This is a genomic window from Streptococcus sp. HMSC034B05 (assembly GCF_001809055.1).
Lineage (GTDB): Bacteria > Bacillota > Bacilli > Lactobacillales > Streptococcaceae > Streptococcus > Streptococcus constellatus.
In genome coordinates this window covers 57,672-115,342 of the sequence record NZ_KV795595.1, presented here as the reverse complement: position 1 = coordinate 115,342, position 57,671 = coordinate 57,672, and the positions used below count along the sequence as shown (strand labels likewise).

The following is a 57,671-nucleotide window of genomic DNA, read 5'->3' as shown; positions in this document are numbered from 1 at the left end:
CATCCATGTATATGCACACCTATTGTACAGAAGGACCCGGTCAAAGCATTACGCCTAACATTTTAGCGAAGCTTTTCCCAGAAATCTATTAATCTTTATACCACAAAAAACGAGCAAAACAAACAGCTCGTTTTTATATATAACTTTCGGATAAAAATAGAACGGTTTGATAATGCTTCGCAGCTTACTCCCAGTCTCTTCCATGACCATGTTTGATTTCAAATTCAAAATAACCATCTTCTTGGATTTTTTTGAAAATGTCCCGATAGGCTTCCTCATCAAAAAACGCTCCTTTATAAAGGATTTCAAAACTCAACCCATCGTATTCTAAATAGGCATGCGAAGAGCGAAAACCATTTCGCTTGTAGAAATCCATTCGAGCTTTTCGTTGTTCTAGATTATCACAAGGCTCATCCAGCCGTTCTACTTCTAAAACCATGGTTCTTTGATAAAAATCCACCAACTTATCAATAATCTTCCCGCCATAACCATGACTACGCAAATGAGGCATAATCGCAAAAAAGCTGATATAAAAGGCTCTTTCATTGTAAACTGAAAAGGCAAAACCGACAAATTCATTGCCATCATAAAAGGCAAAAAAATGAGAATATTCCCCATCTCCATAGCGTAGCAACTCAGATAGCGGTGCACGCTCCTCCTTAGGAAAGGCTTCTGTATTGAGTTGTTCTACTTTTTCTAAATCCGGAAATTCGGCTGTAATAATTTGACTAGTTAAGGGCATCGCTTTCCTCTTTCTAACCCATTTTTCTTTTATTTTACCAAAAATTAAGATATTTGAGAACTTTGGGGCAAAAATGCAAATGATAAAAAAGTGATCGAGACAATGTCGTCGACCGCTCATTAAATTGAGATTGAATTGCAAAAATAGTAACCGCTCTTACTACATCACAATCATATCTTTAATCGTTTTTCTATCAGCCATGTCTTTATAGGCTTGGTCAATCTCGTCCAATTTGTAAGATTGAGTGAATACTTTTCCAGGATTGATTTGACCGTCTAGAACTGCTTTTAGCAAGACTTCTTTGTCATAAGTGGTGCAAGAAGCTGGTCCGCCAGCCATTGCCAAGTTGGCCATCCAATAGTCACCAATATTGATGTCTACTATATGAGGTACGCCGACTCGTCCGACAATAGCGCCTGGACGCGTAACTTCCTATACTTCCATTCTCCCCAGCTTCACAAATACTGCTGCCTTCATCTTATTTCCCCTTTCTCTATTAAAAAGATGAAACTTCATACCCATCAAGAAGATGAAACAGTTATATTTTCGTTATATACCTTAGAGTCAACTCGAAGTCAAGAATTTTTTGAAAAATCTTGCTAGCCTCTGCTTATACTCAACTAAACTTTTTATTAAACATATCATTCAGTACCGTCTTTTATACATTTTTATGCTAAAATAGACTTAGAAATTTCAGAAGAAACAGGATTAGATAATTTATGCCCAGAAGAAATTATAACAATGTACGTTCTAGAAGATGGATCGGTATACTGCTTATTCTTATCGCAGTTGGTATTATTATACAGTACCTCATTCCAATCCTTCTTTCCATCGGCATAGGCTACGGAATTTACTACTATGCAACTCATAAACCGAAAAAAATCACAGAGCCCAGCGCCAGTCAGCAAATTGAAGATTTGAAACAGGAAATCAGAGCTGCAGATAGTCGAATCAAACAGCTGGACAATTATCTGAAAGAAAAATCTTATGCAAATTACCAACAATTAGCTGATCAGCTCTTGCCTCAATTGAGTTATATTCAAGGCCGAGCTGACACCTTAAAAAAATATATCTCGCCTGAAATTTACCAGCGAATTCAACGGAAAGTGCAAAATGTAACAACCGATATCCATGAGCAACTACACAATCTTCGCGCTCAAACTTCCGAAAGTTTAAAATCAAACTTGGAGGAATTAGCACCTGAATTACTTGAAACTATTCACAATATTCAAATCGACCACGAAGCGATTCTCAAGAAAATTTCTCAGTCAGAAAGCAACAATAAGGAAGAATTAACTGCGATCCATCAGTCTCAAATGGAGCATTATGAGGATATTTTAGAAGGCTACCTAAAAATCAAGACCTCACCGAAAGATTTTTATAATGCAGAAGAACGACTTTCTAGCGCCAAAGCAGCTATTGAGCAGTTTGATTTAGACTTGGATGAAACACTCCGTCAACTCAATGAAGCAGATCTACGAGATTTTGATATCAGCTTGAGGATTTTAAGTAAAAAAGAACCCAATACCGAACTATAACCATCAAAAGGAGACCTTATGAGCCAAGAATTTAACTTTGACATCGACAAAATCGCTAATAATGCCATTTCCAAAACAGACAGAACTACTGAAATCATCGAATCAACCGAAACACAAGCAAACGGACAGATGAACTTTTTGGAGAAATTAACTCCTGAACAACAAGATGCGATCATAGCAAAAGCCCCTCAGCTGGTAGATAACTTTATTTCCGATCAAAATACTCTTTTAGATTTTGGGCAGGCTGCAGTCGAAGAAGTTAATAATACTGTTAATCGCATTTTAGCCGAACAAAAGAAACTTCAAATCCCACAAGTAGATGAATTGTTAAAAAATACCAACAAAGAGTTAAATGGTTTTGTTGCTAAATATAAGGATGCTCAAATTGCAGAACTAGATAAAAAGCCAAATTTTTTAGAAAAACTCTTTAAACAAAGTAAGAACACCTTGCAAGAGTTCTATTTTGATTCACAAAATATTGAGCAAAAAATGGATAGTATGGCTGCCACTGTCGTCAAGCAAGAAGATCTGCTCGCACGCAATATCGTTTCTGCCGAAATGTTAATTGAAGACAACACCAAATCCATTGAAAATCTAGTCGGTGTCATTTCCTTTATCGAAGCCACTCAAAAAGAAGCTGGTGCGCGTGCCTCGACTCTTCAAAATGAGGTGGCACAATTAGATACTGCCACTCTCGATTACCAAACCAAATCACAAGAATTGGCTCGCTTAACTGAGGTTGTTAATACATTGGAACAACAACATACAGAATACATCAGCCGTCTATATGTCGCTTGGGCCACTACCCCGCAAATGCGTAATCTCGTAAAAGTATCTTCTGATATGCGCCAAAAACTTGGTATGCTCCGTCGCAATACCATTCCGACTATGAAGCTCTCTATCGCTCAACTAGGAATCCTGCAACAATCAATGAAATCTGGTCAAATAGCAGACGCTATTTCTAATGCCAACAATGCAGCGCTGCAAATGCTAGCTGAAACCAGCAAAGAAGTCATTCCACAAATGGAGAGGATTTCCCAAAATCCAACAATCGCTGTCGAATCCGTCACCAAATTAGCTGAAAGCTTAGTCGCTCAAAACCAAGGAATCATCTCTGCCATTGATAAAGGGCGGGAAAAACGCGCTCTCCTTGAAGCAACTGTAATCAAATCCGCTGAAACCATTAATGACTCTGTTAAATTACGCGACCAAAAAATTATCCAAGCTTTGCTAGATCAGGGAAAAGAAATCCAAAAAGAAGTGGATAAACCGACTACAAGTGAAACATAACGAGCTGAAACATGGAAGTAAGACAAAAATAAACTCTTGTGGTATGCTGTTTCATCCAAACAAAGTAACAGTATATAGCACTAACTCTTTGCCATGTAAATAATGACAACCTCGTCAATTATGTGGGGCAGGACAACAAAATCAATTTCTTACGAAATACCGATTTTTGTCCCGCTCCCTTTTCTTTTTTTATGTTACAATAAAGGGTATGGACAAGATTATTAAAACAATTTCAGAAAACGGAGCTTTCCGAGCTTATGTACTAGACAGCACTGAAACCGTTCGGACAGCTCAAGAAAAACATCATACTCAGGCCAGCTCAACTGTAGCACTAGGTCGCACACTCATTGCCAGTCAAATCCTTGCTGCAAACGAAAAAGGAGATACAAAAATCACCGTCAAAGTACTAGGGACAAGCTCTCTCGGTGCGATTATCACCGTCGCAGATACAAAAGGTACTGTCAAAGGCTATGTGCAAAATTCCGGTGTGGACATTAAAAAAACTGCAACAGGTGAAGTGTTAGTTGGACCATTCGTTGGAAATGGCGAATTTCTCGTTATTACAGATTATGGAACTGGAAATCCTTATCATTCTATGACTCCACTTGTGTCCGGTGAGATTGGAGAAGACCTTGCATTCTATCTAACAGAAAGTCAACAGACTCCTTCAGCTGTTGGCTTGAACGTTCTACTAGATACCAACGACAAGGTCAAGGTTGCTGGCGGATTTCTCTTACAAGTTCTCCCTGGTGCCAAAGAAGAAGAAATCACCCGCTTTGAAAAACGAATCCAAGAAATGCCTGCTATTTCAACACTTTTGGAATCTGAAAACCATATTGAAGCCTTGCTTTCAGCTATCTATGGCAACGATCCCTACAAACGCTTGTCAGAAGAAGAGCTCCGCTTCCAATGTGATTGCAGCAAAGAACGGTTTTTAAATGCCCTCTCAAGCCTACCTAAGTCAGATCTTGAAGAAATGCGAGATGAAGACCACGGCGCTGAAATCACTTGCCAATTCTGCCAAAGTACATATCATTTTGACGAAAAAGACTTGGAGGAACTCATTCGTGACAAATCTTAATACCGCTTTTTTGATTGGTGATGTAAAAATTCCCAACCGGACTGTTCTTGCTCCCATGGCAGGCGTCACCAATTCAGCTTTTCGGACGATTGCAAAAGAGCTGGGTGCAGGTCTTGTCGTCATGGAAATGGTCTCAGACAAGGGCATTCAGTACAACAACGAAAAGACACTTCACATGCTGCATATTGATGAAGGAGAACATCCCGTTTCCATTCAGTTGTTTGGGAGTGACGAAGATAGTTTGGCACGTGCAGCCGAGTTTATCCAAGAAAATACCCAAACAGATATTGTGGATATCAATATGGGCTGTCCTGTCAATAAAATTGTCAAAAACGAAGCCGGAGCAAAATGGCTCAAAGACCCAGAAAAAATCTATTCTATTATCAATAAAGTTCGTTCTGTTCTAGATATTCCATTGACCGTGAAAATGCGTACTGGTTGGGCAGATGCCTCACTAGCTGTGGAAAATGCTCTTGCAGCTGAAGCTGCTGGTGTGGCGGCTCTTGCTATGCACGGTCGTACACGCGAACAAATGTACACTGGGCACGCTGATCTTGAAACCCTCCACAATGTTGCGCAAGCCTTAACCAGGATTCCTTTTATTGCCAATGGCGATATTCGTACTGTCCAAGATGCTCAACAGCGTATAGAAGAAGTGGGGGCAGATGCTGTCATGATTGGGCGCGCTGCTATGGGCAATCCGTATCTTTTCCATCAGATTAACCACTATTTTGAAACAGGAGAAATCCTGCCTGATCTCAGCTTTGAGGATAAAATGCAAGTCGCTTACGATCATTTGAAACGTCTAATTGACCTCAAGGGCGAGCATATCGCTGTTCGAGAATTTCGTGGCTTAGCACCTCATTACCTCCGCGGAACAGCTGGTGCTGCCAAACTCCGCAGCGCTATTTCCCAAGCCAACAGTCTTGCAGAAATTGAAGAATTGCTACAAGTTTAAACATTAAAAAAACACCAATCATCTGGGAAATTATTCCTAAATGATTGATGTTTTTTATTAGTCATTTCTACTAGGTATCCAGCCGAACCATTTCAGTTCTTGGTTGATTGCGGTAAATGAGATCTTCTCGAACAGAGAATCCTAATTTCTCCCAAAACTTGTTTCCTTCTACATTCCTTTTAAAGACAACCAAGGCAACCTTATGAATTTTCAACTCATCTAAGACAGTTAAAACTGTTTCAACCAACTGTCGAGCAATCCCTCTCCTACGGTAATTCGGATGAACAGCTGTATGATAGATATACGCCCTTCGACCATCAAAGCCAACTAAAATCGCTCCAATAATTATTTGATTTTCTACTGCTACCAGACAAGTTTGAGGGTTTCTTTTTAGAAACTGTGCAATTCCCTCCTTAGAATCATCCAAATGATTTAAGCCCATACCTGCACATGACAGCCATAATTGGTAAACTTGGTCGTAATCTGCTTCTACCATTTCACGAATATCCATATTAAAATACCTTATCTATTCCCTGATGAATGCTTCGAATAAAAACTCAGAGCACTTCAAACTTCAATTTTCCAGCCTTGACACCGACTTTCAAGCTTTGTCCCGTTTTTAGCTCACCTGCTAAAAGTAATTCTGATAAATGGTCTTCCACCCGAGTTTGTAGAATTCGACGCAATGGACGAGCTCCCATTTCAGGATCATAGCCCTCTTGAGCTAGAAGCTTCAAAGCACTCGGCTGGAATTTGAGTTTAATTCCTTTTTCTGCAAGACTAGAAATGAGCGGTTGCACCATAATTTTCACCACTTCCTGCATGTCTTCGCTAGTCAAACTGTGAAAAACAACCTTTTCATCAATTCGGTTAATAAATTCTGGACGATAAGCTTTCTTTAGCTCTTCCATCATTCGTTTTTCCATATTTTCATGATCAAAACGAACATCTCTTGCTCCAAAACCAACCGTCTTGTCGTCCCGCAAACTTGTCGCACCAAGATTGCTGGTCATAATGATAATGGTATTGGAAAAATCCACCTTACGCCCCTTGCTGTCTGTCAGCACCCCGTCATCTAAGACTTGGAGAAGCACATTGAAAATATCAGGATGAGCTTTTTCTACCTCATCAAAGAGGAGCACAGAGTACGGACGATTGCGAACTTTTTCAGTCAATTCGCCCCCTTCTTCATAACCAACATAACCTGGAGGCGCTCCATTGAGGCGACTGGCAGCAAATTTTTCCATGTATTCACTCATATCAAAACGAATCAGTGCTGTTTCGTCATCAAAGAGAACTTCTGCCAAAGCCTTAGCTAGCTCAGTTTTTCCGACCCCGGTTGGCCCTAAGAACATAAAGGAGCCAATTGGACGCTTGCTAGTGCGGATACCGGATTGATTGCGCCGAATCGCTCGACTAATAGCAGAAATTGCTTCATTTTGCCCAATGACCCGCTTGTGCAGTTCCTTTTCTAAATTGAGGTATTTCTTCGCATCTGTTTGCGTCAACTTTTGCACGGGAATACCTGATAAACTGCTGAGCGTTGCCAAAACATCCTCGTCTTTCACTCTTAATTTATAGACAATCGGCTGACTCTCTTTCTCCAACAACGTACTAACTTTGTTCCAATTGCCTGCCATTAAAGCCTCATCTGCTGCACTCAATTCGACTTTTACGTGATTTTGCGGACCTTTATTTTGTACTGTTGCAGCAGCTTCATCTAGCAAATCAATGGCCGAATCCGGTAGATGTTTGCTTGTTAGATAACGATGAGCATACTTAACAGCCGTCTCAATGGCCGAATCCGTAATCACGACCTTGTGGTGATCTTCATAAGTTTTCTTTAGCCCTTGTAAAATCGCAATACTATCAGCTACTGTTGGCTCTTCAATAGCAACCTTAGCAAAGCGCCGTGAAAGAGCTGCGTCCTTTTCAATATATTTCTGGTACTCTTCTTGTGTCGTTGCGCCGACCGTTCTGAGTGTCCCTCTGGCCAAAGCTGGCTTGAGAATGTTCGCTGCATCTAATGTCGAGTCAATCCCGCTACCCGACCCCATAATAGTATGAAGCTCATCAATGAAAAGAATGACATGTCCATCTGCTTCAATATCATTGATAATATTGTTCATCCGTTCCTCAAAATCACCACGAAAACGAGTTCCAGCCACCACATTCATTAAATCTAGCTCTAAAACTCTCATCTTTGCAAGCTCATTTGGAACTTGACCAGCTGCCACACGTTGCGCCAAACCAAGGGCTAATGCTGTCTTCCCGACTCCTGCATCTCCTACCAAAACTGGATTATTTTTCGTCTTGCGACTTAAAATCTGAAGCATGCGAGAAATCTCTTTATCCCGCCCAATGACCGGTTCTAAAAGACCCGTATGAGCCATTTCGGTTAAATCACGAGTATAATCTTCTAGTCCGCCACTGGTTGCAGGAGGCATTCCCATCATATTAGCCATCGTTTGTCTTGTTGCTGCAGCATTTTTATTTAGGTGACGAATAGCCTTTAAATCCTCTTTATTCCAGCTTGCCTTATGCTCTAAATTTTTCCGAAGATCTGTCATGCGTAGAGCACCTTCTTTATCTTCGTAACTAAAACCAATAAATTCAAGAATACGCGCTGCCAAACTTCCTCGGTCAAATAACATAGCTAGCAACACATGCTCTGTTCCAAGATTCTTGGCATGAACCGCCTCTGCAATTTGTTCAGCAGTCAAAAATAACACTTTCATGCGATAAGAAAACGGCCAAATAGTAAAAGCTCCCTCTTGTTGATAGACTTTCCCCGTGATATGAAAAGCCGCCTTTTCAAAATCATCAATTTCAAGTGGATAATCATTTAAAACTGAACCAGCAACACTATAAGGATTATTTGCCATAGCAATCAACAGCTGCCAAGACTCTAAATAATCCGTTTCAAAATGACTTGCTAATAACTGTGCTGATTCAATACTTTCTGTCAAAGCTTTTGAATGTTTCATATATTAGTTTTTCCCTTTTCTATCAACTTGCTGTAAAATTTTCTTTAACATCCGCGCACGAATCTGTGCAGCATTTGTCCCCAATACCCTGTCTGTTGTCGTTGCTAAAAGAAGATTCCCTTCTCGTTCTGTCATGATCTGTTCATCAAATAACAGCTGAATAATATCTGTAAAGATCTGATGGCTAATCTGCTCACCAACGCTATGCAACAAATCACAAAGCAACTCATGGTGATTGGAAAATTCAATTCGACCAATCCGAATATAGCCTCCTCCACCACGCTTACTTTCAACAACATAGCCACGACTCTCCGTAAAGCGCGTCTTTATTACATAATTTATCTGGCTAGGAACAACCTGAAAAACATCTGCAATCTCACTTCGCTTCAGCTCCGCAATCCCTGCCTGTGCCAAAAGAGTTTTAATATATTCTTCAATATTATCTGATGTATTTTTATTACTCATGACAACTCCTTTCTTTTTGGTCTCATTCTATAAACAACTCCCCACAACTGACATTGACTATCTTTGACTAATATTATACCGAAATTCTTCTCTTTTTAAAAGAAAAAGAGCTAAATGAAAAACTGAAAAGTCTGATTATTCAAGCAAGTGAAAAAGCTTATCTATCAGCAACAATTCAAGTGTAAACGCTTGCCTTTTAATTTTAAAGCGTTATAATATAGATGAAAATTTGACGATATCAATAAAAGGAGGCCAAATGAATGAAAATGGATTGGTTCAAATATACACGTCATATACTGGTTTGGTTGTTTTCAACTTTATTCTTTTTTACAATTATTTCTGCTGACTATGTAGATGTTCAAGTCGCCACATTAGTCGCCTGTTTATTTGCCCCGTTTTTATTTGAACCGTCTTCAATAAAACCAAAAACAAAATGGATAATTGATTTAGCCATCATTGTCATCAGTGTCTTTACTGTTCTTTTTACACAAACTTACCGAATCGCTTTTACCTACTCCGAAATTACTTATCTACTCATCTCCTTGATTATTTTAATCCTTATCGATTTAGTTATTTCTCACAAGGGATTCACTAAAAGAATTGTAAAATAATAGCAAATGGGACTAGAAAAGGTTAGAGAACAGACTTAGTTCTCTAACCTTTTTACTTATTTTAAACTCTAGATAGTGGATTAACTGGTTTAGTTTTGTCCAAGTGCAGCAGCCATTGTAGCAGCTACTTCTGATTCAAAATCATTGGCAGCTTTTTCAATACCGTCACCTACTTCAATTGACAAAGAATCCTTAAAAGCCCACTAGATTTATCTAGTGGACTTTACTCGATCTATCTGATGACAGAATTATGCCTTCTTCTTTAACAAGTAAGCAGCTCCGCTTAGTGTGAATAGACCTACAAGTAATGTCAAGAACGAGCTTTGACTACCTGTTGATGGGAGAATGTTCTTTTTCGGCTTCTCTGGTGTACTTGGCGGTGTTTGTGGTTTCTCTGGTGTATGACTATTCGTGATATTCATACCATCTACCTTCGCTGTGTAACCTTTCGGTACAGCAACTTCTTCCACCGTATAAGTGATTGCCTTACCTGCTTCATATTTAGCAAGTTTTTCAAAGCTATACTTCCAACTAGTTGCTTCACTTACTATTGCTACTTTGCCTATATCTTTACCATTTGCAAGCAATTTCACTTGAATCTCTTTTGGACGAAGACCATCTTTATCATTTTCGTCTTCCCAAATCTTCTGACCGCTAACTGAAGTCACCTCTGGAGTGTGGTTATTGACCAAGTTCATTCCATTCGCTTTAGATTGATAACCTTTTGGTACATCTACTTCCTCAACAGAGTAAACAATTTCTTTTCCAGCTTTGTAACGATCTAAACCTTCAAAACTGTATTTCCAATCAGTTGTTTCGCTTGCTGTTGCCACTTTGCCTGTATCTTTACCGTCTGCCAATAAACGAACTTTGATTTCAGTTGGACGTTTGCCATCTTGGTTGTCTGAATCATTCCAAGTCTTTTGACCAATCACTTTGATTGTTTTTGGTGTGTACTTGTTGGTAATAGTGTACTTACCATCTGCAGAAGGTTCTTTTGGATTGATAGTGGTGTAACCCTCAATCTTAGTGATTTCTTTCACTTCATATTTGATTTCTTGACTATTCTCATACTTCGGTAATGGTTTTGACTCAAAGGCCCAACCTTTTTCTTCTGAAGTTTCAATTTCATCAACGATTTCTTTGCCTTTCAGAATTTGGACCTTCACTGTAACTGTTCGTTTGCCATCTTGGTTGTTGTTATCTTCCCAAACTTTCTTACCAGAAATGACAATCGTTTCTGGTGTGTGCGTATTGGTGATTTCTTGACCCTTGATAGAGGTTTCATATCCTGCTACAGCATCTTCCTTGACAGAATAGACAATTTCTTGACCTGCTTCGTATTTTGGAAGATTACTAAAGGTATGTTTCCAAACATTGCCATTCGCTGGATCTGCTTCAGCGACTTTAATATCATATTTCTCAACTTCAGTGGTCACACCGCCAACTGTCTTCATCAAATGAACCGTGATATGATCTGGACGTTTGCCGTCTTGGTTGTTGTTATCATTCCAAGTTTTCGTCACTTGATAATCAATCATTTTTGGTGTGTATTTGTTGGTAATATTGAAATCATTGATTTCGCTAGTATATTCAGAAACTACTTCTTCGGTCAGGCTATATTTAATAACCTTGCCTGCTTTGAATTTAGGAAGTTTAGTAAATACTGTAGACCACGTTCCGTCAGCTGCCGCTTTCACTTCTTTGGAAGCTACTTTTTCACCGTCTGCCAAGAGATTAACCGTAATAGATTTCGGACGTTTACCATCTTGGTTATTAGCGTCATCCCAGTTCTTCGTTGCTTTAATATCAATTGTTTCTGGTGTATATTTATTGGTAATAGTAAAGCCTGTCTTAGCATCTCCGCTGATTTCAGTTGTATAACCAGCTACTGAACTCACTTCAACTACTTTATAATCAATCGGAGTTCCGCCTTTATCTGCATCTAAATCCGTGAAGTTACCTGCCCAGCCACTGGCTTCTGATAGCTCAAGAGTTTTACCTGTATCTTGACCGTCTGCCAAGAGTTTAACAGTAATCTTAGTTGGACGTTTGCCATCTTGGTTATCGGCATCATCCCAGATTTTTTTCACTGGAATTTGCGTTTTAGCTGGTGTATATTTGTTAGTGAAGACAAGATCTTTCGCTTCTTTCGAAACCGTTGCTTTTAATTCAGTAGCACTGATTTTTTCAACCTTGACTTCTATTTCTCGAACAGTCTTATCATAAGTTACCCCAGTTTCTGTTCCTTCAACTTCTGAGATAGTATACTTATGCGTTCCTACTTGGTTTTCATCGTAAGTCAATTCGTCAAAAGCAAAGTTTCCGTCCATATCATTAGTAACAGTTTGAACGACGCTGCCATCTGTCTTTTTCAGGGCAAAGTTATATTTGCCTGCTTCCAGTGCTTTACCTTCTAGCACTTTCTTACCAGCAATTTTTACTTTGGTTGCTGTTGCTGGTGTGTATTTGTTGGTGAATGGCTTTTCATCGTCATAGACAACAGTTGATTCAAGGGTGCCTTTACCGTTATCAGTCACTGTAATCGTAGCAGTGATAGTCTTGGTATCATAAGTTATACCAGAAACATTTCCCGCTTTTTCAGTAATCTTATAAGTGTAGATTCCAGCAGTATCAAATGTTAATTCTGAGAACTTAACATTTCCTTCTTTGTCATTCTTAACAGTTTCTTTAACATTGCCATCTTTATCGGTCAAAGTGAACTCGAACTCATCAGCTTTCAACTCACGACCTGTAAGTGTTTTCTTCACTCCAAGACGCGTCTTTGCTTTTTCAGCTTTATAAGTATTTACAAATTTCTGAATTCCACCGTTATCAATGACAGGGATGACTCCGGCAGGAAGCGATGATCCAACAGCAGATCCCAGAGTTGCGAAATTCGCAAAAGGAGCTGCTAAAGTAGAAATCTGATTATAAAGAGGTGTTGCAACGAACTTACCCTGTCCAGAATCATACACAGAGACTGTGACACGAACTGTTCTAGAATCATGGGTCACCCCATCAATGGTTTGACCAGCATGGGCTTCAACAACAGTGAATTTGTACTGTCCCTCCTTATCGAAAGGAATATCCTTGAAGACAACACGACCATTTTCGTCATTTTTTGCGCGTTGGATTTCTTTTCCTTCGTTATCTTTTAAGATAAATTCAAACTCGTTCGCTTGAAGAGGAATTGGACGTTCACCAATCAAAACTTTATCTACTAAAATATCAGTCTTAGTCGGCAATGATTTATATGTATTTGTAATAGTCGTAGTATCTGTTTGTGTTGGAGTATAGCCATGTACTGTGCCACCAATGTTCTTGCCCTCTTTATTTGTTTCCCTCACGCTGTAAGTGTATTTCACAGCGTTTTCATCAGTGGCAGGAAGATTCTCCCATTCAACCGTTCCATCGTTTTTCGGAACTTCTCTCAAATCTGCTCCAGCCACTTCTTCAAGAGTCCCACCTTCAAGAGTGCGATAGAGCTTGAAGTAGAATTTTGGGCGAGCATCCGCTTTACCACCATTCCATACTTTCTTAGCAGTTACTTTTGTTTTAGGAACTTCGTAAGTATTCGTTACTCTCGTCTTATATTCATTATAAGATACAACGTAACTATTGTCTCCTGCTTTAACTTTCTCGCCTTGGTTCAAAGGAAGATTTGTCTGCTCTTGAAGTTCACGAACAGAGTAGACTAATTCTGTTTTTCCATCGACATCGTACTTAGGTAGTCGATTTAGCCACTTATAAGTGTAGACACCGTTCGACACGGTCACTTCTGGGGTATAGTTTCCAGTAACAGGTTTTGCCTTATCAACGGTTTCACCTTTTTTGTGCACATACAAGCCAAGTTTGACTTCTTTGTAGTCAGTTGCTTTTCCGTTTACCCATATCTTGGTCACTTCAAAATCAACTGTCTCACGTTTGTTAGGAATATTTAGAGGAACACCTTTTCCACCTTTTAACTCCACTTCAAACTCTTCGCTGATCACCTGATAACCTGCCTTAGGTTTCTTTTCTTTGACAATATACTTCCCATCATTGAGAGCCTTTGAAAGAGCAATTCCGTTTTCATCTGTTACCACGGTCTCAACTACTTGATTCGTAGCTTTATCAATGATTTCAAATTCAACATCTTTCAACTTAACAGTCGCATCAGCTTCGTCGAATTTAGTGATTTTGATCTTACCAGCAATATCAGCTGTGACTGATGCACCAACAGATTTAACTGTCTTTAAATTAAACGTTGCCTCTGTTTTAGTTCCAATACTACTTCCGTATTTTTTCCAAATAAGTTGTGGTTGATTATCAATCAAGTATTGTGCCGAGTTACTTATCGTTGAAGTATCTGCTGGTGAAGAAGTATCATACGTTAAGAAAAAGCTCTTTGTTCCCATATTAGTCGGCATGAGCAACTCAAATCCTCGTTTCCCATTGACAAAGGTTAGCAAAGCTTTGTTATCTGAGTCAGCCTTGTATACATCCGGATCGGTTGTGATATCATAACGCTTACCCACTTTTTTAAGAGCAGATGAATTCGTATTCGTCGTCTCAAATTCCGCTTCATACATATAGAAAGTATCTTCTATATAGCTAGCGAAAGCTCCCTTTGAGACGTCATCTGTAATCTTCACTACATGTCCAGTCATATCTTCCTTAGCGCGATTAATCTTCATCTGAAAATGTGCCCTCGCCTTATTGTTATCGTTATAACCGTACTTTGTAATGGTTTCTCCTATCACGTCAGTCTGTTGATATTTATTCACTTTATACGTAATGGTCTGTGTTTTACCACCTGGTATAACATAGGTGACTGTTTTCCCCTCTTTTTTGAGCGTTTCAGTTGCTTCTGCAACAAAGTCCCCACGAATATTTTGCTTGTCCTTCACCTTTTCGTTGAAAGTAAATACCAGCTGATGGTTAGCATTATCCACCTGGACAGTCCCCATTTTGGTATTTGATTTCAAATCAATCAAATCCAGACTACCATCCGTCAAACTCAAGTTATTTGGAGCTTTTACGATAAAGTAATCACCATCCTTGATTTCATTAACTGCCACATCAGGAAACGAGAATTTACCTGAGTATTTCAATTTTATCGAAGTATCGTTTGAACCATGAATTCCTTCAGTCTCACTTCCTGTAGATGCGATAGTAATCTTCAAGTCCTCGATTTTAGCCTTATCGGTAACGTCGGCAGCAGAAACCCGCTGGACGTTCCAAAATCCTAGAACAGCAAAAATCATTAGCAATGACAAAAAGAAACTCATCCACTCTTTTAGCCTCATAATCAATCTCTCCTTCTTTCATAAACAAAACTAAAAGAACACCTATCCTTTTAGGATACATTATAGCTAATATTATTATACCTCAAATAAATAGAAAGTCCATATATTCGTAAGTGCTTTTTTGACACAATGTAAACTTCAGTTTCCCAAAATAGGTTTCCTAATCCCAGAACTCTTAATATTTTATTAAAACGAAAGGCCCTGGACAATGAGAAATCTATCACATATTCCAAATTTAGAAAAAGCCTCATACGAATCACCATTAAAAGCAACAAAGCTTTGGAAAGATTCATATGAGACTTCTTATAAATACCACAAAACAGGGAAAAGCAGGAATCCTATCTCATGTTATTTTATATGTTTGTTTTTTTATTCTTAGTTTTGTCCAAGTGCAGCAGCCATTGTAGCAGCTACTTCTGATTCAAAATCATTGGCAGCTTTTTCAATACCGTCACCTACTTCAAAACGTGTGAAGCTAGCGATTGTAGCCCCTTGACTTTCAAGGAATGCTTCAACAGTTTTGCTGTCATCCATAATATAAATTTGGGCTAAGAGTGTATATTGTTGGTCGACTTTTGTGTTATCTAACATAAAGCGATCCATCTTACCAGGGATGATTTTGTCCCAGATTTTTTCTGGCTTACCTTCAGCCGCAAGACCTGCTTTAATATCTTCTTCAGCTTGTGCAATTACTTCATCTGTCAATTGAAGTTTAGAACCAAATTTGTAGTGTGGAAGTGCTGGTTTACCAACCATTGCACGGCTTTCATTGTCTTGGTCAATTTTATGGTTCATTTGAGCCAATTCATCATGGATAAATTCTTCGCTCAATTCTTTGTATGAAAGAACGGAAGGTTTCATAGCGGCAACATGCATTGCCACGTGTTTTGCAAGATCTTCGTCACTGCCAGAAAGAACTGTGATAACGCCGATACGTCCACCATTGTGTTGGTAAGCTCCAAATACTTGATCATCTGCTTTTTCAACAACTGCAAAACGACGGAATGAAATTTTTTCTCCAATTGTAGCAGTTGCACTAACATAAGCAGCTTCAAGCGTTTCTCCTGAAGGCATTATCAAAGCAAGTGCTTCTTCATTGTTCGCTGGTTTGCCTTCTGCAATCACTTTAGCCGTTTCGTTTACTAATTCAACAAATTGAGCATTTTTTGCTACAAAATCTGTTTCTGAATTCACTTCAACGATAGCAGCGATATTGCCACTCACATAGACACCAGTCAATCCTTCAGCAGCAACACGATCTGCTTTTTTAGCAGCTTTTGCCATACCTTTTTCACGAAGCAATTCGATTGCTTTTTCGATATCGCCATCTACTTCTACAAGTGCTTTTTTAGCATCCATGACACCAGCACCAGATTTTTCACGCAATTCTTTTACAAGCTTAGCTGTAATTTCTGCCATTTTGATCCTCCAATTAAGATATTACGGTTTTATTTAATAAAAAGGGGAGGGCTAGGCCCCGCCCCATAGGTTCGTTACTTGATTATTCGTTTGAGCCTTCAACAACTTCAACGATTTCTTCAATAGAATCTGCTTGTGTATCAGTTGCAGCTAATTCTGCTTCTACTGATTCAACGTTATCTTCACCTTGACGCCCTTCGATAATCGCATCAGCCATTTTCGCAGTGATTAATTTAACAGCACGGATAGCATCATCATTTGCTGGAATAATCACATCAATGTCATCTGGATCTGTATTCGTGTCGACCATCGCAACCACTGGAATACCAAGCTTCTTAGCTTCTTTTACAGCGATTTGTTCTTTATGTGGATCAACAACGTACATTACGTCTGGGATGCGAGGCATTTCTTCGATACCACCCAAGAATTTTTCAAGACGAGCGCGTTGTTTATTAAGAAGAGCGACTTCTTTCTTAGGAAGCACGTCAAAAATTCCGTCTTCTTCCATGCGTTTGATTTCTTTCAAACGAGCAACACGTTTTTGGATCGTTTCCCAGTTAGTGAGAGTTCCACCCAACCAACGGTGGTTGATGTAGTATTGACCTGCACGTTCTGCTTCATCTTTTACAGCATCAGCAGCTTGCTTTTTCGTACCAACAAACAAGATAACCGCATCATTAGCAGCAGCATCGCGCATAAAGTCGTATGCTTGATCTGCAAATTTTACAGTTTGCTGAAGGTCAATTACGTGGATACCGTTACGTTCTGTAAAGATGTATTTAGCCATCTTAGGGTTCCAGCGACGAGTTTGGTGACCAAAGTGAACACCAGCCTCAAGAAGTTGTTTCATTGAAATTACTGCCATGAGTAAGATCTCCTTTTTGTTTTTTTCCTCTTTCAGATTTCAACTTGCAAAATCAACCGTAGGCAACAATTTCACAATTCATCTGAAATGAGTATTTGCCGATTACACGACATCTACTATCATATCAAAAGTTCTTCTATTTTACAAGAGGTATTCTGCTTTTTTATAGTCTTCTCAATCTCCATCCGTTTATTCTATAGTTTAATCTTAGATGATGAAGCGCTACAATTTTACCGATAGAAACAAATCTACACTCTTGACGAAAACGATTTTTTACGATAAAATAGTAAAAGTTGTGGCGGTATAGCCAAGTGGTAAGGCACGGCTCTGCAAAAGCTTGATCGTCGGTTCAAATCCGTCTACCGCCTTTCAATACCTGACTTGTCAGGAATCAACCGAACAAAAAGCCTGTGAAATCAGGCTTTTTGTTTTACTTTGAAACTAATCTGGGAATAAATTTGAGGCTATCTATTTGGTAACACTTTATTTTGTTTATACATAAAAAGCGGACATCGCTGACCGCTTCTATTTTATCCATGTAATTCTGTACGGATTGCTTTCTGTAATAGCTGACTAAAGTTCATTTTATTCCCTTTTTCTATCTCTACAAAGCAACTTATATGTAAAAGTTATACTCTCAATCTACAGTACCCATTCTAATAAAGTTGCAAGGTCATATTTGTATGCACTCATTCTATCATAGACTTGTTTTTGCCATTCTTTATCAAGAGTTCCATCACTATTGACAAAAAAGTTAGCATCTATATAACGAATAATCATAAATTCAGAAGTCTTTTGATCAAAACCGTTTCCACGACTGAAATCTATTCCCTTCCCTGTATTTTTAGTAACAATCGCTTCAAATAAAGGTAAAGTAATTTCATTACAAGGAACCTTCATATCAGGCATATCCCAAAATGTCTTTTTATCACTTTTGTACAGTGCAAGATTTGAAATCGTACCATTTGTTACACATTGTACTCTACGAATATCTTCAATACTAATTTTATGCTTTGAGCCATAAATGATACCACTGGCAATACGGATTTCTTTTTCTTTCATGCTAAAAGCCAGTGTTATATCAAGATCCCTTAGGTTATTTGGGAAATCTTTTGTAAGTTTACTTGCTGCAAAAGCCAATAGGATTGCTTTCGTTTCTAAAATATTATGGCCATTATTGTAAATGGTGGTATCTGTATCAAATTCAGCCATATTCTTTCCATTCTTATCTCGAAAAATGAGATTATAACTTGAATTAGAGTTACAATAACGAAGTGACAAGATAGTAGAAACTTTATCAAATGAAATATTCAGATTTTTCTTTTCACTTTTTGCGTCTAGATAAGAAAAACCATCATTTCTAACAATGACCGTACTTCCATTTTTACGGTTCAATTTGACTTCTTGATTTTCAAAAATAGTCTTCATAACTTCTCCTTAAAGATGATTTTTTTGTTCTATCAATCCTTATTATAACATTTTCAAAGAATTCTGTATTCGTTTTCAACAACTAGAAATCTATCATTATCAAGAGCATAAGCTCTTAGCGAGAATATCAAAACTTGTAAGTAAGCTAAAATAGCATATAAAAAGAGTGGGAAATTTTTCCCAACCCCTTTTATGTTTTTCAAGGAATTATAGCTCTGCAATTTGATTCAGATTTACTTCTGCAACCGTGTCATTGCCAAACATAGAGATAATCATTTTAACTTTGTTGTTGTCAATTTCGGTGATTTTACCTGTATAATCTGCAAAAGCTCCATCAATGATACGCACAGTATCGCCAACTTTCACATGAATATCGAATTCTTGAACGGTTTGTCCCATTGAAATCAAAATTTGGCGGATTTCTTCTTCCAAAAGCGGTGTTGGTTTAGAGCGATTTCCGTGTGAACCGACAAAACCGGTTACGTTTGGTGTGTTCCGTACGACAAACCACGCTTCATCTGTCATCACCATTTCTACCAGGACATAACCTGGAAAACGATTTTCTTCAACTTCTTTCGTTTTTCCATTTTTCTCTACTTGTACCGTTTGTGTTGGGATTTCCACGCGCAAAATGTTTTCCAACATATTGTAGGTTTGCGCACGTTGCAAAAGATTTTCTTTTACTTTATTTTCATAACCCGAGTAGGTTTGCAGAACAAACCAGCCTTTATCAAAACTGTCCATGAGTTCTTCCTTTCCTAAATAAAAAAGCCTGTGGGCTTCGGTTTCTTTCTAGCCCTATTATACCATAAAAATAGCCAATGCAACCTTTTAACTGCTATTTTTTACAATAAAAACCTACTTGACAAATAGCAAGCAGGTTAAAAATTAAAAGATATTTAACAATCGTACTAAACCTCTTGTAACAAAGAGATCGAAAAGATAAATAATAACAACAAAGAAAGCGGTGTATTCCATGACTGAGATAAAATCTATCCAGCTTTGCTTTCTAGTTGGCCAAGTTGTATCTTTTAACACTTGAAATGTATCTCTGATGAATTTCACAACTTTCTCCTATCTAGTTTCTTTATGAATTGTATATTTACTGCAATGTTTACAATACTTATTTACTTCCAGACGTTTTGGTTTTGGCGTACTACTCAATTTAATTGAATAGTTTCTCGATCCACAAACCGTGCACGCCAGACTTGCTCTTTTTAGTGCCATAACGCCTCCATTCTATTTATTATATCAGGAAAGCCCGTTTTTGACAAGTCTATTGGAACCAACTCTTGACTGTATCCCAAAGATTTTTCGCTTTTTCAGGAATTTTAGCATCATCAATTGCTTTTTTAGCTTGGTCAACCAAGTTCTTAGCTTTATCCTGCACATCTTTCAAGACATCTGAACGATTGTCACTTTGATTCGTAGTGTTATTTGTACCACTCGTATCAACCGGTGCAATACCATTTTTTGCATAGGCATTTTCATCACCGAACTTCGTACCCTTTGTATACGGTAAGATACTATTTGCCACACTTCGGAAAATAGCTGAAGCTTCATTAGCACTTGTGCCTGTCAGATAATGATTTTCATCTGTCTTTGGAAAACCTAACCACTGACTGATAACCACATCTGGCGTGTAACCAATAACCCATTGGTCTCCTGATAAATCTGGATTAAAGTTAGTTTCTGTCGTTCCCGTCTTTCCAGCCATAGTATAGCCATAAGGTGCTGCATACACACCAGTACCATTGGTAAATGTTCCCAGCATCATACTCGTCATTTTTTCTGTTGTTGAGCGGTTGAGTACTCGAGTCGAGGTGGATTTATGAGTTTTAACGACTTGCCCACTAGCATTTTCAATTTTGGTAATCAAATGCGCATCATTCATAACCCCATTATTTGCAAAAGTAGAATAAGCTTGTGCCATTTGTAGCGGATTAGTTGTTACGCCACTACCAAGAGCTACCCCAAGGGTCTGACTCACTTTATCCATATTCAGGCCAAATTTTTTACCATATTCAAAAACCTTTTTCAGCCCCAATTCATTGGCAGCCGCAACTGCGGGAATATTTAAGGATTGTGCTAAAGCCTGATACATTGGTACAGTCGGACTGGTTTGAATCCCAGCATAGTTATTCACGGTATAATTTCCATACGTTGTTGTACTATTATCCAATTCTTTATTGATAGACCAACCTGCATCAACTGCGGGGCTGTACACAACCAAGGGCTTAATGGTAGAGCCCGGACTTCTTGAAGATTGTGTGGCATAGTTGAAACTTCTAAAACCAGCACTGGTACTATTGATTTGGCCGACAAGAGCACGAACACCACCTGTCTTTGGATCAAGTGCTACACTTCCTGATTGAGCTCGTGTACCATCTGCTGCTTGTGGAAATAAATCTTTACGATCATAGATAACTTGCATGCTAGCTTGGTAATTTTGATCTAGCTCTGTGTAAATGCGATAGCCGTTATTGACAATATCAGCTTCTGTCAAGCCATAATCACGTACTGCTTCATTGATAACCGCATCAAAGTAAGACGGATAACGATAATCTGCCGATTTTCCTGTATAAGCATCTACCAATTGACTACCTAAACCATTTGCTGCTGCTTGGTTTGCAGTATTTTGATTGATATAACCTGCTGCTACCATATTTTGTAAAACGGTATTGCGTCGATTCGTTGCGTTTTTTATAGAAGCAAGCGGATTATATAGTTCCGGTCCTTTGAGCATTCCTGCTAAAGTAGCAGATTGGTCGAGGGTCAACTGACTGGCAGATACGCCGAAGTACTTTTTAGAGGCATCTTCTACACCCCAAACACCATTTCCAAAATAAGAATTATTGAGGTACATAGTGAGAATCTGCTTTTTACTATATTTTTTAGTTAATTCTAAAGCTAGGAAAAACTCTTTTGCCTTCCGCTCAATGGTCTGATCCTGAGATAAGTAAGCATTTTTAGCTAATTGTTGTGTAATGGTAGAACCACCACCAGAACGCCCAGCCGTTAAAATTGCTAGAATAAAACGACCGTAGTTAATACCACTATTTTTATAAAAGGAACGGTCTTCTGTCGCAATGACGGCATGTTGTAAGTTCGGACTAATTTTGGACAATTCTACGTAAGTTCCCTTTTGCCCTGACAAGCTGCCCGCTTTTTTTCCGTCCTTATCATAAATTGATGTCGTTGCTTTCAACGCATTCTGTAAATCATTCACATTAGTGGATTTGGCAACATAAAAGAGATAGCCCCCTGTCACCAAACCAAAACCAAGTCCCAGAATCAAAACAATCTTCGTCAGGTGATAGCGACGCCAAAATCGACGAAATGGATGCTGAGAAATTGGCTTTTTTCGGCTTTTCCCAGAACGACTCAAATGTGATTCGCTTTCTTCCACCTCTGTCACCTCTTGATGGTTGCGCTCAGGACTGTCCTTTTTAAAATGATTTACTACTATTTCAAATAATTCACTCAATTTTTTCATATCCCTATTCTATCACCTTCTCCATATCCAGACAAGAAAGGACCTCTTATCAAGCGTTTCGTTTAGAAAACTTTAAGAAATTGTTCAAGAGTTAGCTGACTATTTGCAATCATCTACTATTTTGTTACAATAAAATCATGCATTTTACAATTACGATTCCACAAGGTCTGCCAGAGATGACAGTCAAAGAACTGCTGGAAGAACAGTTTCTGATTCCACGGAAGATTCGCCATTTTTTGCGTATCAAAAAACATGTCTTCGTCAATCAAAAACCGATTAACTGGCAGAGCATTATCCACCCACATGATAAAATTACATTGATTTTTGACGAAGAAGATTATCCGAAAAAGTCCATTTTAGTAGGAAAAGCTGATCTTGTGGAAGAATTATATCAAGATGAACACATCATCATTGTCAATAAACCTGAAGGTATGAAAACACATGCCAATGAACCGACAGAGCTGGCGCTTTTAAATCATGTCTCTGCTTATGTTGGAAGTACGTGCTATGTCGTTCATCGCTTGGACAAGGAAACTAGTGGGGCTGTCCTTTTTGCTAAAAATTCATTTATCCTGCCAATCTTAAATCGATTGCTAGAAAACAAAGAAATTTCTCGCGAATATTGGGCTTTGGTACAAGGAACTTTCCCAAAAAAACATCAAATCTATACGGATAAAATCGGGCGCAATCGTCATGATCGCAGAAAACGTCTGGTAGATCACAAGAACGGTCAATACGCTGAAACACAGGTCAGCAAGCTCAAAGAGATTGGAAACAACACCCTCGTCAAGTGCCAGCTTAAAACTGGACGAACTCATCAAATTCGGGTACATCTAGCTCACCACGGATACCCTATCATTGGCGATCCACTGTACAATTCGCAAAATACAGAGCGTCTCATGCTCCATGCTCATCGCTTAACGTTCACACATCCTTTTACACTTGAAAAACTAAGTATTGAAGCCTTTTCCGAAAGTTTTGAAGAGGGATTAAAGAAAGAAAACTAAAAACGGACAGGCGTCAGTATATTTGCCTGTCCGTTTTTAGTTATGCAACATTGACAACTTTATAAATTGTTTTAGCAAGTGCTGCTTGGTAGTCTTCTGCGCTGTAAGTGTGATCCGTGGTTACAGTAGCAACCTTTGTGTCTAAATCAATTTGAACATCCGATACACCTTCCATTTTCAGAAAGTGCTCAGTGACGTGTTTTACGCAATTTTGACAAGATATATTTTCTAAAGTGATGATTTGTTTCATGATGAATTCTCCTTTTATGATTTTATTTTAAAACGCCGCAAACGTAGCGCATTGGTGACGACAGAAACCGAGCTAAAGCTCATGGCAAGACCAGCTAACATAGGATTAAGCAGCGGACCGCCAAATACATGCAAGAGTCCCATTGCGACCGGTATTCCTAGAGTATTGTAGGCAAAGGCCCAGAAAAGATTTTCTTTGATATTTTTAATCGTGGCTTGACTAAGTCGAATGGCTGTCACCACGTCTAAAAGATCGCTATGCATCAAGACAATGTCGGCTGAATCAATAGCCACATCGGTTCCAGAACCAATGGCAATCCCAACTTCGGCCTGTACAAGAGCAGGTGCATCATTAATCCCATCACCTACCATAGCAACTTTCTTTCCTTGAGTTTGCAAAGTTCTTACGACATCTGCTTTGCCGTCTGGAAATACTTCTGCAATCACTTGATCGACACCAGCTTCTCTTGCAATGGCTTGAGCTGTTTCCTCACGATCCCCTGTCAACATCACCACTTCTAAGCCCATTTTTTGCAATTTTGCAATAGCTTCACGACTATTTTTTTTGATTTGGTCAGCGACTGCTACCAGCCCAACCAATTGCCTATCCAAAGCGACAAACATAGCTGTCTTTCCTTGATGTGATAAGAAAATCAAATCAGAAATATGTTCTCCAAGCTCAATTTGGTATTGTCTCATCAGACTTTCATTCCCAATCAACACTTCTTGCGCTTCTACTTGGGCTATAATTCCTTTACCTGAAATCGCTTGAAAATCTGTTACCGGCGCCAAAGATAAGTCTTCTGCTTGAGCTGCTTGCAAAACGGCAATTGCTAGCGGATGCTCTGAATGTTGCTCACTACTTGCTACCAAACTAAGTAAAGCCTCTCGCGAAATAGTGCTAAAAGTCAGTACATCAGTCAAACTGGGCTTTCCTTCTGTAATCGTACCTGTTTTATCTAGAACAATAACATCTACCAAATGAGCCGCTTCAAGAGCTTCCCCAGACTTAATCAAGACACCATTTTCAGCTCCTTTTCCCGTACCTACCATAATAGCCGTCGGAGTAGCTAAGCCAAGCGCACAAGGACAAGCAATGACCAACACCGCAATAAAGATAGAAAGTGAGAATTGCAAACTCTCTCCCGCCAGAAAGTACCACAACAGAGCTGCTAAAACTGCCAAGACTAAGACAATTGGCACAAAGTAAAGCGAGATTTTATCTGCCATAGCCGCAATAGGCGCTTTTGACCCTTGCGCTTCCTCTACCAAATGAACAATCTGAGCTAAAGTCGTGTCTGAACTGACTTTGGTTGCTTTATAATCAATAGAACCCGTTTGATTTATAGTGGCACTCGTAATCACATCTCCGGCATTTTTTTCAACAGGAACACTTTCACCTGTCATCATAGACTCATCTACATAGGTTTGTCCAGATATAACCACACCGTCAACCGGCATGCGTTCTCCCGGCTTAATTCGCACAATGTCTCCCACCTTGATGTCTTCCGTATCAATTGTTACGACTTCGCCATAACGGATCACAGTTGCCTGATTGGGTACTAAGCTCATCAAACTTTGAATCGCTTGTGAGGTTCGTCCTTTGGCATTGTCTTCCAGATATTTCCCCAGTAAAACAAGAGTGATAATCACACCAACTGATTCAAAATACAATTGGTGTACAAAAGTATGATGCCCAAATAACACTTGAACGACCGAGTACAAACTATAAAGAAAGGCTGCACTCGTTCCTACAGCAATCAAACTATCCATATTCGGATGCCGTTTCGCCAAATTCCGAAAGCCACGCACATAAAAGCCCCAGCCTACCCAAATAGCCGGTAAAGTAAGGAAAAGCTGCGCCGATACAAAAGCAATGGAATGCACCATGTGATCCAAAAAGGAAGGAACCGGCAAACCAATCATGCTCCCCATTGAAATATAAAGAAGTGGCACAGTTGCTCCTGCCGCAAACCGAATCTGACTCGCCATTTGGCGTACTTTTTCTTTCTTTTCTGTGACCTGTTTTGCATAATCAGACTGCTTTTGTTCTCCTTTTTCTGCCGCTTGGTAGCCAGCTTCTTTCACAGCCTCTAAGACTTGCTCACTTGCAAATCCTTCTTTGGGAAGAACTGTCAATTTTTCCGTAGCCAAGTTCACAGTAACGTCTTCTACCGTTGAAAGTTCCTTGACTACCATTTCAATAGTCATCGCGCAGGCTGCACAAGTCATTCCAGACAATTTATACTCTTTTTTATTATTTTCCATTTCTTACTCCGCCATTTTGGATTTATTCGTTTCATCTTGACAATGCACGCCGCAAGTACATTGACCCAGCGGACAATTGCATTCAACCTTTTTAGGAGCTTGGATCTGCTTTTCTTTTACAATATCTAGGATTCGAGACAAATCCGTTTGACTAAATTGATTACTTTCTAGTATAGAAACCACTAAATCGCCATACTTGGTGTTACACATATTGTCAAGCAAGGTACGCCAACTATTTTCCAAGTGCTCATCTTCTAAAATCAATGCATCATAGTAAAATTTCCCCTCAATCTTTTCCATTGAAATAAACTCTTTGGTTTTCAGGCGATTCAGCAAGGTTTTAACAGTAGCTGGCTTCCAATCAAAATCAGCTTCTAAACGTTCCACCACTTCGGTACTCCGGCTATGAGGATACGCCCAGAGCACGCGCATAACTTGCCATTCTGCCCTACTGATATTTTGTTGTTCCATTCTCTCATCTCTCTTATGATTACAATTGTAATTTTTGATTCTTTTATAGTTTACATCTGTAATCGGAAATTGTCAAGCAAAAAATCGAGAAGATTGCTCAACTCGATTTTCATTATTTTGCATAAAAACAATCCTAACTTTGACTAATTTCTGAACGTTTTTACGCTCTTATATCTTCATCAATGTGCGAGCATTTCTTGGGCAATTTCTTGTCCGCTCAGCTTAGTTGGGTAGTAAGTTGGCCAATTTTCCAATTCATTAAAGAGGGCTTCTTGGCTTTCACCACCATAGAAGATATGGAAGTGTGCTGCTTTCGTTGGTGCAATATTATGGTCGCTGAATTGCACATATTTATATTTTCCAGCATCTTTATCCGTTGTTTCAAACATGAAACGCACACCACGATTGCCTTTAGAATAAGTCAATGTATGCTTACCAACGTATTTGTAAGTAAATTTTTTCTTTTGACCATTAACTACAAATTCCATGGTCTTATCTGTGATATTGATATGAGACACATCTGTCTTATAGCCTTTTTCATAATACGCTTTGTACTCAGCAGCTGTCATCTTACCAGTTAATTTTGCCTTGTAATCAAATACTTGGTCTAAAGTGCCATCTTGTAAGTATGGATAAACTGATTGCCATTGACCTGCATAGTCAGACAACGTACGGTCTTTGACAGCACTATCTTCAAAGTAGCCATTTTGTACAGTCTTTGTATTTTTTTCTTTTTCAGCAGAAATTTCAGTACCAGCTTGATCTGTCGTCTTTTTCAAAGCTTTCAGGTTTGATTGCATGATGGAAATGTAGTCTGCTCCATCTTTTGTTTGCTTTTCAGTCAAACTTTCAAGCGGATTAAGGACATCTAACTTCACACCTGTTTCTTTTGCCAATGTAGAAGCCAATGCTTGAGAAGCATTTTCTTCAAAATAGATATACTTAATATTGTTTTTCTTAATATATTTTGTCAATTCAGCCAAACGCGCTGCTGAAGGCTCACTATCTGGTGAAAGACCTGAAATAGGAACTTGTTTCAAACCATAATCCAATGCAAGATATCGAAAAGCAGCATGTTGCGTCACAAAACTTTTTTGTTTTGCATTTGCTAAACCAGTTGCATATTCTTTATCCAGAGTTTCTAATTTCTTAATGTAAGCTGCTGCGTTCTTTTGGAAAGTCGCTTTCTTATCGGGATGGCGTTTACTTAAGCTGTCACGAATATTTTCCACCATTTTAATAGCACGTTTTGGTGATAACCATACATGAGGATCGTATTCATGATGATGTCCTTCTTTACCATGATCATGATCTCCTTCCTCTTCTGTACCAGGCAGTAGCAACATCTTCCCAGTCGCCTTCACCACATTCACTTTACCTTTTTTCAAGGTTTTAAGCAATTTTGGCACCCAAGTTTCCATGTTTTCATTTTCATAAACGAAAGTATCTGCATCTTGAATCGTTGCAACCGCCTTAGCAGAAGGTTCATATTCATGTGGTTCTGTCCCTGCACCGATTAGCAACTTAACATTGGCAGTATCACCTGTCACTTGCTTAGTAAACTCATAAACTGGATAAAATGTTGTCACAACATTTAGCTTCCCATTTGCGCTTTTTTGATTGGAACAAGCCACTAAAAAGAGACTTAGTAAGCTTGCTACTAATAGACCAATTTTCTTCATTTTTCACTCCTATTTGATAAATTTTTTTAATAGATTCACTAGTAAAAATACACCGACAAAAATAATCGTAATACTTGCACTGGCTGGCGTTTCAGCATAGTAAGAAATATACAATCCAGCAATCATACCTACAAATCCGATAAAATTAGCTAATAGAATAACAGATTTGAAATTTTTCCCAAGCCGTAAAGCAATACTTGCCGGCAACACCATAATGGTCGATACCAACAGCGCACCTGCCGCTGGAATCATGAGAGCAATGGCAACACCTGTCACGATATTAAATAGAATAGACATAGTACGCACAGGTAGACCGTCCACAAAGGCTGTATCTTCATCAAAGGTCAAAATATACATTGGCCGAATGAAGAGAAAAGTCAACACAAGTACAATCGCCGCAATAACAAACAGCGAAATCACTTGCTCCGTACTAATCGTAACAATAGAGCCAAACAAATATTGGTCTAAGCTCATGGAACTGGAGCTTTTGCCCCTGCTCATCACAATCAAAGCAATAGCAAGTCCTGTCGACATTAAAATGGCTGTTCCGATTTCCATAAAATCTTTGTAGATAGTGCGCAAATACTCTAGAAAAACTGCCGCAATCATCACGATAATGACTGTTGAAATTGTAGGTGAAATACCCAATACCAAGCCAAATGCAACTCCTGAAAGCGACACATGACTAAGTGTATCACTCATCAAACTTTGACGACGTAGAATTAAAAACGTTCCTAAAATAGGTGAGAACAAACTCATTGCAATCACAGCCAGAAAAGCCCGTTGCATAAAATCATAAGTTAGTAAATTAAACATGGCTCACCTCCTTGTCACTCTCATGAACGTTGAAGCAGCGCCATGGCGAATCTTGATTTCGCACTAAATGGATATTGCGGTCTGCATATTTTCGGACTTCCTCTGGATCATGTGTAATCATCAGAACAGCTTTTCCATGCCGATGCGCACTATGGTGCATCAAATCATAAAATTCATCCTTACTACCAGCATCCATCCCTGTTGTTGGCTCATCCAAGACAAAAATATCCGGATCTGAAGCAAACATTCGTGCAATCACTGCCCGCTGCTTTTGCCCACCTGACAGCGAGCCAATCCGTTTATCGCGATTTTCCCACATACCAACTGCATCTAAACTGACTTTAATATGCTCCTCATCATGGGCATTTAAACGACGAAACCAACCTTTTCGTGGATAACGACCCGATTTTACAAATTCGTAGACAGTACTTGGAAAGCCTGCATTAAAGCTAGCAATTTGCTGCGGCAAATAAGCAATCCGCAACTTTTTACCAGTCGTATTTGTCTTAGAAATAGCGATCTTGCCAAATCGAGGCTGCAAAATTCCAAGACTAGCTTTTATAAGCGTTGTTTTAGCAGCACCATTTTCTCCCGTCAAGGTTACAAACTCGCCACTATCTAAAAAGTAGTTAATATGCTCCAACACAGGCTCTTTGTCATAATAAAAAGACAAATCTTCAACTGTGATATACCTCATCTTCCGATTTCTCCTACTAAGGTTTCTAAGAATTTTTGAATGATGACTTTCTCATCAGAACTATACTGATTGGCAATTTTTTCGTAGATTTCTATCGTATGGTGATGATGGTGTTGATGTTCAGCTGCAACAGGCTTCGCCAATTCTGTCAAACGATAAAAAATGACGCGCGCATCTTTCACATCTTTAAATGGCTCCAACAACTCTTGCTTAATCAACGACTTAATGGCTTTTGTAACCGCTGCCTGACTGACATTCAAACGTTTCGCCAACTCTGAATTTGTCAAAGATTCCTCAGACAACAACATCAAAATATGCTCTTGAGTATTAGTCAATGGCATGCCACTTGTGCAAGATCCAATCAAAATCTCATGTTGATTCTCAGATTTTAAAATGATTTCATTTAAAAAATGATCAATTTCATGTGCTAACCGACTCATTTTACTCCCTTTCTGATTAACCAGTTAATTCTTTACTAGTTAAGTATATCATAAAGAAAATAAGAGTCAAGTGAAAATTTCAGTGTCTTTTTCATCAGAAAGGCTCGAGTATTACCTCAAGCCTTTATATAGCTTCTTTCGCGTTCGCTTTTGCCATGAAAATGGCTCCAACTCTTCCTTTGGTCGTTCCCATTTTTCATATCCTGTTCCTTCTAAACTTGTAATTGAATCCTTGGACAAATTTTCAATATAATCTTTCGTTCCATCTCGAATAAACTCCTGCGATGTTTCTCCATTCAAGCGTAACAAATTTGTATGTGGCTGCCAAATGAAAGAATACGTGACTCCTGTTTCTACCGAACGATACCGCAAATAATGAACATTCTTCTTACTCACCCAGCTGTCTACCAACAAAAACAATTGCTGCCGATAGAGCAATTTTTGACCTTTAGAAAATATTTTTAAAGATGGAGTTGAATAATAAATCGTTTGACTTTCCGTTTTTCGAATGAGTAGGTAACTTCCTATCGGAGAATCGCTTGAATCCGTCGGAAAAATATAAAGAAAGAAAATAGGTAAAAAGAAAAATAAAGCTGGATACAAAATAAAAATAGATAGTAGCTGCCACATTGCACATCGAAAACTCCCTCTAGATAAAAATCCTACAATACGAGATAGGTTTATGGAAGTCACCGCTAGCAGAACCAAAGCAAACCGCATCCTCAAAGACAACCACAAACTTGTCATCCACATTCCAAAAGAATGAACAAGTTTCATCGCCTGTGAATCTAGCAATCTCTTTTTCTGATATAAACCATACTGTCTCAAATGATCTCCATAGTTGTGATTACCTATATAAATAACTAGCCATGCTAAAAACTTTTCTAAAGCTAGGACTGTTCCATAATAAAAAGAAAAAATCTTCAACCCATCTGGAACACTCTCTAAAAAATAAAAATAGAAGCCAACGAGAAATTGAATAATAAAGATGAGAGAGCCCACAATTGTCATTATATTGCTGATAAAGTAAAATCGAAAACACCTTTTATCTACATAATGTGCCACAACAATATATAAATACACTACAAATAAAGCAAATAATAACTGAAAATAAGGAATCCGATAAATCAATGTGTAATATAGATTAGATACCGTATTGACGACTTCGTTCGTGTCATCTTGCGCTAGATAAACCATGATACGAGTAATAATCAGCGGAAAAGTGAAGTAAACACTATAGCGATACAGAAAATCGTGCTTGTGCAGATGCTTCCCGTCCTCACCTCTAGCTTGATAATAACGCGTTCGGTTTAAAAAGAGATAAACAGGCAAGGCAACATAAAACAAACTTTTCATGCAACAACGTATGAAAACACTTGTTTTAGGACAAGCAGAATACTTATACACCAGATGCAAGTCCGTATCTTGAATCTCACGAAACAAGTTTTGATCCACCAATAGAGAATAAACGATATACAAATAGTAATAAGAACTAATCGTTATCCAAAACAGATCTTCTTGATCCATATAGACACCTCCTAAAATGCTGTATTTTGAGATAATTATAGTTATACATCTTTTTGAAGCATTTATCTATATTCTTTTTTCTCTATTTAAGCTCAAAAAAAGGAGACCTAATGAGACTCTCCATGTTTCATGAGGATTCTCACTAGATTTCCAATTTTAGACTTATATTTTTCCTACAAGCTTAATTCTATCAAGATTTTTTCTTAATAAGATAAACTGCACCAGCCAAAACAATGAGTCCAATGAAAATAGCTAACATATGAATGACAGTACCTGTCTTAGGTAAGCCCTTCTTCGGTGGAATATAGCGATTTTCAAATGTCTTGATGTTTTTGTCGTAACTTACTTTAGCGTGCAACTGACCATTGCCATCGTCTGTCACTTCAACTGTAACTTTAATGACTTTCTTATCATAAGTGATTCCTTGAAGTTTTGTATCTTTTTCAGTGATGGTGTAATGATAGATACCAGCTTTCGTGTACTCAATGGTGTCAAAAGTGACACTACCATCTTGAGCATTCTTCTTGCTTTGAGTAACTTTATCATCTTGGCCTTTCAATTCAAACTCAAACTCGCCATCTTTCAAAGCACGACCTGTCAAGGCTTTCTTAACAGAGAGTTGTGCGTTTGTTTTTGCAGCGGAATAAGTGTTCTTGAAGGTCTGATCATCTTTTTCATAAGCAACTTTTGTTACTAAGCGGCCTTGACCATCGTCTGTAACAGTGACTGTCGCTTTGATCACTTTGGTGTCATATTTCACGCCACCGAGTTTCGTATCTTTTTCGGTGATGGTGTAGTGATAAGTACCCGCCTTAGTATACTCAATGGTATCGAAAGTGACGCTACCATCTTGTGCATTTGTCTTCGTTTGGCGAACTTGATCGTCTGTACCAGTCAGTTCAAATTCAAATTCCCCTTCTTTGAGGTTACGACCTTCTAATAGCTTCTTAGCAGAAAGAGTCGCAGTTGCTTTATCTGCTGAATAAGTATTCGTGAAGGTGTTTTGGTTGTTTTCATAAGCAACTGTTGCATGTAGTTGACCTTTACCATCATCCGTGACAGTGACTGTTGCTTTGATTACTTTGGTGTCATATTTCACACCACCTAAAGCACCAGCTTGTTCTTTAATGGTATAAGTATAAGTTCCAGCTGTTTTGAATGTCAACTCTTTGAATGAAATCTTACCATCTTTAGCGTTCTTAACGGTTTCCACCACTTTACCGTTTGGATCAATCAAGTCAAAGGCAAATTCATTCGCTTCTAGGTCGCGACCAGTTAGCACTTTGTTCGCTTCTAATGCCGCAGTTGTTTCCTTAGCAAGGTAAGTATTGCGGAAGATTGGATTAGCTGTATCATAAGATACTTGGGCAACTAACTGACCATTGCCATCATCAGTAACTTTGACAGTCGCTTTGATTTCTTTCTTATCATAGGTCACACCACCTAAGCCATTGTCTTTCTCTTTGATGGTGTAATGATAAGTGCCAACTTTTGTATAGTCAATCGCATCAAAAGTAACACGACCGTCTGCTGCATTTTTCTTCGTTTGACGAATGTTGTCATCAGATCCGACTAATTCAAATTCAAACTCTTGATCGTTTAATGCACGACCTGTCAGTTCTTTGGTTACGCTTAGTTGTGCACTAACCTTTTGACTAGAGTATGTATTGTTGAAGGTTTGGTCATTGTTTTCATAGGTTACTTTTGAAACAAGCTGACCTTTACCATTATCGGTGACTTCAACTGTTACCTTGATGGTCTTGGTGTCGTAAGTCACACCACCCAATCCTGTATTTTTCTCAGTAATGGTGTACTTGTGAGTACCAACAGTTTGATACTTGATTGTATCAAATTGAACCTTACCAGCTTTGTCATTCTTCTTGGTTTGAAGAACGTCTTCCTTGCCATCTTCTTTCAGTTCAAAGCTAAACTCGCCATCCTTCAAAGCACGTCCGGTTAATTTCTTCGTAACAGAGAAAGTAGCATCGGTACCTTTGGCAGTGTATTTATTTGTAAAGCTTTGTTTAGAAATTTTATTCTTACCGCTCTCGTCAAGACCGAGGTAGACGATATTGTAAATCAACTGTCCATCCTCTTCCTGTTGAACACGAATGGTAACCTTAATTGGTTGTTTATCGTAGCCAACACCTGGAACCTTACCAGCTTTCTCTTTGATAAGGTAGTTGTAAAGACCAGTCTTGGTGAACTTAAGAGCTTTGAAAGGAATCGTACCATCCGCTTTATTTTTAACTGTTTGAAGTAGCTTGTTTTGTCCATCGTATAATTCAAACTCAAACTCGTCATCTTGTAGATTTCGACCCGTTAAGGCTTTTGTCACCTGCAGTGGCACTGTGATTTCTTTTGGTGTGAACGTATTCTTAAAGGTCTTTTTACCACCGTCATAAGTCACGGAAGCTCTTAGCTTCCCTTTACCATCATCCGTTACTTTAATTGTGACTTTGACTTTGCTCGAGTCATAAGTAACTCCTGTCAGACCATTATTTTTTTCTGTAATGGTGTAGTGATACTCACCTGCCTTGTCGTAGTTAATAACTTGGAACCGAACTTTTCCTTGGGCATCATTTTTAGCCGTTTGAAGAACATCTGGTTTACCATCTTCCTTCAACTCAAACTCAAACTCGTCTTTTTGTAGCTGACGGCCTGTCAGAATTTTATTTACCTCTAATCGGGCAAACGTTTTTCCTGGAGTGTATTGGTTGATAAAGGTTGGATCCTTCGTCTCCTCACCAGCTTTCGAATAAGTGATCTTTGTAACTTCAAGCTTTCCTCCCTTATCTTCGACAGTTACAGTTGCCGAGATAAGATTCGGTTCATATTCAACTCCTGGAACATCACCAGCCTTTTCACTAATGGTATAATGATAGATTCCTGCTTTAGTATATTTAAGCTCTTTGAATTGAACCTTACCATCAGCCGTATTTTTTACAGTTTCTAAAATCTTTTTATTTCGTTGTAGATCTTTGAGTTCAAATTCAAATTCACCTTCTTGAAGAGGACGACCTGTTAAAACCTTTTTCACTTCTAACTTAGCAGATGTTTTAACTGGAGTATAGCGATTATTGAAAGTTGGTTTTTTAATTTCTTCTCCATCTGTCATATAAGTCACTTTGCTAACTTCAAGTTTACCGGATTTCTCCTTGACTTCTACTGTTACCGTGATAAATTTTTGGTCATAGGTAACTCCTGGTGCAGAACCTTTGTTCTCTCGGATAAAATATTCATAAGTTCCTGCTTTAGTATATTCCAATGATTTGAAATTGACCTCACCATTGGCGTTATTTTTAACAGTTTGCAAGATTTTACCGACAGTTGGACTAACTTCAGTATTATCAACCAAATCAAACTCAAACTCTTGCGCTTTCAGTTTGCGACCAGTCAATACTTTCTTAACGGAGAGTTGTACATTTGTTTTAGTAGCTGAGTATGTGTTCTTGAAAGTTTGATCATTATTTTCATAGAAAATTTCAGAATTCAGTTTTCCTTTGCCGTCATCTGTAACTTTGACAGTAACTTTTATTTCTTTCGAATCATAAGTGATACCACCTAGACCATTGTTTTTTTCTTTAATAGTGTAATGGTATTCACCTGCTTTAGTATATTCAATCCGATCGAACTGGACTTTCCCAGCTGCAGTGTTTTTCTTCGTTTGGTGAATATGATCTTCCTTACCAGTCAATTCAAACTCAAACTCGTCTTTTTGTAGCTGACGGCCTGTCAGAATTTTATTTACCTCTAATCGGGCAAACGTTTTTCCTGGAGTGTATTGGTTGATAAAGGTTGGATCCTTCGTCTCCTCACCAGCTTTCGAATAAGTGATCTTTGTAACTTCAAGCTTTCCTCCCTTATCTTCGACAGTTACAGTTGCCGAGATAAGATTCGGTTCATATTCAACTCCTGGAACATCACCAGCTTTTTCACTAATGGTATAATGATAGGTTCCTGCTTTAGTATATTCAAGCTCTTTGAATTGAACCTTACCATCAGCCGCATTTTTTACAGTTTGGAGAACTTGTCCATTTTCTTTTAAGTCAAACTCAAATTCATTTTTTTGAAGTTTACGACCAATTAATTTCTTAGTTACAGAAAGTTTTGTGCTTGTCTTCTCTGGAAGGTAATAGTTTGTGAACTTATTCTTTTCTTCTCTACCACCTTGGCCATCAATACCTTCATACTTGACAGTTGACACTAACTTACCAGACGCATCTCTTGAAATAACCACTATCACATAGATATCGTTCGGATCATAATTAATCCCTTTTTCAGGGTTTACTTTGCGTTTTTCGGAAATAATGTACTTATGCGTACCTTCTTCAGTATAGTTAATTGGATCAAATGTTACTTTACCGTTGACATCATTTGTTTTTGTTTGAATTGGATTTTGGTCTCCCTCTTTCTTCAATTCAAATTCAAATTCTCTATCTTTAAGTTTCCGACCAATTAATTCTTTCTCAATTTGTAATTGTGTAGATACTTTTTCAATTTTTTTATTGAAGATATCTTTTGTTATGGATTTAGTTGTTCCAAAGTCTTCTGGTTTAACCTTAATTTCTTTGTCTGTTAACTGATAACCACCCGGAGCTTTAATTTCTTTAATAGTATAATTGTCTTTCAACAAATTAGGAATCGTGACTTTTCCTGTACTATCCGTAGTGAAGTCTCCTACAACAGCACCATTCCGATCACGTGTTACTCTAAAGACTGCTCCTGCCAAAGGTGATCCAGAGGTCTCATCTTTTTTATGCAAGGTTATAGAATAAACATAGCCTTCTGCACTTCCGCCCGCTTCTAGATAGGTCGTTTTGGCGATAGAGTCTATAATTTTGGTTTGACTAGACCAGAGTGATGCGACATTTTCAACAACTTCACCACTTTGTAATTTATAATTTGCCTTAGCTTTATATTTAATATGGTAGCCCTCACCTTTATTTATCTTCCCTAACTTAATAAAAAATTCTGACTCAGAGGGAAATTCTACTTTAAATTTACTTGTAACATTTTCTTTATCTTTTAAAACCCAACGATTATCTTCAATGACCCATTTCCCTTTGTAAATTTCAAAACTATTTTTATCATAAGAAACATTTGGTGTTTTTAAAATATCAGTTACTTTTGCATCCAGAACTTCTTTTCCTGACTGATTTACAGTGATATCATAAGTGATGGTATTGTCTGGTTTAAAATTGCCTACTTTTGCCAAATCTTTTTGGGTTGGCGGAGTTAAACCTCCAAATTCTGGTTCTCCTACTTTAACCACATTACGGTTAACCGTGATTTCGATTGGAACTTTTTTCTTTTCTTTCACAATATGATGATTGACGTAAGTATAAAAATAAAAGCTACCCGTAATATCTGATTTATTTTCTACATATTTAGTATAAATCAATTTCAGTGTTCGATTTGTCGTATCTACATTTGCACGTGCTACTACTTGACCATTTGGGTCTTTTATATCAAAATCAGGAATTGGTACTAAGACTAAATTTTCTGAGATTTTGAATGTTGTATAATCCCCTTCATGCACATCGTTATTTGGCAACTTAAACTGACCATCAATTTTAAATTGTTCCCATTGTTGCAACGGTTTGTTTAATGGTTTCCCGTCTTTATCCGTAATACTAAATTGCGTAATCGCATCTATTTCTTTTGCTGCCCTTTTAGTTTTAGGAGCTGCTTGGGTATCTTTAGTATCTTTAGCAGCAGGTGGAGCTCCTGGCTGAGTCTCACTCTTTTCCTCTACCTTACTAGCTTTTTGTGAAGATGTATCTTCTTTTACTTGGCTAGCATCAGAGCTTTCTTCTTTTGAGGTGCTTGGCTTATTTTCCTGCTCATTTGAATTAGCTTCCGCTTTATTCTCAGTAGCAGGCTGCTGCCCCTGACTAGAACTAGTATCTGCTGCATTTTGCGTTGACTCAGTAGGAGACGTTGGCTGTTCAGTCGTTCCTGTTTTCGGAGATGACTGAGTTGTCACTGTAGAAGATTGATTCGACAATGTCTGAGCAACAGCACTAGCCGGTGATAAGATTGTTGAAGCCAGCAATAATGCAACCCCAACAAGATTCATCGCTTTTTTAATCATGACGATTTCCTTTCTATGGTTTTTCAGGACTTTGTACAAAAGTACAAAACTCCACTAATACCATTATATCAACTACCTTATAGTCCTTTCAATCAAAATGCTCTATATTTTAGTTCTATTTCTTGACAAACTGTAAAGTTTTAAACACCCCATTGATATACAACAGGATAGCTCACAGGTAGTTTACAAAATGTAAACTTTTTTCGATGGTTTTGCTAGACTACATATATTTTTTAAATTAGAATATTTATAAGGAGGGAGCAAGATGGTACTTAATACGAGAGAAAAAATTCTAGAGGCTTTTTTTGAGCTTGCTATGGAACATCCAAATAAAATGCATTTTTCTTTAGCAGAAATTGCCAAAAAGGCTGGAATTTCAAGACAAGCCATTTATAAACGTCATTTCAATGGAAATCATGAAATTCTAGACTATATTCATAAAGAACTTGATGCTGAATTTCGAATGATTTTTCAAACTTATGATAAGAAAGTTTATCCTGATCCTTTTGTCTTTTTTGCAGAGGTAGTGATTCCTATCTTATACACCCACCGAAAACAAATCAGCTGTCTTTTTACAACAGCAGCAGATCCATATTGGAGGGAATTTTTACGAAATACCTATGGACAATGGATTGAACAACATATTACGATTGACTATCAAAAATTAAACATTCCAAAAGAAAAGGCTGCTCAAGTTCTTGTTAGAGGAATTTTGATCTTTATCGAAATTTGGATTACCCAACCTGAACCTACCCCTCCTGAACAATTTGCAGAAACCTTTTTAAAGTTGATTCATTTCCCTCTCACAGACTATGTTTGTTTCAAGCAAACTTCCTCTAATGACAAACTGATCGTTACAAATAGTTTAGAAGGTAAAGAAAAAGACTAGGATAAGATTGTACTGCCTCCAAAAGTTAGATTTTTTATGTCTAACTTTTGGGGTGCGGTTCATAAGATTCCTAATCTTAGATAATAAGCTTACAACATACAATCGTTGTATAGGCTTTTAATAATGATGAAAACGAGATAGATTGTAATTTTCAATAATTCAAGTTATCTCGTTTTCTTTTTATGTTATTTTTTTGTGGACTGGATAATCAGATAAAAAATCCATATCAACACTAATCCTGCTAAAGCAAAAAGACTTCTCGCTAAAAGCAACAGCTCCGGATTGAAGGTTAACATGCCCCCTGTCAATAATAAAGCCAGAAAGACAAGGCTTAGTACAAGACGATTGGTCAAAGATTCGATACGACGAAATCGTTGATTGTAGTCTATCAAGTCATGATTGACAACCAAGCGACCATTCACCACCTGCTCCACTAGCTGGTGGAGCCGTCTTGGAATGGTTTTCCCATGCCGCAGCAAATAGAGTAGTTCGATTAAGAAAGAATCATAACTCAAGGTTTGGTGTAAAATATCTGATTTCATATTTTCAAGGAAATATTGCTTGGCTAAGGTCATCAGATTGATATTAGGAGCTAGCTCGCGAAAAAGACCTTCAATTTGCAAAGCGGCTTTTTCTAAAATTGCCATCTGAGAAGGTACTTGTAAATGATGACGCCTACAAATCGCCACCACATCCTCAAACATATCTGTAATCGACAAGGAGCCCAACTCTAAATTACCGTATTTGGTTAACATGCGCTCAATATCTTGCTCTAATTGCAATTTATTGATTGGTTCACTAGTAGTCGTAATTGTTAGAATAGCCTGTGTCATCGAATCAATGTCTTGTGTCGTAAAACTAGACAGCATGTCGTTTAGAGACACACGAAAACCCGTTTCCAATTCCCCTGTAATTCCAAAATCAATAAAATAAATCTTTCCTTCATAGATTAAAAGATTACCTGGATGTGGATCACCGTGAAAAAAGCCATCTTTAAATACCTGCTTGATAAAGCTCAACATGAGTTTCTGACCAATATCTGCCAAATCGTAACCCGCTTCTTGTAAAACAGCATATTGATTGATGCGGACGCCAGGAATGTATTCTTCCACAATTAAGTGGGGAGTGGTAAAGTCTGGATAGACTTTTGGCACGCCAACACAAGGAATCTCTTGATTGTAGCGAGCAAATTCGTCCATGTACTTAGCTTCATTGCGAAAGTCAATTTCGTTCAAGAGAGTGGTCTGCAACTGTTGTAGAATCTTTGGCAAATCCACCATAGGCAGCAAATGCTTAGGAAAATGACGAGCTAGGCGAATCAAGAGCGCAATGTCTTCTGTAATTTGCTCTTGAATATGCGGACGCTGAATTTTCAGCACAACTTCATCGCCATTTAACAAAACAGCACGGTGAGTTTGTGCGACGGAAGCACTTGCTAAATGTTCCTGCGAGACGTCTAAAAAAAGTTGCTCAATTGGGCGTTTTAACTCGTCTTCAATCGCAACCATGACAGTCTCTTTATCCAAAGGTTTGACGTCATCTTGCAACTTGCTTAACTCTTTGATATAGATTTCTGGCAATAAGTCACTGCGAGTGGACAAAATTTGACCAATTTTTATAAAACTGGGTCCTAGTTGCTCAAAAGCTTCTCGCAATTGCTTAGGAGCTTTTTTCTCGTCCAGTGGCTTCTTTCGATCTTTCAGATTGGACCAACCAACAGCACTAAAGGCTGTTAGAATCTCTCGTAAGCGTTTGTTTGCCATAAAGTTATCCTCCTTCTATTTATAATTGTCAATTTTTCTTTCAAATCCTGCTTTTAGTTTAGCAAAAAACGCAGTCTTTATAAAGTTGTGACTGCGTTATCATGGAAGACTATTCTTCTGTTTTCGAAAGCCCTTTAAGCAATTGGTCTAGTTTGTCTTCTAATCGTTCAATATCTTGCTTGGTTGCATATACATTATCTATTTGTTCAACTTGACTTTCAGCGGTTTGTTCTTTTGCTTTGCGCTTTAATTCTGACTGAAGTTGCTTGCCTTCATCCACCGTTAAGCGACCTTTGGCAATCAATTCTTTGACAAATTCACTAGCTTTATCATAGGTCATGGAAGTCAATCCAATCCCTGCCAGCAAAACTTTTTTCAATTCGTCCATCTTGACACCTCCATATATGAGAATCTTTCCACTTTCATTATAGCGCTTTTGAGCTATTTATTCTAGAGAAAAATGAAGTAATAAATCATTTAGAGCACAAAACGTTAATAGTGATTCACTTAAACTTTTATAAAGGCTAATGCTAGCCTTATTTAAACAATAAAATACTTAAAATAGCTAAAATAGCGGGACCTCCTTGGGTCAAGATGATTTTCTTATTAGCTGTTACTGCGCCGTATCCTGCGATACCAATGACAAACTAAACACAAAGAGTCACAATTTCTAGACGAGGACTGTCTTCATTTTGGACACCTACATGGGGACTCGGCGGATTCTGTAAAAGTTGCTTTTTTACAAGATTCATTACATCTAATCTCTCGTTTATTTTTGGGATTGCGACTTCGTTGAACATAACCACGTTCTTCTAAAAGTTTGAAATGCTGGGTCAATACTGCGGGATGATTTTCAAGACTTCTTGCACCGCTGCCTGATTACACGGAATATGATTCATCAAAAATGCCACGTTAAGCTCATTACGCAAAGAATTGCGCGATAGCCTGCTCCGTTGAATGTAGTTGATATAGTAGGTGATGAATGGAACCCTAGTTCTCCTTTTTAGTTTTGGTGATTCGTCAACTATTAACAAGTCAATTGTGGACTATAAAAAAAGAAAAGCAACCATTTTGCTTCCCTTTAACGGATTATCTTTTGTATATCTACTAACTGATTGATTTTTTGATTAATCGTTGGTCGGTAATCACAGAAATTGATGGATTGAATACCGCTGTTAAAGGCAACATCTACATCTAGCATTCGGTCACCGATATAGTAAGTCATTTCTTTATTCAACTGATATTTTTCCACCAGATAATCCACCCCTTCTGGATCAGGTTTTCTTGCAAATCCATTAGCCGTCGTCACAATTTCTGTGAAATAATCCAAAATATCTAAATCAGCTAAAACTTGGTAGGCATTTTCCCCCTTGTGGGTATAAACAAACTGCTGAATACCTGCTTCCTGCGCCCAATCAAGGATTGTCTTAGCACCATCCATAAGCTCAATTTGAGCATTCTTCTCTTGCAAGCTTTGCCCTCTAAATTGATTCATCTCTTCTGCATTCAAGCCTTTTTTTACTGCGACTTTTTCTAGCAATTTTTGAACAGAATGCCGCAAAATATAAGCATGGATGCCCTCTCGGTCAAAGTCCAATCCATAGTGAGTATAAGTTTCTTCAATCCCCGCCAAAATAGCGTCATAGGAATCTAGTAATGTTCCATCCAAATCCCAAATAAAAGCTCTCGTCATGTTCGCTCCCTCATTTTCCGTTGATAGAGCATTTGTAAAAATAGCCAGCGAAAGCCATTGTCCAAAAGAGTAGCCGTCCAAACTCCAGGCAAGCCCAAGCCCAGCGTTACTCCCAGAAAATAGCCTGCTACAATGCGAATGAGCCACATACCAACCGTCGTGGCATAAAAAGGCAACTTAGCATTGCCCAACCCTTGCCAAACAGCTGTATAGATGACTGTTCCTGCTGTCATAGGCACTCCCAAAAGTGAAAACAGAACAACAGATAAACTAGCCTGAATAGCATCACCGTCAGCTGTATAAAGTTGTGTTAACGGCTGCCCAAACCCAAAAAGAAACAGAGCTATCGGTAACATGAGGCTTAGAGATAACCAGTACGTCTGCTTTGTCAGCCTCCTAACTGCTTGAAAGTCTGCTTGTCCCACTGCATGAGCTACCAACATGACTGTTGCAGTAGCGACACCAAAGCTCGGCATGTAGTTAAACTGGGTCAGAACCTCTCCAATAGCATTTCCTGCGACGGCGTCTGTCCCGAACTTAACAATAATAGCAATCATCACAACATCCCCGGCTCGCATCATCAATCGTTCCCCAGCAGCTGGCAGAGATAAGCGCAGCAGTTCCCAATCCAGCTTCCAACTCCAAGGCGCCAAAGGTAGCGACAATTCTTTCCATAAAATGAAGACGCCCACCAGACGAGCTAAAATGGTTCCCAATGCCACTCCAACAATTCCCATGTGGAAAATAAAAATTGCAATGCTGGAAAAAAGGACATTAAGTAGATTACTAAAAAAGCTGACATACATAGGCAGGCGGGGATTGCTGGTCGCTCGAACCAAAGCCCCTAGACTTGTCATCATTCCCAAAAGAACAATTGTTCCTCCGATTAAAGCGAGATAGAGACCACCTGCATTAGCGACTGCAGGCTCCGTTCCCAACCAAGCCAATATTTGGCGTCCAAAAGCAAGCGAGAAAAGTCCCAGAAACCCACTCAGCATCAGGGTCAATTTAATGGCTTCACTAGTATGATAAGCTAGATTATCTCGGTCTCCTTCTCCTAAACTCTTAGAAATTAGACTGGATACCGCTGATCCTAGCGCAATAAAAATGGCCTGGTAAATGCTAATCATATTGCCAGCAACCGAAACTCCTGAAATAGCCACCAGACCTAGACTAGCTACTAAATACGAATCTACCATTCCCATTAGCATCTGCAAAAAGTTTTCTACCATGGCTGGCAAAGCTATGTTTAAAATCTTTTTATAAGTAGTCATGCATTATGAAACTCCTGCTCTGATTATCCCCTTTGCTGTACGAGACTTGCAATAGACTGTTTACATACTTTTACAAGCCGAAAACTCTCAGGTAGGTCCCCTCTGAGTGTTGAAAATGGTTAAAGTCCTAAATCCTTTTCTACTGCCGCCTGCATCTGGTCAGCAGCAACAATCATTTTATGGCGGACTTCAGCCGTTTCGATGCCATCCACGGCTGCTGGAATTGACACACCAATAAGATCATGTAACTGAGCCAAAGCTTCAAAATCACTCAGTCCGGTTTGTCCAGTCACAGCTTCGACTGCAACAACTGGGAATTTGTAAGGACTGGCAGTTGAAACAACGACTGTCTTCGTGTCATCACCTGTTTTGGTACGATATTTTTGATAAACGGCTGATGCTACTGCTGTATGCGGATCTTCAATATAGTTAGATATTTCATAAACCCGTTTGATTTCAGCCGCGGTCTCCACTTCTGTGGCATATTCAGCCGCAAAGAGTGCTAGCATTTCTGAGTCAAAGTTGGTCAACTCATACTGACCATGTTTTTTGAGATTGGTCATCAACTCTGCTGTCTTTTCGGCATTATTTCCTAACAGGTGGAAAATCAAGCGCTCTAGATTTGAAGAAACTAAAATGTCCATAGACGGGCTAGATGTCACCTTGAAACAGCGCTTCTTATCATAGATATGTGTTTTAAAGAAATCTGTCAAGACATTATTTTCGTTGGAAGCACAGATTAACTTGCCAACTGGAAGACCTATTTGTTTAGCATAGTAGGCTGCCAAGATATTACCGAAGTTTCCAGTTGGAACAGAAAAATTAACTGCTTCACCAGCTCGAATCTGATCGGTTTTGACCAATTGTGCATAGGCATAGACATAATAAACAATCTGTGGCACCAAGCGCCCGATATTCATGGAGTTGGCGGAAGAAAATTGCGACTTGTGTTCTGCTAGTTTTTTGCGAAGCACAGCGTTATTAAACATCTGCTTGACATTGGTCTGAGCATCATCAAAATTCCCTTCAATAGCCACTACATGAGTATTGTCCCCTTTCTGAGTCGTCATTTGCAGCTCCTGAACTTTGCTGACACCGTCTTTCGGATAAAAGACGATAATCTCGGTCCCAGGAACATCTGCAAAGCCTGCCATAGCTGCCTTACCCGTGTCTCCAGAAGTCGCCGTCAGAATGACAATTTTATTTTCCAAGCCGTGCTTTTTAGCTGCGGTTGTCATCAAGTGCGGCAGGATGGACAAAGCCATGTCCTTGAAGGCAATGGTCGCCCCGTGGAAAAGCTCTAGATTATACTGACCGTCTAGCTTAACCAAGGGAGCAATGGTCGGCGTATCAAACTTGTTATCGTAAGCATGGGCAATACAATCGTCTAGCTCTTGATCTGTGAAATCATCTAAGAAAGCAGATAAAATTAATTTTGCTACTTCTTGATAGGAAGCGTCTTTTAGTTTTGCAAAATCCAACTCTACCTGAGGATAAGAAATTGGAGTAAAGAGACCGCCATCTGTTGCCAATCCCTGCAAAATAGCTCGGCTAGCTGTCGTTGTATTGTTTGCGTCACGTGTTGATTGATAAACTAAAGTCATAAATTTTTATCCCTTTCATGTAGTCTGTTCTATTATAACATGACTTATCAGAAAATTCTCGCATTTCTATAGAAAATACTAACGTGCGTAGACTTTTGGTTTCTTCTTGCTTGCACGTCTAATCATCGAAAAGAAAAACAGACGTCAACTCATCAAAGCATCGTCTGTTTTGTTTTTTGATTCGCATTGTCAGCCATAGGACTGAATCTCAGTGACAGTGATTTTAAATATCGAGTATCCCACTATCAACTTATTACACAACATTATTTGGCTACCTCAGTTTTTTGAACACTCTCCCATCATTATTTCACTTTCATAACTCTCACTAGACTAGCTCGTTCAGCCTCTTCTAGCTTCATTTCGATATAATGAATGGTTTCTATGAGATCTGGAATAGTTGCATACTCTAAGCCATTGACCCGGCGGCGAGTTTTTTCAATTTCATCCGCCATCAACTGACAGCTCTTTTCAATCTCTGCTAAGCGCAAAAGATCTGGCAATAGGTTACTCATATCTTCAATCGTCTCATCCATCTGGCTGTTGGATGCCACGTAGCTATAAACTACATCTCCCTCATCATCACCGTAAGGATTGGCAATATGGGCATGCATCTTAGGAACTTGCACGCTCATGATATTTTCCTGTTCGATATGGAGATTGATTTCTCGCATAGGGACAGCAAAAATTTCTTCCACCATAAGGTCGCTTTCCAAAGCTTTTGCCAACACAAAGTCCTGCATATGACCAACTAGAGCTTCTTCAACTTTTTGGCGAAGGCGATTATTTTCGCGAACAGCTTCAATGAAACGACGCATCAGTTCATCTCGCTTATCCTTGAGAAGTTTATGACCGCGAGTAGCTGTTTTCAAGCGCTCTTTTAGATTGTTGAGTTCCATTCGAGTGGGTTTGATATTCAAACGAGTCATCGGCTCACCTCCTTAAGCTTGCCGCCTACTTTCTGGTAAATATTGGTCAATCATATCATCCTTAATCCGCTTCAGCTCCGTCCGTGGCAAGATAGACAACAATTCCCAACCTAAATCTAGGCTTTCTTCAATCGTTCGATTGGTATAAAATCCTTGATTGATATATTCTTTTTCGAATCGCTCAGTAAATTGTACATAGAGTTTATCCGTATCAGATAATGCAGACTCTCCTAGTACAACTGCTAATTCTTTGGCCTGTTTCCCTTGTGCATAAGCCGCAAAAAGCTGATTCATCGTTGCCGCGTGGTCTCCCCGAGTCTTTCCTTCGCCAGATCCTTTGTCCTTGAGACGTGAAAGAGACGGTAACACATTAATCGGCGGACGATAACCACTATTGTAAAGGTCACGCGACAGGATAATCTGACCCTCAGTAATGTAACCAGTCAAATCAGGAATGGGATGAGTGATATCATCCTCAGGCATGGTAAGAATTGGAATTTGTGTGACCGAGCCTTTCTTCCCTACCAAACGTCCTGCACGCTCATACAGGGTGGATAGGTTGGTATAAAGATAACCCGGATATCCTCGGCGTCCTGGCACCTCTCGACGAGCAGCGGATACTTCTCGCAAGGCCTCACAGTAGTTCGTCATATCTGTCATGATGACGAGAACGTGCATGTCCTTTTCATAAGCCAAGTATTCGGCAGCCGTCAAGGCAATTCGTGGTGTCGCAATCCGCTCAATAGCAGGATCATTTGCTAGATTGATAAAGAGGATAGAGCGGTCAATGGCCCCCGTCTCCCGCAAGTCATTCATAAAAAATTCGGCTTCTTCAAAGGTCGTCCCCATAGCCGCAAAAACGACTGCAAAATTTTCTTCTGAATTGAGCACAGTAGCTTGACGAGCAATCTGAGCGGCCAATTCCTTATGAGGCAGGCCCGATCCAGAAAAGACTGGCAGTTTTTGACCGCGTACCAAAGTATTGAGGTGATCAATAGCTGAAATCCCAGTCTGAATGAACTCATCAGGATAATCTCTTGCTACTGGATTGATCGCTTGACCGTCAATGTCCAAGTATTTCTCAGGCAAAATATCTGGACCACCATCAATAGGCTTACCCATCCCATTGAAAATCCTTCCGACCATATCTTCTGATACTGGCAACTCAAGAGGATGACCGGTAAAACGCACCTTAGTTTTCCCTAGATTGATTCCGCTAGAGCCTTCAAACAGCTGCACCATCGCCTTATCTTCTTGCACTTCTAAGACCTGCCCTTGACGCTTCGTTCCATCATGGAGTTGGATTTCCACTAATTCATTGAAATGCACCCCTTCTACTCGATCCACAATCATCAAAGGGCCGACAACTTCACTGACGGTACGGTATTCTTTAATCACGTTCATTGGTTGCTCCTCCTTGGGCAAGAATATCATGCAGTTTTTCCCGAATAGCGGTATCCAAACTGCGAATTGCTTCCAACTGATCCTCTGGGATAAATTTAGAGCGGGCAATCTGATCTCTCAACTCTACAGTACCGTTCATAATCTCAGTAAAATAGGCACCTAAATTCAAAGAACGATTAGCTTCTTCATCAAACGTTAGGATATTAGTAAGAAGAGCCACTTGTTTTTTAAAGGAAGTGTAAGTATCCACTTCGTCAAAAGCATTCTGCTGCAGGTAGTCCTCACGGATCATTTTTGCTGTATTCATGGTAAGACGATCCTTTTCAGACAGCGAATCCAGACCAACCAACCGTACGATTTCTTGTAGTTCACTCTCTTTTTGAAGAATGTTCATTGCCTTGGTTACCTTTTCTGACCAAGTCAACTGTTCATGTTGATTGATATAGTGCCCTACCTCATCTAGATAAAGTGAGTAAGAACTAAGCCAGTTGATAGCCGGAAAGTGACGACGTTGTGCCAACTGAGCGTCCAATCCCCAGAAGACCTTGACAATCCGTAGAGTATTTTGCGTGACGGGCTCCGAAATATCTCCACCTGGAGGGGAAACGGCACCAATTGCAGTAATACTTCCCTCGCGCTCGTCACTACCTAAGGTTTTCACCCGACCGGCTCGTTCGTAATATTCAGCAATCCGACTGCCGAGATAGGCAGGATAGCCTTCATCGCCCGGCATTTCTTCCAAACGCCCGGACATTTCCCGCAGAGCTTCTGCCCAACGTGAGGTCGAATCTGCCATAATGGCCACAGAGTAGCCCATGTCTCGGAAGTACTCAGCAATTGTAATTCCTGTATAGATAGAAGCCTCACGCGCCGCAACTGGCATGTTGGACGTGTTCGCAATCAGAACGGTTCGTTGCATAATTGACTGACCAGTTATTGGATCGATTAGCTCTGGAAATTCATTTAAGACATCCGTCATTTCATTTCCCCGCTCGCCACAACCAACATAAATCACAATATCCACATTAGCAAATTTGGCAACCTGATGCTGAACAACGGTCTTGCCAGCTCCAAATGGGCCAGGAACAGCAGCAGCCCCGCCCTTGGTGACTGGGAAAAAGGTATCAATCACGCGTTGACCCGTCACCAAAGGTTCCTCTGGGATCAGCTTTTGAGCAAATGGACGGCCTCTCCGGACTGGCCACCTCTGCATGAGACTGCCGACAAAGACAGAACCATCCGCACGCTCAACTTCATAGACTGCTTCCTCGACCGTGAAGCTACCAGCTTCAATAGCCGTCAGCCGACCACTAACACCAACTGGTACCAGAATACGATGCACTACCAGCTCGGTTTCTTGAACGGTGCCTAGAATATCTCCAGCTTGGACTTCATCGCCGACAGTTAGACAAGGTACAAAGTCCCACTTAGTCTCACGATTCAAATTAGGTAGCTGAACTCCACGTACCAGAAAATCACTCTGTGTCACCGTTTGAAAGCGTGCCAAAGGACGTTGAATGCCATCAAACATTTGCGAAATCAGCCCCGGCCCCAACTCAACCGATAACGGACTCCCTGTTGTTTCTACTGGTTCTCCTGGCCCAAGACCAGAGGTTTCTTCGTATACCTGAATAGAAGCCTCATCTTGACGCATCTCGATGATCTCCCCAATCAAGCCCAAATTGCCAACATGACAAATATCCTGAATGTTCGCTTCCTGCATTCCAGAAGCAACCACCAAAGGACCTGAAACTTTTATAATCTTTCCTTGACTCAAGTCTTGCTCCTTCTAATTTAAAATATTTTGTCCGACTGCTTTTTCTACATTCTCACGAATGCGTCCCCGTCCTAATCCCATTATTCCTTTATGAGTCGGGATTAAAATAATCGCCGGCAATACTTGCTTATCATAGCAAGTCAATGTTTCAGGGATTTCTGCAGCCACATCCTCTGTCAAATAAATAATGGCAAAATCTTCTCGACTCAGTCGGCGTAAAGCATTCACAGCATCAGCTGCTCCTGTGACTGGAAAAGTCTGAAAACCAATTAGACGAAAAGGTAGAATGGCATCACGATTTCCTACCACACCAATTTTATAAGTTTTACTGGCCATAAATCGGTCTCATCCTTTCTTTAATGGTTTCTACTGGAAGTTGATTTGTCAAACCGGTCAAAATAAGTCGAAGATTTTTCACTTCTAGCTCTTTTCCCAATAAATAGCGAGCTAATGGAAGCGGACCACTTGTTTCAAATCGCCCTTGCTCTAAGAGTTTAAACGGAACCAAGTCTGCTAAATATTCCAGTTCAAGATTTGTCAGCTTCCCCAAATGCATTTTTTCTTCATAAGAGCACAATTCTGCATCAAATTCTAATGGGTTTACTTGAGAAAACCAGTCCGTTAGTTGCCCTTTTTCTGCCAACTCAATCCACTCTGCACTTGTTAAAGATCCATCATCAGATAAGAGCTGTGTCATAAAACTATGCGGTTTTTGGTGACGAATGGCACGCTGTACCGTTGTTGCATTGTAAAAATCAATCGTCAACCGTACCAACTGCTTAAGCCGCTCATCTTCAAATTCAGATTCCAACCTTTTTAAGTGCGCGAAATAAGCTAGATCCATTCCGATTTCTAGAACACGTACATCTTGGTAATCCTGATATTCTGCCCAAGTTGCTTCTATTTCATCCACCATCAATTTTGGACAGTATTCCGTGGAAAAGGTTGTAATCAGCTGCTCCAGCATGTCTAACGAATATGACCCGACAGGAATCAACAGATGCTTTAAATTTAAGCCTGTTGCCTTGTGCTTAAGCAACACTTTAAGATTATGATAGGTATATTTAAGCGTGAAAAACTCCACCAAAGCAGATGTTGGACTGACTTCAAAAGCCCATGTATACTCTGCAAACAAATGCTTCATGAGAAATCTCTCAATCGTATTTAAGTCAGTTAGTTGTTCATGATTCGGATTATATGCTGTCCCTTCCAAAGCTGCTGATCGACTTTCAGAACTTGAAGCTCGCAACAACTGCTCATACTGCGCAGGACTTAAGAAACTACTCTCATGAATACTAATTTCCGTATTAACTTGTGCGAAAGTATTGTCATTCATGAACAGTCTCCTTACTCTTCTTTATCTTGGAAAATAGCCTGAGCGAGCCGATAGCTTTCCTCCTGCCATAAAGAATCCACTAAATAACGGTAGAGGTAGTTATCGTCAACATTCCCCCGAGAAAGGAGAAAACCCGCTTCTCCACTCACAGGTGAAGAAGCTAATTTCACTTGCGGATAACGCTCTAACAATTGTTCTAATTGAACGGCTGAATATTTACCAAATGTTCGTGAACCAAATGTCAAAACCAGCTCTTCTTGAGGATACTTTTTTAAGATCTGCTCCAAAAAAGCCTGTTCCTGTTTGAGCGACCAAGCCGCCATCTGCTCATAAGCTCCTGCAAATAACTCTTTCAAAATCCGTTGCTTGGTCGCCAAAGTAGATTGACGTTTTTCATTTTCAAGTTGCTGCACTTTACGTTGTACTTGACGTTTTAGCACTTTTACTTCTTGCTCACGTTGTTGCATTTTTTCTTGTTTCAGCCGTGCTTTTTGTTCTTTAGTTTCGCGATCAAGGGTTGCTTGGGCATTAGCTACTAACTGGCGCCCATTTTCATGCGCCTGCTCTAAAACCGAATCCCTCAATTGAGATTCAAATCCCATATCTGCCTCCTTCTATGAAATCAGATGGTTCAAGACCCTAAAAACTGTCTCATTTTCATTTCACATTCAAAACCATTAAAAGAGACACAACAAAGGCAAGGATAGCATAGGTTTCGACCATGGCAGCAAGGATTACTCCTTTCATTACGTCTTCAGGACGTTTTGCCAAAATCTGCATGCCTGCTGTCGCTACATTTCCTTGATATTTAGCAGAATAATAACCAACAATTCCAATTGGAAGTGCGGCAAAAAAGAGTGCCAAGCCTGTTTGGAGAGCCATTTCAGGTTGAACTTTAAAGAAAATTAAAATTCCAATAACAAAACCATACAACCCTTGCGTACCTGGCAACAACTGCAAAATCAAAGCGCTAACAAATTTCTCGGGCTGTTCTTTTAACAACGCTGCTGCAGCCTGACCGGTCGAGCCGACATTCCGCGCAGAACCAATACCACTAAGAAAAATCGCCAGAACCACACCTAGTGCTGCGAAAAAGGCACCGCCATAAGTTGAAAAATAAGATGAAAAAGCTTGCATAAATAAACTCCATTTCTAATAGTAAATACTATTTGTTTGATTGTTCTAATTGTCAATGGTATAAAATTCTGTCTGAGCAATTAAAACAATTTCGCTGAATTACTTTTTGTAGCGAACATATTTCCCTGCTGGTTTCAAAGGTTTAAAGGCTTTTCCACCACCATCGTAGAATTTTCCAAAAAATTCAACAAAAATTAAACGTGCTCCATGTACATAGCCTGATAAAAAGGAGAGGAACATATTGATACTGTGAAGGGCGATAAATAGCACAATACCAATACTGAAGCGAGCAAAAGGAGGAAAGAGACTAACAATTAAGTTAAAGGCTGAACCAATGCTCGCACCTGCAAGACCCAAAGCCATAAGTCTCGTGAAACTCACCAAATCGCCCACATAACTGCTGATATTGTATAAATTAAACAATGCAGGCCCCAATCCTTTCAAACTCTTAGCGCTGATAATAGAAACGAGTACAATACCCACAGCATTTATAATAGCAAGCCATTGTCCGATCAAACCAGCAATAGCAAGCGATGGGAATAATCGGCCCGCTGCTAATAAAGCCAGCCCGACGAGAATCAGCATCCAAGCAAAACCTGAATTATAGGCTTCCGCATAGTCTTTCACGCGAATATTCTTTGCACCACTGAGATAAAGCCCTGTCATGACTGTAATAAACCCAATCACGACCGACATAATCAGAATGGTGATCACATCCGTACTGGTATCAACAATCGCAAAAGGTAATTTGAAACCAAAGAATGAACCGTAGATGACTCCCCAGAGTGCAACACCGACTCCTAAAATTCTAAAAAAGCGTAAATTCTTAGCCAGATTTGGCTTGATATATAGAGCCTTCAAAGCCCAACTTGTTCCACCAAAGAGCAACAAACCATAGCCAATATCAGCTGCCATCATACCAAAAAAGATAAAATAAAACAGCGACACAACAGGTGTTGGATCTTTGTCTTCGTACTTCGGCAGCGAATACATTTCCGTTACCAACTCAAACGGCTCAATCAGCGCATTGTTTTTGAGTTTTGTCGGCACGCGCTGTCGATCAGCTGCCGTCATTTCATGGATTTGAAGCAAGATAGCACCACCAAATTGCTGCGTGAGTCCCATTCTTAAATCTTCTATCTGCTCCTGCTCAATCCAGCCCTCTAAGGCAACCAAATTCTGTGTACTAGCAAGAGCTTCCTTGCTTTCTTGACGAGAAGTTAAATTCAATACATAATCCAACTGACACTTGAGTTGTTTTAATTCTTCATTTGAAGACGCCAGTTGTATTTTTGTTGAAGTTATGAGTGCTTCTTGCTCTTTTATCGTCGCTTGTAATGCTACCAAACGCTCCTTTGGCAATTCCTCAAAAGCATATTCAAACAGCTTAAAACCAAGTTCTGTCAAAACTGCTTGGGTTTCTTTAGCAACTTCTGCTTTACATAACACAAGGATTCCTTTTTCTGTACTGCTAGTAAAAACCTCTCGAACTTCCAGATCAGGATAATCCTGCAATCGAATATTGAACTGATTGTTTCCACTGGTTGGAATGGTTCCCACAAACGCACGAAGATGTTTAAATTGCTTAAGTGCTACTGGAGTAACGTCTAAACTTGCCCATTTTTCCAACTCCACTACTTCCGACTGAGCCGTTTCTTTGACTTCTTGTGCTCTTGCCAACACTTGAAATTGTTGCTGAATAGCCGCAAGAAACGCTTCTTCGTCACGCGCTTGTCCCATCTGTTCTAAACTGACAAAGCTTGTTTCCAACGGAGCTTCCTTCAATGATTCCAGCATTTTTTTCTTAGGAACAAATGCTTGCAGGTTTTCAATCATACGTGCGAGTTTTTCCTGCCGCCGAGTCAAAGCTTGAAGGTGTTCCGAAAAAGATGTATCAGGATTCCACACTAACTCTTTCTCAAAAGCACCTTTCCAGGTCTCTTTTGCTTGTAAATCCTGAATTTCAACCGATTGGAGATTTTGCAGATAGGAAAGGATTTCATCCAACAATTCTCTTGGCAACAGTAGCGACAACTCCTGCATCTGACTAATTGCCATATTTTTCTACCACCCTGTCTACAATCATTTGCAGTAACGCCTCTTTTTTATTTGACAAAGCTGCTTGGACTTTTTCTTCGTTCTCTTGTTTCGTTTTTTCCAAGTCTTGTGTCAAGCTAGCAATCTCTTTTTCAGATTGTTCCTTTAACTCAATAAGCAACTGTTGTTTTTCTTCATCATAGGCTCGCCCTAGCTGCTTCAAATCCCTAGCAGCTTGGTCTTGCAACTCCCGAATCTGATGTTGATAACCAGCTAGCACTTCGTCTGCTGCTCGCTCAATTTCTTGCATTTGCTCAAGAGTAGCGTTCGTCATATCTTGCACCTCCTTTGTATCATACAATGGCTGTAACGTTTACTTGTGTAAATTATAACACATTTTCAAACCATTCGTCACAGAGTTTTATTCCTTTTCTGCGCTTAATTGAAATCATTTCACCCTGTGCTATTTATCAAGCTACCCAGCGTCTTATTTTGTAAAACTATGTTATAATACAAATAGGTTTTTCAAAACATTTGTTCTATATCACTACAAGTAAAGAAAGTACATCTATGAAAAATACGCGACATATTATGGCGAGAATCGAAAGCCATTTTGACAGCATGACCGACTTAGAAAAGCGGATTGCAAACTACTTTTTAAATCCTTCTAGTATCTACGACGACCTTTCTTCGCAAAAAGTTGCGCAAACTCTTTACATCTCCCAGGCGGCACTTACTCGCTTTGCAAAAAAATGTGGATTTAAAGGTTATAGAGAGTTTAATTTTCAATATATTCATCAACTGCAAAGTAATGTAGAAGAAACCAATCACTTACAACACGATGTGTCCCGTAGAGTTTTGCGAAATTATACTCAAATTCGACAACAGACAGAGGAATTGATTGATGAAGAAAAACTGTTGCGTGTGGTGCAGTTTATCGAAGAAGCGGATCGAGTGTATTTTTTTGGTATTGGTAGTTCAGGGTTGGTAGCTCGTGATATGAAACTGCGCTTCATGCGGCTTGGGGTCATCTGCGAAGCTTTGACAGATCAAGACGGCTTTGCTTGGACGACCAGTATTTTAGACAAAAATTGCTTGGTGATTGGTTTCTCTTTATCAGGACAAACCCAATCTATCATCAATAGTCTGATGGATGCCAAAGCAATGGGAGCTAAAACTGTATTGGTAACAGGCCAATCAGACAAAGTTGACCAACAGTTTACGGAAATCATTCCTGTTGCCATTCAAAGCAAACCAGAGTATATTTTGCGCATCTCAGCTCAATTTTCTATGTTGCTGGTGATTGACTTACTCTATGCCTTTTTCCTTGAAATTGATCGGGAGAAAAAAGAAAAAATCTTCAACAGCTATTGGGAAAATAAAAAATTAAATGGTTACTACCAACGACATAAATAACAAAAGAGCAAGTTGAGTTCAGATTTTCCTGAGAACCTCGCTTGCTCTTTTTATCTATTGTTGTTTATTTTTAAAATGATAATAGGCACCAAACATTCCTGCTGTATTTTGATAGTAAGCGAAAGCGAGCTTGGTTTTTTTAGCGATACTTGGTACCAAGCAGGCTTTCATAGCAGCCTCAATTCGAGGACGAAGAACGGCCTCTTGCTCCATAATGCCGCCACCTAAAATCACCACTTCTGGATTGACTACATAACAGATATTAGCAATCCCTTGTCCCAGATAGTTGACCATGCGGTCAATACCTTGGATACAGCGTGCATTTCCTTCTGTTGCTTCCTTGAAAATGCGCCGTCCATTCCACATAGTAGGCTCTTCGTCGTGAAGTTCTGCTACATAATTGACCAAGGCCGTCGTTGAAGCCACATCTTGGAATGCACCATCTGATAGATACACATAACCGACTTCACAAGCTGAATTACTAAAACCATGAAAAACCTGACCATCCACCAGCAAACAACCGCCGATACCCGTCCCAATCGTCAAACAAATCGCAATGTTCGCTCCCTTTCCGCTCCCGGACATGACTTCCGCTAAGCCAGCACAATTGACATCGTTTTCAATCTCACAAGGAACGGAAAATGTTTCTTCTACCACTTTCTTGAACTGAGTACCAGCATAATTTGGAATCTGAGGACCAGCATAAAAGATTTCTCCTTTATCTGGATCGACCATTCCAGCCGAGGAGATACAAACCCCAGCAACTGGAATTTGTTCTAAATAACGTGCTACAATTCCCTTTACCTTGCGCAAAATTTCTGGACCGCCCTTATGAGCCTCTGTTGGGATTTCATGTGCTTCCAGCAAGGTGTCAGTATCATCAATCAGACCATATTTGATATTTGTTCCACCAATATCAATGGCAATATATTTCCCCATAATCCACCTCTTTTTTATTACAAGAACGTTTCCTTAGCTACACGAATCAAGCGAGCTGCTTCCTCTACAATCGGACGATCTGTGCCTGTCACTGGTGTTAAAGGAGCACGAACAGAACCAATGTTTAGATTTTCATTGATTTTCAAGACTTCCTTGATGACAGAATACATATTTCCATGAGCAGCAGTTAATTTTCCGATAATAGTGTTGATGGTAAATTGTAATTCTTTTGCTCTCTCCAATTCTTTGTCGGCAATCAATTGATTGAGCTTCAAGAAAAGCTCTGGCATCGCCCCATATGTTCCGCCGATACCTGCTCTTGCTCCCATCAGGCGACCGCCTAAAAATTGCTCATCTGGCCCATTAAAGACGAGGTGGTCTTCCCCACCAAGTGCTGCAAAGGTTTGAATGTCTTGGACAGGCATGGAAGAATTCTTCACGCCAATCACACGTTCATTTTTGAGCATTTCTGTATATAAACTTGGCGTCAGAGCTACACCTGCCAACTGCGGAATATTGTAGATCACAAAGTCTGTATGTGGGGCAGCTGCGCTAATATCGTTCCAATATTGAGCAATCGAGTATTCTGGCAAACGAAAATAAATCGGTGGTATGGTCGCAATAGCGTCCACTCCCAAGCTTTCTGCATGGCGCGCTAACTCCATACTATCCTTGGTGTTGTTGCAAGCGACGTGCGCAATAATAGTTAATTTCCCTTTTGCCACTGCCATTACTTCTTCCAAAATCAATTTTCTATCAGCAACACTTTGGTAGATACATTCACCAGATGAGCCATTAACATACAAGCCTTGAACTCCTTTTTCAAGAAAATATTCTACCAAAGCTCGCACGCGCTCTGGACTAATCTCGCCTTGATCATCATAGCAAGCATAAAAGGCCGGAATGACCCCTTCATATTTTTTTAAATCTCTCATATTTTATTCTCCAAGTTAATTGGTTTTATCGTTTATATTTATTAAAAATAGTTTCCATAATAGGCAATTGCAAAAATCCTAAGGCTGCAAAGCCAACTAATACAAAAAGAGTAAAGCCCAGTAGCAATACAAATCCTGAACTAGAGAGGAAAAAGACAATTACAGCTAATAAGGCTATCATCAAAAAGAACCACGGGAAATGCAAACTCACCATGATCAGTCCCGTTTGTAATAGATCTTTTACCGTCATTTCAAACTTAGCTGCCAAAGGATAGATGCATAAAAACAGCAAACTAGTAAAAATGATGACACCGATACAAGTTGCTTTTAGCATTTGAAACAGCATTGTTTCCTGCCTCCAAAAAAGCACGAGGTCAAATAGACTGATTCCTACAAGTAGCAGTTCTAGCAAACCAAGTTTTAAACCGACTTTCCAATTTTTTCTAAATGCTTGCATGTACATCGCTGTGACTTTTACGCGACGCGCATCCTTGATTTCAAACAAAGTTTCATACAAGCTAATTTTGGCAATACCAATCGTAACAAGTGGTAGACAAGACAGCAGAAAAAGAAGATTGACTGTCACTAAATCAAGAATTTTTTCACAAATTCTCATGAATAAATTATCCGTATTAAAAATAGATTTCACTAACTGAGAGCTTTTGTTCTCCATGCTCAATCTCCTTTATTTTTCTAGTTAGTCAAATAGCACTTTTACCACGCATTTCTTGACCGTCAACCCCTTGCCAGCAAAACCATTTGGGTGATGAGCTTCTTCTGGTAAAAACGCCACAAAATTCCGATGATCCAAAACTAGCGGATAGACTTGGTTGCAAGTGTTAAAACCAATATCTTTCTCTGCATCATAAACCTTGCGAAGTTCCGTTTGCTCATAGCCATACTGGATTATTTCTCGCCCTTCCAAGAGAAAATGCAAATCCAAATAACGATGATGAAATTCAAATTCATCATTCTCTTCTTGATTAAGCTCATTTTCCTGCACAAAGAAGAAAACTTTGTCTCCATTAATCTCATACCGTCCTAACTCATAATTGCTTAAATCGTGAGTTAGGAGATAATCAATGGCACAATCTAAATGATTATGGATACCTTTGT

At 39.3% G+C, this 57,671-nt stretch carries 49 protein-coding genes, 1 tRNA gene and 2 pseudogenes (2 of these 52 cut by a window edge); 10 read left to right on the top strand and 42 right to left on the bottom strand.

The window, feature by feature from the left end; translation table 11 throughout:
* Positions 1-92, top strand: the 3' end of a protein-coding gene (gene gshAB / locus HMPREF2542_RS03135; RefSeq protein ID WP_006269713.1) for a bifunctional glutamate--cysteine ligase GshA/glutathione synthetase GshB. The gene continues 2,161 nt to the left of window position 1, outside the view; the window shows 92 of its 2,253 coding nt (coding positions 2,162-2,253); its start codon lies off the left edge, out of view; the stop codon is at positions 90-92.
* Positions 93-184: 92 nt separating this feature from the next.
* On the opposite strand, the gene HMPREF2542_RS03130 is transcribed toward gshAB, so the two are convergent.
* Complete coding sequence (locus HMPREF2542_RS03130; RefSeq protein WP_058670054.1) at positions 185-742, bottom strand: GNAT family N-acetyltransferase; 558 nt, start codon at positions 740-742, stop codon at positions 185-187.
* Positions 743-901: 159 nt separating this feature from the next.
* Positions 902-1,171: pseudogene (locus HMPREF2542_RS03125) on the bottom strand (alcohol dehydrogenase); the annotation flags it as partial.
* A 290-nt stretch (positions 1,172-1,461) separates the two neighbouring features.
* Between HMPREF2542_RS03125 and HMPREF2542_RS03120 the strand changes: the two are divergent.
* The 4 genes from HMPREF2542_RS03120 (at position 1,462) to dusB (ending at position 5,609) form a co-directional block, all read left to right on the top strand.
* Positions 1,462-2,280: a hypothetical protein gene (locus HMPREF2542_RS03120; protein WP_006269727.1), complete on the top strand. Its 819-nt coding sequence runs from the start codon at positions 1,462-1,464 to the stop codon at positions 2,278-2,280.
* Between the two features lie 18 nt (positions 2,281-2,298).
* Entirely contained in the window at positions 2,299-3,570 is a 1,272-nt protein-coding gene (locus HMPREF2542_RS03115; RefSeq protein ID WP_058670053.1) for a toxic anion resistance protein, read from the top strand.
* A 208-nt stretch (positions 3,571-3,778) separates the two neighbouring features.
* Entirely contained in the window at positions 3,779-4,651 is an 873-nt protein-coding gene (gene hslO / locus HMPREF2542_RS03110) for an Hsp33 family molecular chaperone HslO (RefSeq protein ID WP_049476276.1), read from the top strand.
* A complete protein-coding gene (gene dusB, locus HMPREF2542_RS03105; protein ID WP_058670052.1) occupies positions 4,638-5,609 on the top strand; it encodes a tRNA dihydrouridine synthase DusB in 972 nt (323 codons plus the stop codon). The genes hslO and dusB overlap by 14 nt, the downstream gene beginning before the upstream one ends.
* Positions 5,610-5,679: 70 nt before the next feature.
* Here the strand turns inward: dusB and HMPREF2542_RS03100 are convergent, their stop codons facing one another.
* Genes HMPREF2542_RS03100 through HMPREF2542_RS03090 form a run of 3 tightly spaced genes read right to left on the bottom strand, consistent with a single transcriptional unit; the run spans position 5,680 to position 9,061 of the window.
* Positions 5,680-6,120, bottom strand: coding sequence for a GNAT family N-acetyltransferase (locus HMPREF2542_RS03100; protein WP_058670051.1), 441 nt, complete (start codon positions 6,118-6,120; stop codon positions 5,680-5,682).
* A gap of 46 nt (positions 6,121-6,166) precedes the next feature.
* A complete protein-coding gene (locus tag HMPREF2542_RS03095) occupies positions 6,167-8,596 on the bottom strand; it encodes an ATP-dependent Clp protease ATP-binding subunit (protein WP_058670050.1) in 2,430 nt (809 codons plus the stop codon).
* Between the two features lie 3 nt (positions 8,597-8,599).
* The gene (locus HMPREF2542_RS03090; RefSeq protein ID WP_037597472.1) at positions 8,600-9,061 is read right to left on the bottom strand and encodes a CtsR family transcriptional regulator; all 462 of its coding nucleotides are present in this window, start codon (positions 9,059-9,061) and stop codon (positions 8,600-8,602) included.
* A 260-nt stretch (positions 9,062-9,321) separates the two neighbouring features.
* Between HMPREF2542_RS03090 and HMPREF2542_RS03085 the strand changes: the two genes are divergently transcribed.
* Positions 9,322-9,672 carry a hypothetical protein gene (locus HMPREF2542_RS03085; protein WP_049476271.1) on the top strand — a complete coding sequence of 117 codons (351 nt, stop codon included), beginning with the start codon at positions 9,322-9,324 and terminating at the stop codon, positions 9,670-9,672.
* 248 nt (positions 9,673-9,920) lie between these two features.
* On the opposite strand, the gene HMPREF2542_RS03080 is transcribed toward HMPREF2542_RS03085, so the two are convergent.
* From HMPREF2542_RS03080 to rpsB, 3 genes are all read right to left on the bottom strand, one after another.
* Entirely contained in the window at positions 9,921-14,963 is a 5,043-nt protein-coding gene (locus HMPREF2542_RS03080) for a Cna B-type domain-containing protein (protein ID WP_058670049.1), read from the bottom strand.
* A gap of 375 nt (positions 14,964-15,338) precedes the next feature.
* Positions 15,339-16,382: a translation elongation factor Ts gene (gene tsf / locus HMPREF2542_RS03075; RefSeq protein WP_003071089.1), complete on the bottom strand. Its 1,044-nt coding sequence runs from the start codon at positions 16,380-16,382 to the stop codon at positions 15,339-15,341.
* An 82-nt stretch (positions 16,383-16,464) separates the two neighbouring features.
* Positions 16,465-17,247 (bottom strand): 30S ribosomal protein S2, encoded by a 783-nt coding sequence (rpsB, locus tag HMPREF2542_RS03070; RefSeq protein WP_003071092.1) that lies wholly within the window; start codon positions 17,245-17,247, stop codon positions 16,465-16,467.
* 297 nt (positions 17,248-17,544) lie between these two features.
* Here rpsB and HMPREF2542_RS03065 point away from each other — a divergent pair.
* Positions 17,545-17,615, top strand: a tRNA-Cys gene (locus HMPREF2542_RS03065).
* A gap of 274 nt (positions 17,616-17,889) precedes the next feature.
* On the opposite strand, the gene HMPREF2542_RS03060 is transcribed toward HMPREF2542_RS03065, so the two are convergent.
* The 5 genes from HMPREF2542_RS03060 to pbp2a form a co-directional block, all read right to left on the bottom strand.
* Positions 17,890-18,675 (bottom strand): hypothetical protein, encoded by a 786-nt coding sequence (locus HMPREF2542_RS03060; RefSeq protein ID WP_049482343.1) that lies wholly within the window; start codon positions 18,673-18,675, stop codon positions 17,890-17,892.
* Between the two features lie 207 nt (positions 18,676-18,882).
* Complete coding sequence (gene nusG / locus HMPREF2542_RS03055) at positions 18,883-19,419, bottom strand: transcription termination/antitermination protein NusG (protein WP_003071098.1); 537 nt, start codon at positions 19,417-19,419, stop codon at positions 18,883-18,885.
* A 144-nt stretch (positions 19,420-19,563) separates the two neighbouring features.
* Positions 19,564-19,740 (bottom strand): preprotein translocase subunit SecE, encoded by a 177-nt coding sequence (gene secE / locus HMPREF2542_RS03050; protein ID WP_003071100.1) that lies wholly within the window; start codon positions 19,738-19,740, stop codon positions 19,564-19,566.
* Positions 19,741-19,749: 9 nt separating this feature from the next.
* Complete coding sequence (rpmG, locus tag HMPREF2542_RS09490; RefSeq protein ID WP_020997544.1) at positions 19,750-19,902, bottom strand: 50S ribosomal protein L33; 153 nt, start codon at positions 19,900-19,902, stop codon at positions 19,750-19,752.
* A 49-nt stretch (positions 19,903-19,951) separates the two neighbouring features.
* Positions 19,952-22,171 carry a penicillin-binding protein PBP2A gene (gene pbp2a, locus HMPREF2542_RS03045; RefSeq protein ID WP_070484306.1) on the bottom strand — a complete coding sequence of 740 codons (2,220 nt, stop codon included), beginning with the start codon at positions 22,169-22,171 and terminating at the stop codon, positions 19,952-19,954.
* Between the two features lie 137 nt (positions 22,172-22,308).
* Between pbp2a and HMPREF2542_RS03040 the strand changes: the two genes are divergently transcribed.
* Positions 22,309-23,178 (top strand): RluA family pseudouridine synthase, encoded by an 870-nt coding sequence (locus tag HMPREF2542_RS03040; RefSeq protein ID WP_058670048.1) that lies wholly within the window; start codon positions 22,309-22,311, stop codon positions 23,176-23,178.
* Between the two features lie 40 nt (positions 23,179-23,218).
* Here HMPREF2542_RS03040 and HMPREF2542_RS03035 read toward each other — a convergent pair whose 3' ends face one another.
* The 9 genes from HMPREF2542_RS03035 to HMPREF2542_RS02995 form a co-directional block, all read right to left on the bottom strand.
* Positions 23,219-23,428 (bottom strand): heavy-metal-associated domain-containing protein, encoded by a 210-nt coding sequence (locus HMPREF2542_RS03035; RefSeq protein ID WP_058670047.1) that lies wholly within the window; start codon positions 23,426-23,428, stop codon positions 23,219-23,221.
* Between the two features lie 14 nt (positions 23,429-23,442).
* Positions 23,443-25,695: a heavy metal translocating P-type ATPase gene (locus HMPREF2542_RS03030; protein WP_070484303.1), complete on the bottom strand. Its 2,253-nt coding sequence runs from the start codon at positions 25,693-25,695 to the stop codon at positions 23,443-23,445.
* A 3-nt stretch (positions 25,696-25,698) separates the two neighbouring features.
* The gene (locus tag HMPREF2542_RS03025; RefSeq protein WP_049476222.1) at positions 25,699-26,166 is read right to left on the bottom strand and encodes a CopY/TcrY family copper transport repressor; all 468 of its coding nucleotides are present in this window, start codon (positions 26,164-26,166) and stop codon (positions 25,699-25,701) included.
* Positions 26,167-26,345: 179 nt separating this feature from the next.
* Entirely contained in the window at positions 26,346-27,848 is a 1,503-nt protein-coding gene (locus HMPREF2542_RS03020; RefSeq protein ID WP_058670045.1) for a zinc ABC transporter substrate-binding protein AdcA, read from the bottom strand.
* 9 nt (positions 27,849-27,857) lie between these two features.
* Entirely contained in the window at positions 27,858-28,664 is an 807-nt protein-coding gene (locus HMPREF2542_RS03015; protein WP_006269729.1) for a metal ABC transporter permease, read from the bottom strand.
* Entirely contained in the window at positions 28,657-29,361 is a 705-nt protein-coding gene (locus tag HMPREF2542_RS03010) for a metal ABC transporter ATP-binding protein (protein ID WP_006268902.1), read from the bottom strand. Before HMPREF2542_RS03010 ends, HMPREF2542_RS03015 begins: the two co-directional genes overlap by 8 nt.
* The gene (locus HMPREF2542_RS03005; RefSeq protein WP_049482327.1) at positions 29,358-29,801 is read right to left on the bottom strand and encodes a zinc-dependent MarR family transcriptional regulator; all 444 of its coding nucleotides are present in this window, start codon (positions 29,799-29,801) and stop codon (positions 29,358-29,360) included. Before HMPREF2542_RS03005 ends, HMPREF2542_RS03010 begins: the two co-directional genes overlap by 4 nt.
* A gap of 111 nt (positions 29,802-29,912) precedes the next feature.
* Positions 29,913-31,328: a hypothetical protein gene (locus HMPREF2542_RS03000; protein ID WP_058670044.1), complete on the bottom strand. Its 1,416-nt coding sequence runs from the start codon at positions 31,326-31,328 to the stop codon at positions 29,913-29,915.
* A gap of 190 nt (positions 31,329-31,518) precedes the next feature.
* Positions 31,519-37,425, bottom strand: coding sequence for a Spy0128 family protein (locus HMPREF2542_RS02995; protein ID WP_058670043.1), 5,907 nt, complete (start codon positions 37,423-37,425; stop codon positions 31,519-31,521).
* 265 nt (positions 37,426-37,690) lie between these two features.
* On the opposite strand from HMPREF2542_RS02995, the gene HMPREF2542_RS02990 reads away from it, so the two are divergent.
* Complete coding sequence (locus HMPREF2542_RS02990; RefSeq protein ID WP_039677531.1) at positions 37,691-38,314, top strand: TetR/AcrR family transcriptional regulator; 624 nt, start codon at positions 37,691-37,693, stop codon at positions 38,312-38,314.
* A gap of 185 nt (positions 38,315-38,499) precedes the next feature.
* Here the strand turns inward: HMPREF2542_RS02990 and HMPREF2542_RS02985 are convergent, their stop codons facing one another.
* The 16 genes and pseudogenes from HMPREF2542_RS02985 to HMPREF2542_RS02920 all read right to left on the bottom strand — a co-directional run bounded on the left by HMPREF2542_RS02985 (position 38,500) and on the right by HMPREF2542_RS02920 (position 53,599).
* A complete protein-coding gene (locus HMPREF2542_RS02985; RefSeq protein WP_058670042.1) occupies positions 38,500-40,077 on the bottom strand; it encodes an ABC1 kinase family protein in 1,578 nt (525 codons plus the stop codon).
* Positions 40,078-40,186: 109 nt separating this feature from the next.
* The gene (locus HMPREF2542_RS02980; RefSeq protein WP_006270381.1) at positions 40,187-40,465 is read right to left on the bottom strand and encodes a phasin family protein; all 279 of its coding nucleotides are present in this window, start codon (positions 40,463-40,465) and stop codon (positions 40,187-40,189) included.
* 148 nt (positions 40,466-40,613) lie between these two features.
* Positions 40,614-40,760: pseudogene (locus tag HMPREF2542_RS10100) on the bottom strand (DUF1304 family protein); the annotation flags it as partial.
* 4 nt (positions 40,761-40,764) lie between these two features.
* Positions 40,765-40,914, bottom strand: a complete 150-nt coding sequence (locus HMPREF2542_RS10095; protein ID WP_227743456.1) for a helix-turn-helix domain-containing protein — start codon at positions 40,912-40,914, stop codon at positions 40,765-40,767.
* 244 nt (positions 40,915-41,158) lie between these two features.
* Positions 41,159-41,770, bottom strand: coding sequence for an HAD-IA family hydrolase (locus tag HMPREF2542_RS02975; protein ID WP_058670041.1), 612 nt, complete (start codon positions 41,768-41,770; stop codon positions 41,159-41,161).
* Positions 41,767-43,044, bottom strand: coding sequence for an MATE family efflux transporter (locus HMPREF2542_RS02970; protein WP_058670040.1), 1,278 nt, complete (start codon positions 43,042-43,044; stop codon positions 41,767-41,769). The genes HMPREF2542_RS02975 and HMPREF2542_RS02970 overlap by 4 nt, the downstream gene beginning before the upstream one ends.
* Before the next feature lie 119 nt (positions 43,045-43,163).
* A complete protein-coding gene (gene thrC, locus HMPREF2542_RS02965) occupies positions 43,164-44,648 on the bottom strand; it encodes a threonine synthase (RefSeq protein ID WP_058670039.1) in 1,485 nt (494 codons plus the stop codon).
* 302 nt (positions 44,649-44,950) lie between these two features.
* The gene (locus HMPREF2542_RS02960) at positions 44,951-45,574 is read right to left on the bottom strand and encodes a V-type ATP synthase subunit D (protein ID WP_058670038.1); all 624 of its coding nucleotides are present in this window, start codon (positions 45,572-45,574) and stop codon (positions 44,951-44,953) included.
* A 12-nt stretch (positions 45,575-45,586) separates the two neighbouring features.
* A complete protein-coding gene (locus HMPREF2542_RS02955; protein ID WP_003071147.1) occupies positions 45,587-46,978 on the bottom strand; it encodes a V-type ATP synthase subunit B in 1,392 nt (463 codons plus the stop codon).
* Positions 46,965-48,755: a V-type ATP synthase subunit A gene (locus HMPREF2542_RS02950; protein ID WP_058670037.1), complete on the bottom strand. Its 1,791-nt coding sequence runs from the start codon at positions 48,753-48,755 to the stop codon at positions 46,965-46,967. The genes HMPREF2542_RS02955 and HMPREF2542_RS02950 overlap by 14 nt, the downstream gene beginning before the upstream one ends.
* Positions 48,756-48,767: 12 nt before the next feature.
* Positions 48,768-49,091 carry a V-type ATP synthase subunit F gene (locus HMPREF2542_RS02945; protein ID WP_070484300.1) on the bottom strand — a complete coding sequence of 108 codons (324 nt, stop codon included), beginning with the start codon at positions 49,089-49,091 and terminating at the stop codon, positions 48,768-48,770.
* Entirely contained in the window at positions 49,081-50,091 is a 1,011-nt protein-coding gene (locus HMPREF2542_RS02940; RefSeq protein ID WP_058670035.1) for a V-type ATPase subunit, read from the bottom strand. The genes HMPREF2542_RS02945 and HMPREF2542_RS02940 overlap by 11 nt, the downstream gene beginning before the upstream one ends.
* Positions 50,092-50,102: 11 nt before the next feature.
* Positions 50,103-50,693 carry a hypothetical protein gene (locus tag HMPREF2542_RS02935; RefSeq protein WP_049493856.1) on the bottom strand — a complete coding sequence of 197 codons (591 nt, stop codon included), beginning with the start codon at positions 50,691-50,693 and terminating at the stop codon, positions 50,103-50,105.
* Between the two features lie 55 nt (positions 50,694-50,748).
* The gene (locus HMPREF2542_RS02930) at positions 50,749-51,228 is read right to left on the bottom strand and encodes a V-type ATP synthase subunit K (protein ID WP_003071156.1); all 480 of its coding nucleotides are present in this window, start codon (positions 51,226-51,228) and stop codon (positions 50,749-50,751) included.
* Positions 51,229-51,327: 99 nt separating this feature from the next.
* Positions 51,328-53,286: a V-type ATP synthase subunit I gene (locus tag HMPREF2542_RS02925; protein ID WP_058670034.1), complete on the bottom strand. Its 1,959-nt coding sequence runs from the start codon at positions 53,284-53,286 to the stop codon at positions 51,328-51,330.
* Positions 53,276-53,599, bottom strand: coding sequence for a hypothetical protein (locus tag HMPREF2542_RS02920; protein ID WP_003027241.1), 324 nt, complete (start codon positions 53,597-53,599; stop codon positions 53,276-53,278). Before HMPREF2542_RS02920 ends, HMPREF2542_RS02925 begins: the two co-directional genes overlap by 11 nt.
* 236 nt (positions 53,600-53,835) lie before the next feature.
* Between HMPREF2542_RS02920 and HMPREF2542_RS02915 the strand changes: the two genes are divergently transcribed.
* Entirely contained in the window at positions 53,836-54,681 is an 846-nt protein-coding gene (locus tag HMPREF2542_RS02915) for a MurR/RpiR family transcriptional regulator (RefSeq protein ID WP_003071160.1), read from the top strand.
* Positions 54,682-54,735: 54 nt separating this feature from the next.
* Here HMPREF2542_RS02915 and HMPREF2542_RS02910 read toward each other — a convergent pair whose 3' ends face one another.
* The 4 genes in view from HMPREF2542_RS02910 to HMPREF2542_RS02895 are tightly spaced (at most 25 nt apart) and all read right to left on the bottom strand, a layout consistent with a single transcriptional unit that may run on beyond the window.
* Positions 54,736-55,620, bottom strand: coding sequence for an ROK family protein (locus tag HMPREF2542_RS02910; RefSeq protein WP_058670033.1), 885 nt, complete (start codon positions 55,618-55,620; stop codon positions 54,736-54,738).
* Between the two features lie 17 nt (positions 55,621-55,637).
* Positions 55,638-56,555, bottom strand: coding sequence for a dihydrodipicolinate synthase family protein (locus HMPREF2542_RS02905; RefSeq protein ID WP_037596366.1), 918 nt, complete (start codon positions 56,553-56,555; stop codon positions 55,638-55,640).
* 25 nt (positions 56,556-56,580) lie between these two features.
* On the bottom strand, positions 56,581-57,228 hold the full coding sequence (locus HMPREF2542_RS02900; protein WP_058670032.1) for a DUF624 domain-containing protein: 648 nt from the start codon (positions 57,226-57,228) through the stop codon (positions 56,581-56,583).
* A 24-nt stretch (positions 57,229-57,252) separates the two neighbouring features.
* On the bottom strand, positions 57,253-57,671 hold the 3' portion of the coding sequence (locus HMPREF2542_RS02895) for a NanQ anomerase/TabA/YiaL family protein (protein ID WP_039677543.1). 34 nt of this gene lie beyond the right edge of the window; 419 of the gene's 453 nt are visible here — the last part of the coding sequence; its start codon lies off the right edge, out of view; its stop codon occupies positions 57,253-57,255.

Coding starts and splice junctions, on each gene's coding strand:
- HMPREF2542_RS03130 (WP_058670054.1), bottom strand. CDS start 742: ATGCCCTTAACTAGTCAAATTATTACAGCCGAATTTCCGGATTTAGAA.
- HMPREF2542_RS03120 (WP_006269727.1), top strand. CDS start 1,462: ATGCCCAGAAGAAATTATAACAATGTACGTTCTAGAAGATGGATCGGT.
- HMPREF2542_RS03115 (WP_058670053.1), top strand. CDS start 2,299: ATGAGCCAAGAATTTAACTTTGACATCGACAAAATCGCTAATAATGCC.
- hslO (WP_049476276.1), top strand. CDS start 3,779: ATGGACAAGATTATTAAAACAATTTCAGAAAACGGAGCTTTCCGAGCT.
- HMPREF2542_RS03100 (WP_058670051.1), bottom strand. CDS start 6,120: ATGGATATTCGTGAAATGGTAGAAGCAGATTACGACCAAGTTTACCAA.
- HMPREF2542_RS03095 (WP_058670050.1), bottom strand. CDS start 8,596: ATGAAACATTCAAAAGCTTTGACAGAAAGTATTGAATCAGCACAGTTA.
- HMPREF2542_RS03090 (WP_037597472.1), bottom strand. CDS start 9,061: ATGAGTAATAAAAATACATCAGATAATATTGAAGAATATATTAAAACT.
- HMPREF2542_RS03085 (WP_049476271.1), top strand. CDS start 9,322: ATGAAAATGGATTGGTTCAAATATACACGTCATATACTGGTTTGGTTG.
- HMPREF2542_RS03080 (WP_058670049.1), bottom strand. CDS start 14,963: ATGAGGCTAAAAGAGTGGATGAGTTTCTTTTTGTCATTGCTAATGATT.
- tsf (WP_003071089.1), bottom strand. CDS start 16,382: ATGGCAGAAATTACAGCTAAGCTTGTAAAAGAATTGCGTGAAAAATCT.
- rpsB (WP_003071092.1), bottom strand. CDS start 17,247: ATGGCAGTAATTTCAATGAAACAACTTCTTGAGGCTGGTGTTCACTTT.
- HMPREF2542_RS03060 (WP_049482343.1), bottom strand. CDS start 18,675: ATGAAGACTATTTTTGAAAATCAAGAAGTCAAATTGAACCGTAAAAAT.
- nusG (WP_003071098.1), bottom strand. CDS start 19,419: ATGGACAGTTTTGATAAAGGCTGGTTTGTTCTGCAAACCTACTCGGGT.
- rpmG (WP_020997544.1), bottom strand. CDS start 19,902: ATGGCACTAAAAAGAGCAAGTCTGGCGTGCACGGTTTGTGGATCGAGA.
- pbp2a (WP_070484306.1), bottom strand. CDS start 22,171: ATGAAAAAATTGAGTGAATTATTTGAAATAGTAGTAAATCATTTTAAA.
- HMPREF2542_RS03040 (WP_058670048.1), top strand. CDS start 22,309: ATGCATTTTACAATTACGATTCCACAAGGTCTGCCAGAGATGACAGTC.
- HMPREF2542_RS03035 (WP_058670047.1), bottom strand. CDS start 23,428: ATGAAACAAATCATCACTTTAGAAAATATATCTTGTCAAAATTGCGTA.
- HMPREF2542_RS03030 (WP_070484303.1), bottom strand. CDS start 25,695: ATGGAAAATAATAAAAAAGAGTATAAATTGTCTGGAATGACTTGTGCA.
- HMPREF2542_RS03025 (WP_049476222.1), bottom strand. CDS start 26,166: ATGGAACAACAAAATATCAGTAGGGCAGAATGGCAAGTTATGCGCGTG.
- HMPREF2542_RS03020 (WP_058670045.1), bottom strand. CDS start 27,848: ATGAAGAAAATTGGTCTATTAGTAGCAAGCTTACTAAGTCTCTTTTTA.
- HMPREF2542_RS03015 (WP_006269729.1), bottom strand. CDS start 28,664: ATGTTTAATTTACTAACTTATGATTTTATGCAACGGGCTTTTCTGGCT.
- HMPREF2542_RS03010 (WP_006268902.1), bottom strand. CDS start 29,361: ATGAGGTATATCACAGTTGAAGATTTGTCTTTTTATTATGACAAAGAG.
- HMPREF2542_RS03005 (WP_049482327.1), bottom strand. CDS start 29,801: ATGAGTCGGTTAGCACATGAAATTGATCATTTTTTAAATGAAATCATT.
- HMPREF2542_RS03000 (WP_058670044.1), bottom strand. CDS start 31,328: ATGGATCAAGAAGATCTGTTTTGGATAACGATTAGTTCTTATTACTAT.
- HMPREF2542_RS02995 (WP_058670043.1), bottom strand. CDS start 37,425: ATGATTAAAAAAGCGATGAATCTTGTTGGGGTTGCATTATTGCTGGCT.
- HMPREF2542_RS02990 (WP_039677531.1), top strand. CDS start 37,691: ATGGTACTTAATACGAGAGAAAAAATTCTAGAGGCTTTTTTTGAGCTT.
- HMPREF2542_RS02985 (WP_058670042.1), bottom strand. CDS start 40,077: ATGGCAAACAAACGCTTACGAGAGATTCTAACAGCCTTTAGTGCTGTT.
- HMPREF2542_RS02980 (WP_006270381.1), bottom strand. CDS start 40,465: ATGGACGAATTGAAAAAAGTTTTGCTGGCAGGGATTGGATTGACTTCC.
- HMPREF2542_RS02975 (WP_058670041.1), bottom strand. CDS start 41,770: ATGACGAGAGCTTTTATTTGGGATTTGGATGGAACATTACTAGATTCC.
- HMPREF2542_RS02970 (WP_058670040.1), bottom strand. CDS start 43,044: ATGACTACTTATAAAAAGATTTTAAACATAGCTTTGCCAGCCATGGTA.
- thrC (WP_058670039.1), bottom strand. CDS start 44,648: ATGACTTTAGTTTATCAATCAACACGTGACGCAAACAATACAACGACA.
- HMPREF2542_RS02960 (WP_058670038.1), bottom strand. CDS start 45,574: ATGACTCGTTTGAATATCAAACCCACTCGAATGGAACTCAACAATCTA.
- HMPREF2542_RS02955 (WP_003071147.1), bottom strand. CDS start 46,978: ATGAACGTGATTAAAGAATACCGTACCGTCAGTGAAGTTGTCGGCCCT.
- HMPREF2542_RS02945 (WP_070484300.1), bottom strand. CDS start 49,091: ATGGCCAGTAAAACTTATAAAATTGGTGTGGTAGGAAATCGTGATGCC.
- HMPREF2542_RS02940 (WP_058670035.1), bottom strand. CDS start 50,091: ATGAATGACAATACTTTCGCACAAGTTAATACGGAAATTAGTATTCAT.
- HMPREF2542_RS02935 (WP_049493856.1), bottom strand. CDS start 50,693: ATGGGATTTGAATCTCAATTGAGGGATTCGGTTTTAGAGCAGGCGCAT.
- HMPREF2542_RS02930 (WP_003071156.1), bottom strand. CDS start 51,228: ATGCAAGCTTTTTCATCTTATTTTTCAACTTATGGCGGTGCCTTTTTC.
- HMPREF2542_RS02925 (WP_058670034.1), bottom strand. CDS start 53,286: ATGGCAATTAGTCAGATGCAGGAGTTGTCGCTACTGTTGCCAAGAGAA.
- HMPREF2542_RS02920 (WP_003027241.1), bottom strand. CDS start 53,599: ATGACGAACGCTACTCTTGAGCAAATGCAAGAAATTGAGCGAGCAGCA.
- HMPREF2542_RS02915 (WP_003071160.1), top strand. CDS start 53,836: ATGAAAAATACGCGACATATTATGGCGAGAATCGAAAGCCATTTTGAC.
- HMPREF2542_RS02910 (WP_058670033.1), bottom strand. CDS start 55,620: ATGGGGAAATATATTGCCATTGATATTGGTGGAACAAATATCAAATAT.
- HMPREF2542_RS02905 (WP_037596366.1), bottom strand. CDS start 56,555: ATGAGAGATTTAAAAAAATATGAAGGGGTCATTCCGGCCTTTTATGCT.
- HMPREF2542_RS02900 (WP_058670032.1), bottom strand. CDS start 57,228: ATGGAGAACAAAAGCTCTCAGTTAGTGAAATCTATTTTTAATACGGAT.